Here is a 57,671-nt window from a genome sequence, read left to right on the forward strand (position 1 = left end):
TGCTTTGCTTTGCTGTTCGACTCATCTCGATTTCCCCTTAAAAAATGTGCTTACGCATCGTATGCCCGGATTGGATATACGGGCACGGCAACCGCCGTTATTTCCAGATATACGGCTCAGTCCCCAATCCATTTTGCTTCTTTCACATACACTGCAAGTACAATGAAATGCGAATCAATCGGAATGTTGCTCAAATGAACTGGTCTATGGGAGGTGGATGAGATGACCAACTATAATGTATTCAACCAATCCAATCGTCCCCTGTTTACTCAACTGACCAATACCTTCTCAGCCCCGGGCATTGAAGCGTCACCAGACAGCGGTGCAGCTGCTGCTGGCAGCTTTTTTGCCCTGACGACCAACAATACCTCGATTCCTTCCAACCAGAACCTTCTTCTACAGATCTTGAATGCGGCTGGCAGCGGCCGAACAATACGCATATCCAGCCTCACAGGAGGCACAACAGCGGCGGCTACTCTTGTTATCTATTCTGGAGGAACCGTGACTGTTGGTAGCACACCAGTGCCCGTCAATACGTTACTTGGAAATACCAACGCCAGTGTAGTTACCACAAGACAAAATACAGGTACCCTGGGGGGAACCTTCACGAGCATTGCAAGTATTCCGCTCACCGCAGGAATGTATTCGCTGGATCTGAATGGCTCCATTATTGTTCCACCGGGACAAACATTATCCATTAGTTTAGGAATTGGGAGTCAGACGGCAGCCATTAATCTGTTCTGGTGGGAGTTCTGAGTTTGATTCTGATAAAAGGAGGTGCACACTATGCCGAATAATAATGTATTTAATCCGTTAAGCCAGCCCGTCTATACGTCCAACACCAACACGTATATTTCTCCCGGCATTGTTGCACCTCCGGAGAATAATGCTGGCAGTACGGGCAATCTGTACAATGCAGGTTCCACCAACTCTACAACACTGGGGTTGCTGGGAGGAACGGTTATCGCCACCGTACAATTGGCCAATCCCGCAGGGAGCGGGAAAACCCTATACGTATCCCGGCTCTCTGGTGGAATTACGGTCTCACTCAATCTGTTATCTTCCTTCAGCGGTTCCATGAGTCTGAGCGCTAATGGAACACTGACATCCCCCACCACACTCACGCCGGTAAACAGTAATCTTTCCAGCAGCAATACCAGCGTAGCCACGGTACGGTTCTCTGCTGCTGCACCTTCAGGAGCGACGCCATTGATGGCTATGCCCCTTCAAGCAGGGCCGTTTCTGTCCAATGAATTTGGCCGTTACGTGGTTCCTCCGGGTCAAGCCATTAACCTCTCTGTCAGCGGATCACTTTCGGTTGGTGGACTGATGGCCTCTACTGCTTATTTTGCTTGGTGGGAAGTGTGATTCGTTCAACGATGTATAACAAAGGCAACGTGCAAACAGCCGCCTTCGGATGAGTACCGAAAGCGGCTGTTCTTTATATTGTAGATATATGATTAAAAATGGTCCGGACAAGGCTGTCAGACCGATTCCTGCGGAATGATCTCTTTTGCTTCAGACACGAGAGGTTGCTTTCCCTCCCACAAAATGCGCTGCAGTAGAATGCCGGCAAGACCAATTACCAGCGTAGCTAGACCGATATATTGAAAGGTGGGGCTCGGCCCCACAACTCGAATGAGCGCTCCACCTGCAAGTGGAGCTACAACCAGTACAACACTGGATAACGAGTTTTGAATGCCAAAGACGCGCCCTACATAGGCAGGAGGGGTTTCCTTTTGCAACAAATAATTCAGTGTTACCATAAAGAGTCCATTGCCCAGCCCGATACAGAGGCCCCAGATAATGACCCAAATTTCAGGTGTTTGTGGGCCGATCCACCCTAGCGCAGCAATTCCGGCACCCACGAACAGATATCCTCCACCCAGTCCCCACCCATACCCAATTCTCGGCAAGCGATTTAACAACAAAATGATGACGACTGCCCCTGCTCCTGCCGATGAACCCAACCAGCCGAGCAGTGATTCGTTACCTGGCTTGATCTCCCGAAACAGGGTCGTAAACTGATAATCAATCATGAGAATGGCCATGAGTCCAAAACAGCCGAACAAAATCGTACTCAGCACGGTGCGACTGCTCTGTATAAAACGCCAGCCTTGCTTCCACTGGGAGAACAAAGATTCCGATCCATCCTTTTCACTAGCAGCACTTCCGTCTGATTCAACGGAATCCGACTTTTCCACCAAACGCCGCAAGGGCCATAATACCACACCCGACAACAGGCGGGTACAGGCATTAATGACAATACAGATTTGTGGTGAGAAAAAGGCCAAAATGACTGCCCCCAGAAGTGGTCCCGCCACTTTCGAACACTGGCTCACAAAACCGTTTAGGGACGATGCCTGAAACAGATGCTCCTCTGCCACCACCTGACGGGTTAACGCCTGCTGAGCTGGAACGTGGAACACTCCCATCATGGCCCGCAGGGCAAGAAGTGGCAGCAACCATGCCGGGCTTGGTGCGAATAAAATAGCAACGGTTAATCCCACGGTGATCACATCACACAAGATCATGATCTTCACTTTGTGCAGTCGATCAGCCAGAGCACCTGCAAAGGAGCCCAGCAGTATACCCGGGAGAGCCATACATACAGGAATAAGTGCAATGATTAGTGGATCAGCACCCCAGCGGTAGGCCACCATCACCTGGATGGCGAGTGCATCGAACCAATCTCCAAACGTAGCCAGCGAGTATGCGATAAACATGCGGACAAACCGGAGGTTGGTCCATAAGCTTTTGGAAGATTCCGCAGATGAGGCGGGTGATTCGGTGGATTCATTGGATGTGGGTTCATTTGAAATGACGGTCATACATGTACTTCCTCCCTTGATTACAGCCGTTTGCGGCCTATATGTTCCTTGGCTGTAATCATAAGGGCGTTATATCAGAGGAAGATCAGAGGATGGGATGATGGGGGATAAAAAGTTACGTATTTCATCTACAATTTGTTGTCCATATGCGGGTACACCGTAACTTTTGCCGATCTCTGCATACACTTGACGATACTTACTGCGAATTCTACCTTCGATTCGATGATGACCCAGGAATAGGAGAATCTGATATGCAGCATTCAGATATAACGGTGCGTTCAGCGACATTTTCAATACATCCAGACCGTCATCCATTCTTAACTCTGCCTCACGAATCCGTCCCTGGCGAAGTAACCATAATCCTTCCATCACCTGAAAACGTCCGATCTCTCGCAGATACGGGGCATCCTTCAATCCTGACCGCATAACTGCCATCTGAGCCTCAACAGCTTCACCGCTGCCACCCCACAGTTCCACATACAACGCTGCAAGTGCTACAGGCAGTCTGAAATTCTTGAGCTCGTCAGTCTCTATTACACGATACGTTTCCTCCAGCTGTGCTTTGGCCCGTTGATATTGGCCCACCTCTACATAGACTTCAACGATGTTCAGAATGCGGAGTTCGCGAAGCTGATCGGCAGACAATGCCGATGAATTCAGCGCCTGTTCATACAAAGGTAAGCTTGCTGATGGTTCAATTAGCGAATGAACAAAGATCAATAACCAGTATAAGCGCTCCTCAAAGGGAATTTCCTTTGTTGTAATCAGCCACTCCAGATCTCCCTGTATAAAACGGATATACAACTGATAATAAGGGGCAACCTGAATGCCGAGTGCTTCCTGCTGTTGAACCAGGATCTGTATGGCATTTCCCTGCCCAAACAAGTGATATTTACGAAGTAATCCGTAAATGACTTCCTGCATTTCTGGGTCCTGAGCAGAAGGGCTAACGGGTAGAGCGGACTTGTTCTCATGCACAGCAAGCCGATATCCATAGCCCCGTACTGTATCCAGACGGATCTCATCCCAACGTTTCAGTTTCTTGCGCAGGCGATAGATATGATCGTCCACAGTGCGTTCAACCGGATATTCCAAAGGCCATACCCGGTCCAACAGTTGACTGCGGGTGAAGGCTTTTTCCTTGTTTTCATACAGAAAATGCAGCAGTGCAAATTCCTTGGCGAGTAGACGAATGGATTCCGTTCGCCGCGTGACCGTATATGTCCCTTCATCCAATTGCAAAGACATGCCTGGTTCCTCCTACTATGTATAATTCGCTGATCCGAAATCGTATAGATTCATTCCATTTTTTCAACGTGTTCAACATACCATAAAAACCCTTTGCGAGAACGCAAAAGGTTTTTATGGTCTAACTTATAGATGGCTTAGATTGTGGATTACGATACGTATATCTGTTCTTCCAACAAGTGTTCCCTTGTCTTAACCCAGCACGACACGATCGTCCGCCATTTTTTTGCCGCTAATCCGTTCGAATTCACCAAGCAACTCAGGGACAGTCAACGTACGCTTGCGCTCTTCGCTGACATCCAGAATAATTCGGCCTTTGTCCATCATGATCAGACGGTTACCCAGACGAATGGCCTGCTCCATATTGTGCGTCACCATCAATGTAGTCAGTCTCATCTCTCGCACAAGTGTCTCCGTCAGTTCCGTGATCAGTTCGGCACGTGAAGGGTCAAGGGCTGCCGTATGCTCATCCAATAGCAAAATCTGCGGCTGGGTAAAGGTCGCCATCAACAGACTGAGTGCCTGCCGCTCCCCGCCAGACAAGAGACCCACTTTTGCATTCAGACGCTTCTCCAGTCCAATTCCCAGCTTCTCCAGTTGCGTGTTAAAAATCTCCCGTCTGGCACGGGTAACTCCGAAGCCCAGTCCGCGTCCTTTGCCACGTTTGTATGCCATCGCCATATTTTCTTCAATGGACATATGTGGTGCTGTTCCTGCCATTGGGTCCTGAAACACCCGGCCAATCCAGCTGCTGCGTTTATGCTCTGGCAGGTTTTTAATGGAGCGGTCATTGATCAGCACATCACCCATGTCCGGCTTCATCACACCCGAGATAATGTTCATCAGCGTGGATTTACCCGCTCCGTTACTGCCAATCACCGTCACAAAGTCTCCCGGATTCATCGTCAGATTCACACCAACCAGCGCGGTCTTCTCATCCGTTGTGCCTGGGTTGAACAGCTTGGTTACTTGCGTAATCTCCAGCATGATCACATACCTCCCTTCGCCTGATGACCCCCGGATCGCATCAACTCTTCCGTTCGTTTGCGAGCCAGACTACGCTGCTTCATGGAGCGCTGCATAGTAGGGAACACCAATGCAATAATGACAATTACCGCGGTGATCAACTTCAGATCAGATGTATCAAACCATTCCACTTGAAGGGCAAGCGCGACCACAATCCGGTATATAATTGAACCAACGATCGCTGCAAGTGTAGCCCAGAAGACCGTTCTTGCACCAAGAATGGCTTCACCGATAATCACCGAAGCCAATCCAATGACGATCATACCAATGCCCATCGTGATATCCGCAAAACCCGATTGTTGTGCAATGAATGCACCAGACAATGCAACCAATCCATTGGATAAGCTGACCCCTACAATGGTAGTCACATCCGTATTTGCACCAAAGCTGCGAATCATACGTTTGTTATCACCTGTCGCGCGGAGTGCCAGTCCAACATCTGTTTTCATGAACAGATCGAGCATGATTTTAAACACCAGCACCACGATGATAATTAGCACCATGACATGCTCACCTGAGAATGGATTATCCATACCCATAATGGATTTATTCGGTGCGCCAAGAATACGCATATTAATGGAGTAGAGCGCGATCATCATCAAAATCCCGGACAATAATCCGTTGATTTTGCCTTTGGTATGAAGCAGACCTGTACAAGCCCCAGCCACCATGCCGCCAGCCATTGCCGCCAAACAGGCAAGCCAAGGAGAGAAGTCATTGGAGATCATAACCGCCGCGATTGCGCCTCCTGTTGTAAAACTTCCGTCTACGGTAAGGTCAGGAAAATCGAGTATGCGGAACGTAATATAAACACCAAGTGCCATCAGTGCATATAAAAGCCCCAGCTCGATTGCTCCTTCAATTGAATTCCAGCTTATACTCACACTACTTCCTCCCTGTCTATCGAAAAGAATGAGGCGAACCCGTTGCATGTTCGCCTCGCATCCATACTGCCGGATTACACTCCGGTCAGATTATTGAATCAATCTCATAACTCATTAAATTTATGAATTGATTCTATTGAATAATGTTGTTTTCCTGATCTTTTACTTCCGCTTTCATCTCATCCGTAACCGTGATACCTTGGGCTTCAGCCGCTTTCAGGTTCAGGATCAGATCCAGTTTGTCCGGAACGGTGACTTTCATATCACCAGGATTCGTACCATTTTTCAGAATGTCCGCGGCCATCTCACCCACCTGATATCCATGGTCATAATATTTGAAGCCAACGGTTGCGAAAGCTCCTTTTTCAACGGTATCCCGATCACTGGAGAAGAACGGAATTTTATTACTGTTTGCCGTTTGGATGATCGTATCCACCGCACTCACAACAGAGTTATCAAGCGTGATGTAGAAGGCGTCTACTTTGCCAACCAGAGAATCCGTTGCCTGTTTTACTTCAGATGTATTCGTAACTGGTGCTTTCACCAGCTTGATATTATGTGTTGCCAGCGCTTTTTCTGCGTTATCTGCCATAACCACTGCATTTGGTTCACCTTCGTTAATGACCAAGCCCACCGTTTTCACATCCGGCAGATTTTTAGCGATAAAGTCAGCCAATTGTACAATGGCCTCTGGATTCGTATCCGATGCACCTGTAACATTGCCGCCCGGCTTGTCCATATCGGTCACCAATTTGGCACCCAGTGGGTCTGTCACTGCTGCGAACAACAATGGCTTGTCCTTCACTTGTTGAGCCAGCGCTAGCGCAGATGGTGTTGCGATGCCGAGTACGAGATCGTTTTTGGAATCACCTGAGATTTTCTGTGCAATGGACAGGTTGTTCGTCGAATCACCTTGCGCATTATTGTAATCGATTTTGAGGTTCTTGTTCTCTTCAATGCCTGCTTCCTTCAGGGCTGCGATGAATCCTTCACGTGTAGCATCCAGAGATGGATGTTCAACAATCTGCGAGATGGCAATCTGATATGATTTTTCCTCACTGCCTCCACCTGTTGTAGTCCCTGATCCTTCGGATTCCGAGCCTGTACCGCTGTTATTTCCGCAACCTGCTGCAACGATCATTGAAGCAACCATCATCAGTGACATCCAAAATTTCTTTTTCATGTGTGAGAACCCCTCTCCATCCTATAAAATGTGGTTACCCTTATCGAATTCCATTGACACGATAGGGCGGGACAAAACAAACGCTTCAACGCATTGTTGCTTTGATCGACAAAAGCAGACAAATATAGACTTTTCTCATGCGACTGAAGTCCATGACCCGTGTTGGTGTTTTATTGTTCCCCTAATATTAAGGGGCGTCCCGATATCCGTCAATGGTTGAACCGCTTCCAATTTACTTTCATCGTATGGTTGTGATAGAAAACATTACATAAAACTTAAAAACCACCCACATTGTTCTGTAGATGGTCGCCATGGGTACAGCAAAATAAGGTCCTACTCATGAAAATGGAGTATGAAGTCTTCTTCTAATCTCGTCCACAAGCATTGTTTTCTCCGCTTCCGATACGGCATCCGCGATCAATTTGCGTGCCGCAACAGGCGCAATCCAGGGTTCGATATCTGCATAGCCAATACCGGACAACTTCTCATACTCCTCCATAAAGAGGCGAATGCTGGCCTCTCTGGTAACATCAAGAGCAATCGTCGCTTCATGTGGCAGATGCGGGGGCAGTATGGCGCATCTAATCATAATGATGTATTCGGCCCCAAGTCGGCTTCCGGATTTCCGGTAGAAGCATTGTTCCAGTCAATAATAACGGTATCATGATCTCGAAGGAGTATGTTACCCGGGTTGGGATCACCGTGACATAGTTACTGCTTCATCATGAGATTTTTCATATTTAAAATTTTCAAAAAAAAGAGGCATCCCTCCCAATGTACTTTGGGTATGGTCACCTTATATCGATCAATGGATAGCTCCAGAGTGCTTTATTCCTTTTCTTTTTGCAGTTCTTCTAATTCAGATGGTGTTAGCCCGGTAGCTTTAATAATAGTAGCCTGATCAAGACCTAAAGTGAGCATATTCATTGCGATTTTCCGCTTGCTCTCAGCTTCACCTTCTTTGATTCCTTCTTTGATTCCCTCTTTGATCCCTTTTTCGATTCCTTTTTGAATTCCTTCCTCCATGCCTTTCTTGAGACCCTCTTCTCGTGCGCCCTCAATCATGGAAGCTTCGTCCCATAGAAATTTCTGACGGTCGATATATCGTTGACGTGCTTGCTCATCCTGGCTCAGAAACTCCAATACACTCATGGCTTTTTTCAAAGCCGGTTCGGGTTCGTGCATCATTAACGCCTCCCAGCTTGATTTAGTCATTCCTTTCAGAAATAACAGCCAACGCACCAATCCATCCTTTATTTGAATATTTTCATCATTCAGCTTTGGTATTTCCATAAAATGAATCTCTATAACATCCGTCAACGGAATATCAGTATGGTCTTCTCTTAAATGAAATACGTTGTGGTACTGATCATTAGCGAGCATTTTGAAATTAACAATGTTGATCGCTACGCATTTTTTGAGTTGACTATATCTCTGTCCTTCAAGTAATTGTCCGGAATATTGTTTACCCCAATAGAACAAAGTCCTCTTCTCCAAATCATACTGATTAAACAACTGCATTTCAACATTGATTAGCTCACCTTGATCTGTTTTGGCCCGTATGTCCAGTATGGACTGTTTATCTCTCGGTGTATCCTTGTCCAGATAAGGGTTGATTAACACAATCTCGGTCAGTAAAGATTCACCTGCATTTTTGAAGGTATGATTCAGAAAAGCCAGAAGAACATCCTTATTCTCTTCACTTCCAAAGATTCGTTTGAACACATAATCGTTCTTGGGATCAAGCAACTCTGTCATTATTATTCACTCCTACGCGCAAAATGAACAGAATATATCTGCTGAAGTATCAGCAAATATAAGGATGCGAACATACACTGGATGTTAACTCTATTATAACACGCATTGCCATACGAAAATAGCGTTTATACGTAATTCACTATCAAAAAAAGAGACTATTTCGACGAATCGAAACAATCTCTTGTGTATAAACCTATTAATTCCCCGACGCTTCGCGAATCTCATACTTGCACCTTTTGCCGCCATCGGCGTAACATTCGGTACGCTCCACCTCAGCTTGAAGCAGCGAGCGAAACAGTTCCAGTTCACAGCGGCAAGCCTGCTTGTAGACACTCGCGACTTGTACAATCGGGCAGTTCATTTCCGTAATGACGTAGGTTCCATCTTCTTCTCTGGACGCATCCGCCATATATCCATTGGCATTCTGGATTCGCGCGAGTTCCTCCACCCGTCCGGCCAGATCCTGGCCCTCCATCTGTGGCAATCCGCTGCGAAGCAGTTTGTCCCGGCGACTCTCGAACAATGCATCCACCACACCGCTACCGGCAGAGTCAGACAATTCTTCAAGAAGTTCCAGCGTAAGGGACGAATATGATTTTGGAAAAAAGCTGTCCCCGCGCACCGTCAGTTGGTACACCGAGGACGGACGTCCGGCCGTAGCCCGGGCCTCCCGAACCTCGATCCATCCGTCCTGCTCCAGTGCCGTCAGATGACGGCGAATGGCCATGCCGGTCAGACCCAGATCAGCTGTCATTTCCCTCGCGGTCAATGTACCTTGCTGCTTCAGCATGAACAAAATCCGTTCACGCGTCGTTCGTTCCTCTTCGCGCTTCACGATCAGCACCTGCTCTCCTGCTTATGCGTGTACCGGTGCTGCCTCCCGGCAGGCATCCGAGCAAAAGCGGTTATGCGTCTCTTCGCAATCCTCACAGCTTACATGCTGTAGGTTGCAGGTTGGACAATTAATATATCGGTCATGTGTCGTTCCACAGTGATAACAGCTGGCAATGACAATATCCTCTTCTGTCCGGTTAATCGGTACAGAGATCCGCTCGTCAAACACGTAACACTTACCATCGAACAGATGGCCTTGTACTTCCGGATCTTTACCGTACGTGACAATACCGCCGTCCAATTGAGCCACATCCTGGAATCCTTCATTGATCATGAACCCGGTCAGCTTCTCGCAGCGAATGCCACCAGTGCAGTAGGTAATAATCGTTTTGTCCTTCATGTCACCCAGGTTCTCGCGGATCCACTCCGGAAACTCACGGAACGACTCGACATCTGGACGAATGGCCCCGCGGAAGTGACCAATTTCGTATTCGTAATCATTGCGACCATCGATAACGATGACATCATCACGTTGCAGATGTTCATGGAACTCTTTCGGTGAGAGGCGTTTGCCGCTAATCACATTAGGATCAAGATCTTCGTCCACGCGGAACGTAACCAGCTCTGCTTTGTGACGAACAAAGATCTTTTTGAACGCATGCTCTTCCACATCATCAATCTTGAACACCATATCGCTGAACAGCGGATTAGCCAGCATATCTTTCATGTACTGTTCCGTCTGTTCAGGCGTTCCGGATACCGTACCGTTAATGCCTTCGGATGCGATCAGAATACGACCTTTCACACCGAGGTCCTTACAGTACTGCAGATGCTCTTGTGTAAACGTCTCAGGGTCTTCAATCTTCACGAACTTATAATATAAAAGCACGCGGTACGCGCTGTTACACATGTATATCACCTGTTCCTATTCCATGTTGTTATTAGCCGGTCATCCGGCAAGACGACTACGTTGCACCCTTACTTGTAAAAAGAAAATAAACAGCCGCTCGAAACATCGTCTCGAACTGCTGCCTGACATTCGACTTTTATTCCTGCATTCTAGTTTATCGGAAGCGGAACAGCTTAGTCAATATAAATGTATAGAAAGGGATGAAAGATATGGAACATATCTGTCTGCACCATTCACCCTATTCGGAGATCGTAATGATCGATGTTACAAAGTGATAGGATTCATTCTCCAATATCGCCTGTGATAACAGAATCTTATTGCCTTCCGGGCTCCAGGCGAGTGGGTCAGAAGCGTTGTCCATATCCGCCGAGATCTGGAACTGTTCTGCCGACTCCGTGTTGGAGACGAACAGTCCTTTCTCATTATCATTCTCGGAATTGATCGTATACGCAATCTTGGAATCATCACCGGACCAGCTTGTGCCGAAAATCTGTGTGCCTCTGGCGAGCGTGGCTTTTTCATTGCCTTCCAGATCGGTGAGCACCAGCGCCCGTTTGGTATCCGCTGTTCTTTTCACAATCGCAAGCCTTGTTCCATCATTAGAAGGAATGACCCACTCCACACTTTTCAGCACCTGTTTCACTTCACCCGTCTTCGCATCGTATGCATTCAACTGGCCATCTTCGCCCGTAATATAATAGAGCATATCGCCTGACACCTTGATACTCCGTACATTGAAATTACCTGTTTCCACCAGTACCTTTGTTGTACCGTCCACACTTGCCGAGATCAGATCACCCTTCATATTTGGGAAAACGACATGTTCATTATCCAGCCATGCGCCCTCTTGGATAAATCCATCCTCCTTACCCGCAGGGGTTGTCTCCCCGTTATGCAGGTTCAAGAAGTAGCCTTTACCCGTATTTTCCTCCGGCTCCCGGTAGAACAGGTACTGACCATCCGGTGACACCAGCGGTGCGCCCAGACTGGCTTCACTTTCCTTGAGCGGCGTGTCTGTGCCTTTGGTCAGATCATACATATATAAGTTATGCGGGTATCTTTCCTGACCTTCAACTGTGACGGGTTTCAAGGACTTGTTCTCTTTGTCGGATACAATCCAATCATCACTAAGCCATGTAATCCCGCGCATATTCGGCAATTTATCAATTTTCTCCAGTTTGAAGCTCTGGTACACGGACGTGTTGGTATTATCTTTTACTGTGATGTCGGTGCCCGTTTTCCCACCTTGTGCGTTGCCCCCCGGCTCCGTTGTTCCCCCACATGCCGCTGTCGTTAACAGGGCAATGGCTCCGAACGTGCCCAAAGCTGCTTGTTTCCAATTCATGATGGTCCCCCCTGGTTTCTCTTGCTATAGACCAAGCATACACATCGCATACTTCCAAAGTTATTCAGACTTGTTTCGAACTTGTAAACTTGAATCAGCCAAAGGGAACATGAGCTGGAACGTCACACCTTCCCCATCTTCTGGATCGCCCGACAGCAGGGTGATTGTACCGCCCTGTTTTTCAACAAACTGCTTCACGAGAGATAGCCCCAGTCCGGTTCCGCCGGTTTTTCTGGCTCTGTCTTTGTTCACGGTGTAAAAGGGTTCAAAAATCTTCTCCCGCGCCTCTGCCGGAATCGGCGTACCCGAGTTATAGATGCGAATGATCGCTTGACGCTCCTGCATCCGTAGTTCGCTCTTCACCCGGATCACACCATCCGGAACGTTATATTTAATCGCATTATCCAGCATGTTGATGAAAATATGCATTAGACTCTCCCGATCGCTACGGATCACCGCCGGTTCAAGATCCAGTTTCATGTTCAGCGCGAATTTCTCCGCTTTCCCCCGCATCCGGCCACAGGCATCCTCCAGCAGAGCACTGACCTCTACATCTTCAGCCTGGTTCTCGAAGTCATACTTCTCCAGAGCAGATAAATGTAGTACTTTCTCGACCATCTCGTACAGCCGCTCTGTTTCTTTGCCAATGTTACTTGTGGCATCATCGAGCAGTTGCGGATCATCCTTATACATGTCGAGCAGCTCCACATAAGCTTTGATCGATGTCAGCGGTGTCTTGAACTCATGGCTGATGTTACCGATATATTGTTTCTGCTGCTGTTCCAGCGCCTGAAGTTTCTCAATCGCCAGTTGCAGCTTCTGCTGCTCCGCATGCATCGCCGTGATATTTTGCTGGATGGATGTACTCATATAATAAATGCCCTGCCCCAGCTCGCCCAGTTCATCCTTGCGCTTTAAAGGAGACTCCGTAATGTAATTCCCTTCGCGAATGGAATCTGCGGACTTTTTCAGCCGAGTAATCGCAACGGCAAACCGATTGTAGAACAGATAACCTAATATGAAGCTCAGCGCAACAACGGTAATTCCTGCCCATATGAACAATTGAAGGATGCGAGTATAGAATTCATGATAGCTTTGGACCGGATATTGCATCCACACAGCACCCATCTGTCCATCCGGACCGTCCAGTGGTGCGGCGTAGAGCAAGGTATCCCCTTGTTCATGATAGGCAATTTTATTTTGTAGTGCATAGTTGAGCGTATCCTGAACAATCGCACTCTCCCCAGAGCTGATCGATGAACCGACTTGTTGGCCCTTCATATCATAGAGAGCTATCGGCAATCCGGTAGAGTTGGCCAGTTCCTGTGCCAGTCTGTGACCGTTTCGCTGTAAAAAAACGTCCTGTTCGAGATGAACGGACTCGGTGTAGTAGGCCTGTCTCACATTCAAATTCACCAGCCGTGTCTGCTGCGATAAAATACCTTCGATCTGTGACTGCTGATTGCGTTCAATACCGCGCAGGACCAGTGAACTAAGCACAACCACCGTCAGGATAAGCAAGGCTGCCAGAAAAACACTGAACTTCAGCTTGATGCTGACTCTCATATGGCCCCGCCTGTTTCAGGTGCAGATGCTTTGTAGCCAATCCCGTATACGGTCTGCAATTTTTGCTGATCCGTATCCCCGATTTTTTTGCGCAAACGCTGGATGTGAATGTCTACGGTTCGTGTACCACCCGCATACTCCATGCCCCAGACCCGATCCAGCAGATCGTCTCGTGTATACACACGCTCAGGATTAGACATGAGAATGGTCAGCAGGTCGAACTCTTTTGGGGTCAGATCCAGCTTCTCCTCATTTACGGTCACCGTGCGGTGAGCAACATGAATAAGCAGTGTGCCATTCACGATGGCCTGATTCTTCGCATCATCCGGTGGTGGACTGCTTTTCTCGACACGGCGCATGAGCGCTTTCACCCTTGCAAGCAGTTCACGGATCTCGAATGGCTTGGTCATGTAATCATCGGCGCCCATTTCCAGGCCGACGATTTTGTCTACGATATCATTTTTGACGGTCAGCAAAATAATGCCGATATCCTCGCGGTCCTCCAGCCTCCGGCATACCCCGTATCCATCAAGCCTTGGCATCATCACGTCCAGAATCATGACCTGTGGGTGAAACGATGCGACCTTAACCAAGGCCTCTTCGCCGTCACTCGCAGTATCTACTTCATATCCTTCGCGCCGCAGCGCGTAAGCAATGGCACTGACGATACTTGATTCGTCATCTACCACGAGCACTTTTTTATTCATGGGATTCATCCTCTTTATCTATGTCATGAGTTAGTTTATGGGTCTATGTTAGCAAGGTCCGTGTGAATTAGCTATGGATGAGTTTGCAATTTGTATGAGAGACTTGCATCTTCTCAGCTTGGACTTGGCTCTACTTTCTTTATACCCTAAAGGCAACAAAAAGAGCCAACCCATGTTTGGATCAGCCCTTAATCTATAGATTCTCAATTCATGTTACTGTTTAGGCAACAACTTCTTAATTTCATCTTCGGAGAGTCCAGATGCTTTAACTATAGCAGAGAGATCTACGCCAAGTGTAAGTAATTCACGGGCCATTTCTCTCTTGCCTTCCAACTTACCCTTGGCTGCACCTTCAGCTCGTGCGCCTTCAATCATCGATTTTTCGTCACTCAATGCTTTCATTCGAGCATCGTAGGCCATTCTGGTGGACGCATCCTGACTCAGAAATTCCAGCGTATCCATCGCCTTTTTCAACATCGGTTCATTCATGGCCAGCACCTCCCAGTTTGATGTATCTATTCCTTTCAGGAATAATAACCAATTCACGAGTCCGCCTTTTTCCATCGGAACAGAATACTCATCCAATTTGGTTAGTTCCATCACATGTATTTCGATATCATCCGTCAAACCAATACCTGTATGATCTTCTCGTAAATGAAAAACATTGTGATATCGCTCATTATCCAGACAGGAGTAGTTGAGTATATTAATAGTCACGCATTTTTTGAGTAGACTATAGTTTTCACCCTTTTTTATCTGATGAAAGTACATCTCACTCCAATAAAACAACGTCCTTTTCTCCATGTTATACGGGTTAAACAGCTGCATTTCAATGTTAATTAGTTTGCCTTCTACCGTCTTTGCTTTAATATCCAGAATGGATTGTTTATCCTCTGGACTATCCTTATCTGTATACGTGTTAACCACAGTGATCTCCGTAAGAGGAGATTCGCCGGTCTCTATAAACGTGCTGTTCAGAAAAGCTAACAAAACATCTTTGTTTTGCTCACTTCCAAAAATGCGTTTGAACACAAAATCTACTCGTGGATCGAGTAATTCCGTCACTCAGCATCAGCTCCATTCTCACCAGCATTATATCATAATTCCCATATAGCCTCAGCTTGATAATGGATCTGCACATATATTGCATTTACTCCTCAAATAACAGATTGAGCGGCTCGTCCGACATCTCGTACTCTGTCTCCATATGTGTCAGCGGTGTGTTCGGATCCACCTCCTCGAAGCGGAAGCTGTCGACCCACACTTTTCCTTTACCGTTCAAAATAACCCCGAATGAAATGACCGCGCTGCCCTCCGGCACATCAAGCACAATACTATACTGATTCCATGGCTGCGTACCCGTAATTGGCCGATCATGCATGTTATCAAATTGAAGTACATCATGAACGTTATTATCCACACGCATCCATAATCCGCAGAACGCATCCACACGCTCGGTCTTCACGAATCCCGATAATTTCATCCGCTTACCTACATACTTGTCCGCTCTGAACTGTTGCATCATTGTTGCGAACTCGTTAGACTCCATCGGCGTAACGGCCTTCAAATATCCTGAAGCTTTCCCCTGATGCACTTCGGCCGGATCAATGCCCATCTCATAATTTTGCGGGTGACTTCCCGTTAACATCCAACCTGTAATTGTTGACGTCTGATTCATCTGTAATTCTCCTCCTCTGGTTCTTCCTTCGAATAATTTCAAGTCAAACAATTTGCGAAAACGTCCCGGCGGCATGCCATATAATTTGCGAAATGCACGGGTGAAGGCTTCCTGACTCTCAAAACCACATGCCAGAGCGATGTCCAAAATGCCCGCATCCGTCGATCGCAGAGTCGTGGACGCCAGACTCATCCGGCGATTGCGGATATAATCCACGATGGTCATGCCCACCTCATTACGGAAAATTCGATGGTAGTGATACGGCGACAACAACGCCTCGGATGCCACTTCTTCCAGCCCGATCTGCTCATGCAGATGAGTCTCAATATAGAACAAACTTTGCTGAATCATTGCACGGTAACGGCTCAACTGAGGTAAAGCCCCCTTCCATATCCTTACTATACGTGAAGGATGTCATCGCCGTTTTGATCATTTTTGCTATCTTTATTTCTCCTTACCTCTGCCGGAGATGCAAAAAGAGCCAATCACGGATGGAATCCTTTCCGTAATTGACTCTTCTGGGAAACTGCTGCCCTGTGGCTACTGTGAGCCACTTCATTGATCTACTATCTATTCGTCAGACAGCCGGTACCGGCTGTGCACCAACCTCTTCGTCATCATGCTCCACCAATTCATGTTTCTCCCAGGCTCTACTCTTCCAACGGAAGTACATAATTACCGCGCGGGTCCACTCATCCGCCGCAATGGCAAGCCACACACCCGCGAGCCCCAGATGAAGCTTGAATATGAGCAGGTACCCCAGTGGCAGACTCATGCAGACCATGGAAATCAGACCCATGTATACGGGGAACTTTGCATCCCCTGCCGCACGCAGGGAACCAATGATCACAATATTGCAGGTACGCCCGGTTTCGAGCAAAAGGCTGAGCAGAATCACTTGAGCCCCCAGCTTGATAATTTCGGGATTATCCGTAAAGATGCTCATCAGCGGCACGCGGAAAAAAATGATGATTACATCAATGATAACCGTGGCCAGAAGGGCCCATTTTACACTGTCAAAAACACGTTTGTATGCATCGTCTTTGCGCCGCGCACCCACAAGCCGGCCTACAATGATCGATGTCCCCATACCAATCGCCATGCTGAACAAGTAGATATAGCTGGAGATGTTACCCGCATACTGCTTGGTTGCCATAGCTTCTGCTCCCAGATAGGTCACATACAGCGTGAACACGAGCTGGCAGGAATGATATACCATGGATTCCATCGCAGACGGAATGCCAATCCGCAGAATTTTGCCAATGAATTTCTTGGACAACTTAATGTAGTATTCAAAATCCACCCGCACCTCGCTCACACGATACAACAACCAGAAGAAGATCAGCAGGCAGATAAACCGGCTTCCCACCGTAGAGATTGCTGCCCCTTCCACTCCAAGCTTCGGAAGGCCGAAGTGTCCAAAGATCAATGCATAGTTACCAACAACGTGAATCACGTTCATGAATACAGCGACATACATCGTTTCTTTGGTATAACCATGTGTACGAATCGTCGCAGCCAGCGCATTAATGAGCGCCTGAAGGAAGATACCGCCACCAACGATATTTATATACGAACGGGCAAAATCATAAATTTCGCCTTGAATGTTCAGGAGTGATAACAAATGTCCTCCGAACAGAAGGAAGATTCCGCTCAGGACCAGACCTACGATAAGATTCAGTGTGATCGCATTACCTGTAACCTGTGCTGCTTCACTTAACTTTTTCGATCCGATATATTGTGCCACTACAATCGCAGCACCATGTCCAATGACTTCCAATACAAGGATAGCGATAGAAATAATCTGATTGGCTGCTCCAACGCCGGAGACCGCATTATCGGACACCGAGCTGAGCATGAGCGTATCCACGCTCCCCATCAACATAAATAAGAAGAGTTCCAGGAAAATAGGCCATGTAAGTCGAATCAGATTCAGATCCTTGGCATCAGAACGAAGGGACTCTTTGGTTGAGGATATTGCTGTCATTTTCTCACCTTTCCCATGTGGGCTTTAATTCTTAGGGTATGTTAGCACAGGTAGTTTGAAAATGCAGTAGTTTTGCGAAAATAGTTGAAAGTTTTTTACAATTCCATAAATAGGTATTTTCAGCGTTTTCATCAAGCTCCGTGTCTGTACACCTGCCTGAGGTTTTAGAAGACAAAAAAGGCCCCTCCCAACTCGCTTTTAAGCAAGTAATGGAAGGACCTTAGACCCTCGGCCTTTTAACCTTTAACAGAACCCGCAGCAATTCCCTCCACGATTCGATTACTCAGGATGAGAAATGCAATCAGGATCGGCAAAATACTAATCATTAGCGTCGCACCAATGGCTCCCCAATCTGTTGTATATTGACCGATAAAGTTCTGTACCCCAACAGTTAAGGTCTTGTACGAATCTGTACTGATGAACGTATTAACAAAGATGAACTCATTCCAGTTATAGATCATGTTGATGATGGCCGTTGTGGAAATGACCGAAGACGTCATCGGCAGCACAATCCGAAAGAAAATCCGATGCACGGAGCAGCCATCCATCACTGCGGCTTCTTCCACTTCCCGGGGAAGCGCGTAGTAGAATCCAAGTAGAATCATAATGGTAATTGGCATATTAAAGGCAATATAAGACAGGATGACTGACAAAGGATGATCTGTGAGATGAAGCTTCAGGAACAAGCTGAACAGCGGAATCAACGTGGAGTGTACAGGGATCATCAGACCTACCATGAATAGCCCCAGCACCAGCGAACGACCCTTCCAGCGCATACGTGTAATGGCAAAGGTCACCAGACTGGCAAACAGCACGGTGACCACCACCGAGACCACCGTAATCCATACACTGTTGAAGAAGTACAAGCTGATATTTCCCTCTGTCCATACCTTGACATAGTTTTCCCAACGCGGAGTAGCAGGAAGGGAAAAAGGCGCCATGTCGAATACTTCCTGATTATTTTTAAGCGAGAACAACAGCAGCCATACCAAGGGTAAAATTTGCAGCAAAGCTACCAGGGACAAGAGGAAATACAGCAGAATATATCCGAATCTCCTTAACCATGCCGAACCTCGGCTTGTCCCCGGATAAGTTGGCAATCTAACGGCCGTATCCGTCTTCACCGGATGGACCTCCTTTCATTTCACTAGGGCGTGTCTGGAAACTCCGAAGGTGGCAGATTTTTCCGAATTTTCGTTCCAAGCAAGGAAATTTTCCGCAGGCGTGCCGGGGCACGTCAAGGGAAAGTGACGCAGCAGGGGGCGAAAAGGCGGTAAAAGATGCACTTCAGCGAGTTTTCAGACACGAACTAGCGTCAGGAATACTGGATCGTATCTTTGGATGCTGTCGCTTTACGAAGCAGCCAGGTAACAAGCAGACAGATCAAGAGCAAGAAGAACCCTACAGCACTGCCGTAACCAAAGTCGAAGCTACGGAACGCCTGACGATACATATAGGAGGCCATCACTTCGCTGGAGCCATTCGGTCCGCCATTGGTCATCACGTAGATGAGGTCAAAATACTTGAGCGAGCCCACCACTGCCAGTACCACAGTCACCTTGATGACTTCTGTAATAAGGGGCAGCTTGATTCGAAAAGCGATCTGCCAAGGACTTGCCCCATCAATCCGGGCTGCTTCCACCAGAGATTCCGGAATATTTTTGAGGGCCGCATAATAGATCAAAATATAGAAGCCTGCATACTGCCATAGAATCGGTACGAACAGTGCATACAACACCAGGGATGGCTCCGCCAGCCAAGCTGGCGGATTGCTGAAGCCGATCGCTTCCAGAAAGGTGTTTAGCACACCATTGCTGGGATGATAGATCTTCAGCCATAACTGGGCGATCGCGACCGAAGACAGCAGCATCGGGATCAAATATATTTTGCGGAACAGATTGGCCCCCTTGATCTTGCCTGACAGCACCAAAGCGATCATCAGATAACCGATCAGACTCAGCGCAGAGAACAAAGCAAGCAAAAAAGTATGGTTCGCACTCTGCCAGAATGTCCCGTCTTGAAGCAGTCTGGCGTAATTATCCAATCCAATAAAGGTCATTGCACCGATCCCGTCCCATTGCATCAACCCATAATACCCGGTGAGCACGATCGGGATATACACCAAGACCAGCAGCAGAAGCAGTGCAGGAAGCACGTACAACGCAGCAACGAGACGGTTGGACATGACTTTGTCCATCACATTATCCTCCCTTCAAGCGTTCAAACGTGTGTACGTCAATTGCCTTTATCAATTGCAGCCTGATGATTCTTCACAAAGTCCTCCGGTGTTACCGCTTTGCCAAACAACGCCTGAATCATGTCCAGATGTGCCTGAGCGGCTGCCGGTTTCATCTGCACGTCGGCAAAAAGCGTCAGACTGCTGGCCTGATTCAATTCGTTCAGCAGGTCGATGTAGAGCTGTGGCAGCTGTACTGCAGCCGTATCCACTTTGGTTGCCGGGATGACGCCTGCTTCAGTTACCGAACTTTCACCCCATTTTTCCACAAAGTATTGCACAAACTTCTGCGCTTCTTCCTTCACTTTGGAGTTCTGGGCCACGAACAGCCCTACGCCTGGACCACCTACCCAGCTGTTAATGTCGCTCTTGCCATCTTCCATTGTTGGGAATTTGAAAAATCCGATCTTGTCTTTGAATTCCTGCGGGATGTCCGGGTTGGTCGTGAAGTTTGGCAGTTCCCAGGTGCCCATCAGGTACATGGCAGCTTTTTCGTTCATGAATTCGGATTTGCCCTCATCGTTAGACAACCCGTTGAAGCCTTTGTTGAAAGCATTCATATCCACTAGTTTTTGTACCTCGGCAGCAGCTTGAGTCAGCGCAGGATCGTCAAACTTGCCAGAGCCATTGATCGCCTTTTCCAGTGCATCTCCACCTAACCGATTCGCCAGATACATATACCAGAGTGAGCCGGTCCAGCGGTCTTTATTGCCCAGTGCGATCGGCACCTCACCGTTCTCTGTCAGTGTCTTCAGCACACTCAGGAATTCATCGTACGTTGCTGGCGGCTGCAAGTTATATTTCGCAAAAATGGCTTTGTTATAATAAATGGGGGAGATATTCAACTCGATTGGTAGCGCATATGTTTTGCCGTCTATGGCATAAGCTTCTGTTGTTCCGGCTATGAATTTCTCGCCCAGCGAGTCGCTCAGCAGATCATCGACCGGTGCAAACAGATTGCCCTTCACATAAGGCTCCAGAAATCCAGCAGCCCAAGTTACACCCACATCGGGAAGTTCATTGGATGCCGACAGAATTTTCAATTTGTTCTTATATTGTTCATTCTCCAGCACTTCCTGCTTAATGGTTACATTCGGATGATCCGTCTGATACTGCTTGATGATATCGTTGACCAGTTTGTTTTGCTGTGCGGAACTGCCTGCTGGCCAGAGGTGCATGAATTTGAGGGTTACTTTCCCATCTGTGCCGTTGCTGCCCGTCTCACCCTCTTGATCCGAACTTGAACTGTTACATCCGGATAAAATTACGGCGAGAACCAACGTCCATGACAGAAGAATGGCCATCGTCTTTTTGCTCATTATTCCAGACCCCCTTGGTTTTTTCAGTTAATGTAACCGCTTTAACCAAATTGTAGCATGGGCCTATTGCCTCTATAAGACCAGAACAATTTGGAAAAACTCCACTTTTTTGAGGTTATTTGTTATTTCGTTCAGATAGGGAATGCCGATATTTGCTTGGACTTAGCCCCTCAAGACTTTTAAATACTGTGATAAAATACTTATCCGTCTGATAACCCACCTGTTCGGCAATCTCCGAGATTGGCATCGTTGTCTGTACAAGCAACTCCTTCGCGCGCTGAATGCGTTTGCGGGTAAGATATTCACTAAAATTGATGCCGATCTGTTCCTTGAACAATACGCTGAAGTAACTGGAGTTGAGATGGAGTAGATCAGCGATTTCACGCATGGTCACATGTTCACCCAGATGAGCATCCACATAGGTCAAAGCTTCACTGATCTGGCTATTGAGCCTTTGTTCCCCGCGCTCCTTAACATCCAGCAGCTTGGGGTCAACCATTTCTTGCATCGTTTGAATACGTCGCTGTTGTTCGCTGAACTTCAAGGCTTTTTCGACGGTCTGCAGCAATTGTTCCTTATCAATCGGTTTCAACATATACTCCACAACACCCAGCTTAATGGCCTGTTGGGCGTACTGAAAATCGGCATGTCCCGACATAATCAGGACAACAGGCTTGTTCGAAAAATGCTGAATGGCTTCAATCAGAGACAAGCCAGAGAATTCCGGCATGCGAACATCCGTTATTAACAGATCTGCCGGCTTTTTCTTGAGCCATTCCACAGCCTCGACGCCACTTTCTGCAGTCTGAATGTGATTTCGTCCTGCTGACCATCCCTCCAGTGTTTTGCGAATACCCTCTCTTGTGCGCGGCTCATCATCAACGATAAGAATCGTTTTGTCATGAATCATATGCACCCTCCGTTTCCTTGGGAATCTCAAAACAAATGACAGTTCCTTCCCCAACCTTACTTGTTATGGAAAGCTTGCAACGTTCGCCAAGTTGGCTACCAAAGTAAAGCTTCAGTCGCCGATGTACGTTGATTAGACCTACACCTGTCCCCTTCTTAGACACAGCCGGTCCGCCATGTAAAGCATGAATGACAGATTGAAGCCGTAATTCATCTATACCGGGACCATCATCCCGAATCTCAATGCGAACCAGATTTTTCTCGGTCGAAGCATCCACATGGATGCTTATCTTTCCCGGTCCCAGTTTACTTTCAATCCCATGGAGAATCGCATTTTCCACCAAGGGCTGTATGAGCAATTTCGGAATTGCGACCTTACGCACCGTATCACTCAGCTGAATCTCCCATTGCATTCTCTCTCCCAACCGCATCTGCATAATTTGAAGATAACGCTCGGCGTGTTCCAGCTCGTCGGCAATTGTAACCCATTCATCCTGTTGCGAGCTGGAAATGATGTAGCGAAATAATCGGGACATCGCCACAACCATACGTGCCATCTCCTCGTCTCCCTTTTCCTCAAGGGACCAATAGAATGCCTCCAGTGTGTTGAATAGAAAATGGGGATTAATCTGAGACTGCAACGCCTTCAGCTCAGCCCGGGACTGCATGATTTCCTTCTCATGAACCACACGGGTCAATTCGTTCTGCCTGTAGACCATCTGGTTATATACGTTGTTAAGTTCATTGATCTCCATCGTAGAGCTGACCATTAGATTAGGTCTCATTGCTCCCGGCTGTGCACTGCGCATGGCCCGCATCAGCCGTATGAGCGGACGTGTAATCATTGTGGACAGAAAGAAAGACATGATAAGGAACAGAACAACACCAATCATTCCCGAGACGAGCAGCGCTGTTCTCAGGATGGATACACCTTCCGTTGTCTCCCGCAGCGGGGTCAGGACAGCAAGTGTCCAGCCCGTTAACTCCGATTTTTGCCGGACGACGATATAGGATTCCTCCCCGTTCTGCACGACTGATCCGCTGTTTAATATAGCTTTTGGATCGAGATTAATCTCCAGATCGGAAGTCACCACTTCTCCTGCACCATCCAAGAGCATGATAGAGTCCTGCGAACCATCTGTCCCATTCGAATCATTCAATTGAAAAAAACTCCGCTGCATCCGCACCACCACATAACCTCCATGTTCGAAAGAATGATCCAGCAGGTTAATCCGCCGAATAGCCAGAAGCACACCCGGATCTTCAGGGTCAGAGCCTGCCCATACCAGTCTGCCTTTTCCTTCATCCGCCAGGTTGATCCAGTTGCGCTCCACTCTGAGATCGAGGGATCGGTCATCCATCGGAAAGATGCGGTTATAACCCGTAGTGTATATCTCCATACTTTGCGCTCCGTTGATGAAAGACTGATAACTGCCTGCAATCTGCAAGAGAGCTTGGCGCTGATTAAAGGTGGCGGGGTTGCCTTGCTTCTCATCGCTAAGCAGACGCTGCACGTATGAATCATCCGCCACCTGGGCGGTCAGCGAATTCACTTGTGCAATGAGTGCATCCAATCTGCCACTGGCTTGGACAGCGGTTTGATGAATATGTTTTTCCGCATTGCTTTTCAGCAAAGCAGCTACCCGATCATAAGCCGATATGCCTGCGAGCAGCAGAACAACAAGCATCACCATAACAAAACCAATGAAGATCTGATTCCGAAGTGAGTTAAAATGTCCTTTTTTCCCGTGCAACTTCCCCAATCTCCTCTCTTTTTGGCATGTAAAAGAACCCACCACCTTACGCCCGTGCTCTTGAAGACTGGGTACAAACGATGCCGGATTTATCTACGTATTCAGTTCTTCTATATAAAATGAACAAAAGAATATCTACACTAGCCACTACGATGACAGAATAACCTTCCAATCGCTGTTATCCCCAGATTTTTTGATTCCCTTTTTAAAGGGGAAAATCCGGGGATAAAGGCGAACGCTCCGCTTTTTCAGGTTATTTCTGCCCTCTCCGTTCTCGTGTAAATGTTTAGTTCATTTATATAGTTAAAGCGCTTGCAGAAATAAACCTTACTCTTCTTCTCTCTTAGTCTTTGTTTACCGATTAAACTAACGACTAAAAAATAGCATAGTTTTACAGGTTAATCAATCCTCCCGAATAGTTCCCAAACGTTAAATGACAAGGATCAAAAAAAGAGAGGGTACTTTTAAAGTCCACCTCTCTTTGTTCATATCCCTTCACACATATCCTTCTCTGTGACACATCTTCAGTTATTTCACAGACCCTTGTGTAACCCCGTTGATGATCCACTTCTGTGCAAACAGGTAGATGATAATCATCGGCAGCAACGCGAGCAGGTAGGATGCAAACGCAAGGTTAAATTCAGTATTGAACTGTCCTTGGAATACATACTGTACCAGCGGCAGCGTGTACTGTCCCGGATCACTGATAATAATGAGTGGCAGCAAGAAGTCGTTGTACGTGGACAGACAAGTCAGAATACCAACCGTGGCACTGATGGGTGCCATGAGCGGGAAAATAATTTTCCAGAACGTGCCCCAGGTTGTCGCCCCATCCACAAACGCCGCTTCCTCCAGCGCTACCGGAATGGACCGGATGTATCCAACGTACACAAATACGTTAAATGCCAGGCCATATACCGTGTGCAGCAAGATCAGACCTACCAGATTTGTCATCTCCAGCGATGCGGTCAGCTTAACAATCGGCAGCATGATGATTGGAAATGGAATGAACATCGCGCTGACGAAGTAATAGTACAATCCTTTGAAAAACTTGCGTTTCTCCATATTCCGCGCAATCGCATAGGCCACCATCGAGTTACTGAGCAACGTCAAGAGCACAGTTGATGCGGTAACGATTGCACTGTTACGGAACGATTGGAAGAAGTTTGTCATGTCGATGGCCCTCGCGAAATTCTCCCAGTGAAGTGTGGTCGGAAATGCAAAGACCGATTGGGCCATCTGTTCCGGATTTTTCAAAGCAATCGTAACGGTCATATACAGTGGGAACAGGATAAACAGGGTGCCCAGCACAACGAGTAGCATAACGAGCCAATTGATTCGTGTACGGCCTCTCATTACAGATCCATCTCCCTTCTTTGCAGGAACCGGATTTGCAGAATTGAAATCACCGCAATAACGATGAAGTAAATAACCGAGTTCGCAGATTGATATGCATATTCGCCGCCTTCAAATCCACCGGTGTAGATCAAGTGGGAGATGGACTGCGTCGCCCGTCCGGGACCACCGTTGGTCAAGGCTACGATTTGGTCGAAGACCATAAGTGAGTTTTTCATCGCAAGCACCATATTAATGGTGAAGAATGGGGCAATAAGCGGGAAAGTAATGCTCCAGAATTCACGCCATTTGCCTGCACCGTCGAGGTTGGATGCCTCGTATAGTGTCGTTGGTATCGTTTGCAGACCAGCCAAATACAGAATTGTATTCAGGGCCACGGATTGCCATACTGCAACAATGACGATACCGATCCAAGCCAGACTCTCGCTACCAAGTATGTTGGTGGATAGCGCGTTGATGCCCAGATTTTGTCCCCAGATCGGGAATACGTTGGAGAACAGGTAGTTAAATATGTAACCTACGATCAGTACACTCAGAATATTGGGCAGGAAGTAGATGCCGCGGAAAAAGTTACGGAACTTAATCTTGGCATTCAGCCCGAGTGCAATGAGCAGGCTCAGAATATTGGTCAGGATCGTCACCACGATCGCAAATTTGAACGTAAACCAGTAGGCATTACCTACATTGTCATCCTGGAACAAGTTGAAATAGTTTTTGAAGCCAACAAAATCATACTCTTTCCCGAATCCGTTATAATTCGTAAATGAATAATAGATGCCCTGGAGGGCCGGCAGCGTCATAAATACAAAGAACAATACTACCGCCGGAACCGTCATCCAGTAATAGGGTGCGATACGCTTGTTCATACTCCATCCTCCTTCAGACAAGGCTTAGCGCCGATTAGCAACCTTGTCCCATTCTTTGTCGAGTGTATCTAGATAGTTGTCGATGTTTTGGTTCTGCAAAAAGGACTGTACGATGGAATTCAGCTGCACCGCAGCCGGAATATAGTGATCGGGAAAGTCAATAACTTTGCCCTGCTCGATATATGGCATCAATTCCTGTACGGCAGGATCATCCTGCTTCACGCCTTCTACCGCAGAGAACAGCGTCTGTTCGTCAATATATCTTCCGATATTTTCAGGCTCTAATAGAAACGCAATAAACGTCTCCGCCTGCTCGCGCTTAGGCGTGTCCACCGCAATGGTAAACAGGGAGTCAATCCCGTTCACCAGCTTGATCTCGCTTGCATCGTTGCCCGTAGGGAATGGGAAGAAACCGATGTCAACATTTGGGTTCGCTTTGCGAATCTCCGAGATGGCCCAGGTTCCCTGGATATACATAAAGGCTTCACCGTTAGCAAAAGCACGGTTACCGTCCGAATAAGCTTTACCAAAGTTATCGCCGTGACCATATTTCATGAGATCCAGTTGCTTCTCAGCTACCTCGCGGTACTTCTCCTTGAACGTCACTTTGTTATCGCGCCGCTCTTGGTAGAAATCAATACCGACTAGATTGGAGGCCAGTGCATTGAACGGCAGGCTTGTCTGCCAGTCATCCTTGTATGTGAAGTAAAATGGAATCTCACCTGCATCTTTAATCTTTTGGGCGGTCGCGATAAGTTCATCCCACGTCTTGGGCACGTCCAATCCCATTTCCTTAAACAGCGTTTTGTTGTACATGATGCCGTTTGCATTAGTCGCGTAAGGAATACCTGTTACTTCGTCCATGCCTGTGAGATCATTCAGCATTTGTATGTAGTTCGGATCAATCGTCTGGAGTAATGAGCTTTCCGTCAGATCGGTGAAAATATCACTCTGAGCCAGGATCGAATACGTATCCGTTGCGCCCATGGCCATAATATCCGGGATATCATTTTTGACGACACGGGTCTTCAATACCGTCTCCGCATCCGGCGGATTCACCTGTGTCACCTGAATATCGTCATGCTCCGCATTAAACGTTTCGATCAATTCATCAAAGGTTGTTTTGGCTTCAGGCTTGTTCTGGAAAAATTCAATCTGCACTTTGCCATTCGCGCTATCCCCACTGGTACAGGAAGATAAAAGTACAGCCATCATTCCACACAGCAACATTGTCCCGAGAGCCTTGGTAAGCGTTGTTCTCATGTTGTACCTCCCTCAGCTTAATAAATTGAACTAATGTGATTTACACGCTGTCACTCCGATTGCAGTACCATCTTCCGATCGTTGTTATCCCCAGATTTTTTTGACTCCCTTTCTCCAAGGGAAAATCCGGTGATAAACACGCACGCTACGCTTCTTCAGATTGGTTCTGCACTCTCCGTGTTCGTGTATATCTTAGTTTCACTTTATATACGTAAGAATTTACCCATTCAGATGGTGAAATAACCATTTGGTTAATCCTTCCAAACTAACTTCAATCTGAATGGATGATATAAGTCTTTATTATTTCTAAAACGGTTTCGGTAAAAATGAATCACGGCAGTTCTTCCCATGACCTGAATCGGGCATAATAAAAAGGACACTGGATGATATCCAATGTCCCTCATTTAATAAGCTTATATTCAGCCACTGTAACGCTTTTATCCCACCTATTAAGGACGCTCAACCTTCGGCAAAGCATTACGTAAACGCTTGGCGCGATAACTCTGATATGCACGAATCAACATGCCAATGATGATCATGACCACACCGATATTAATTGCGACATCAGCGAGATTCAAAATCCCGCGTCCTGACGGAAACACGAGGAAATCCGTGACCCGGGCATAGATAAATCGATCGATCGCATTTCCTAAAGCCCCACCGACCATAAAACCCGCGCCAGCTTGCATCCAGAAACCGCGAATCTCACCCTTACTCCGGTAATACAGCATGCCCGCTATGAACAGAACGGCGATCACGCCGAACAGACGCGCATTCCCCTGAAACATGCTTCCAGCCATTCCACTGTTCTCGTAATGCTGTAACTGCATGCCCGAGTTACCCAGTCTCATGACGTCGCCAACTTCCATATACATCCTCACTGCAATCTTGGTTCCCTGGTCCACCAAAGTCACCAGCAGTGCTACAAAATAAAACAGCATCGTGCTTCTCCTCCTGCCTACGTAGCGATAACTTATTTTAACTTTAAGAGTTTTGAGTATATTAGGTTCCCTTCACTTTAACACAGCCGATGTACGGTCTCCAAATGAGCCGTCTTCAACCACGCAAATAACGTCCACTAACATCGATCAGACTGCATCCAGAAGGGACTACACCAATCTATGTCGAATGTAGACATCAATCATATATGTAAAGGGGCTGCTTGTAATTTGAACCTGATCATGACAGAGAAATTAAAGGAAATGCAGCAGGAAGAAATGGACCTGGTATTTGGCACATTTGATTCTGAAACAGCACTCCAACTTGGCCTGCATCTGGTCGAAGAAGCGAAGCGTCGCTCCCAAGCCGTGACCATCGACATCACCCTGGAGGGGCATCGCCTCTTTTTGCATGCGATGGAAGGCACTCATCCCAACAACGAAGACTGGATTCGCCGCAAGAACAACGTAGTGAATCATTTCTCCTCCAGTTCTTGGCATACGGCTCTACGCCTAAGAAACGAGGACCAAACGCTTGAGCAGGATTTCAACCTGCCTGCATCTGACTATGTTCTGGCTGGTGGCGCTTTCCCGCTGATTCTGGAAAATGAGGGACAGGTCGGCACCATCACAGTATCGGGTTTGCCTGATGAGGAAGACCATGATCTGGTCACGACAGGCATTCGCTCATTTTTGTTGCAGCAGAGTTAGATTAAATGGAGCAAAAAAAAGCCCACCTGATCAATATAGATCAAGTGGGCTTTACTAGCTAAAGCAGCATGCTCAGGACGGATTTTTGCTTTTCATAATATGGTACACATTGCTAAAGCTGCCGGAGAGAATGCCTGTAATCGGGAATATGGCCCAATTGATATCCCACCGTTGATATACAAAGCCTGTGAACAAGAAGATGGCTGTCGCCAGCGGCCATACAATCGCTTCCACGGCTCTCACAACCTTTACTTCTTGCTTCTTCTCTACCGTCAACTGGTGCTTCTCCAGCAAGTTCGTGTAAGCCCCCTGAATATTACCGTAATATACAAACAGGAATGCTCCTACCCCAGCCATAACCATAAAGGCAGATACACCATAAGAGGCGTAGTTATCATTGATAGAGGAGGCTGCGAAAATAAACACAGGAGACAGAATGCACAGGCAGACACCCGTAATGATGGCTATACGATAAGTCAGAGCGAAGCTCTCCCGACTATGCTGAATACTCATTTTAAGTGTATAAGGAAGCTGGAAGCCCTTTTCCATATGACTGAAGCGTTCAAGCTTCATGCCACTGTGAATGAACATGCCTACCGCAATCGCAATCAGCACAAACATGCCGATCAGGCCCAGTACAGCCCCCGTTTCCACCGAACGGTTTGCAGCTGAAGTGACATAGTTCTCAAATAAAGTATCCATGAAAATCAGAAATGCCACACCCGACGCGCACAATAAAACACCCAGCCCGATCCAAAATCCGGCATTTCTTTTTGCAGTGGTATATGCGTAGACTTCTTCTTCCGTCAGCACAGGTACTGCCTCTTCCGCACTGACTGGTTGAATACCGAGTTCTGCAGTTAGCTCCTCGATATTACCGAATTCTGAGATCACAATACCGATGGCTTCATTCTCCGACTTACCTTCCCGCTTCAACTCCAGGTACTTATCTTCCATCCCCGAAAGGAGCTCCTGCTTCAGATGCTCCACCTCGGGTGTCTTCGGTAGACCAGCAAACATGTTCTCCAGATACACCATAATTGTCTCCATGTTCCGTCACAACTCCCTGATAAATAGATTAACAACCTCCTGCGTAACCTTCCATTCCTCACACTTTTCTCTGTAATAGTCGAGGCCGGGCGGCGTAATCCGGTAATAGGTACGACGCTTTCCCAAACTATTCTCATCCAGGTAAAACGATTCAATATAACCGTTCTTCTCCAATCGGGTGAAGGCCGAGTATAATGTCGTCTCCTTCATGACGTACTTTTCCTCTGTCAGCTGCCTGATGTTCTTGGAAATCTCGTAGCCGTACGACTCCCCTTCGAGCAGCATGTAGAGGATCAGCGTATCATTGTAGCCACGTATAACGTCACTGCTGATCACAAAAGATACTCCTCCTCATTACTTCATCTGTCGTAGTAGTTGAAGTATAGCACAATTTACTACGACAGGTGAAGTAGTTATTCCAAAAATGGGCAATAAAAAATCCGTACCTGGGATAGGCACGGATTTTATTCTTTTTCTTGCATTTACATTCCTGCGTTTATTGGATCGCTGAGAGAACGTCCAGCAGCATGGATTTGAATTTGGGCCGATCAATGGCTTCACAGACACGTACATTCGGCTCTTTGCCAAAACGTCCGTTGATATCAACCACACTGTATCCACGTGTCAACTCTCCTCCAGCTTCCACATCCACATAATATTGACCCGACTTGGTCATGATGGATTCATCTGCGGCTACAGCCATCAGCAACGTATCGGGATGAGTGGTGCCATTCAGCTTATGTACCGACTTGTTGAACTGCATAACTACTTTGTTGATTGCGGTGAAGAAATCAGCACCAGATGTACCGAGAGCCGCAATCTCTGCATGATCGTCATCGTCCATCACTGAATATTGGGTACACATCTCCCAGCCAACCATCGTGATTGGAATGCCAGCATGCAGTACAATTTTCGCTGCTTCCGGGTCCACGTAGAAGTTATACTCCGCTGCCGGTGTGATATTGCCCAGTGCATTATTGGTTCCGCCCATGATGTACAGGTGAGCAATTTCTGGAATAATCGTTGGGTCCTTCTGGATCGCCATCGCAATGTTAGTCAGTGGAGCAATAGCCAGAAGTTCAATTTCGCCCGGATGTGCGTGCACCTTCTCAATGATAAAATCAACCGCGTGTCCGCTCTCGGGACGCTGATCCGCCTTCGGGAAATGCGCGCCGCCCATACCATCATCGCCATGCACATCTTCCACTGTCCGGTGCTGAGCCTTTCCGTAGGCCATTAGCGGACGCTCGCAACCTTTATATACAGGCACCTTGCCGCCATGTCCAGCAACCTGTACCGTGTACAGGGCATTTTCAACCTCTTGGTCGAATTGTACGTTACCGCCCGTAATGTTGATGCCTTCCACCTGAAAGTGATGCAATGCCGTCAGGATCGCAATTGTATCGTCTCCTGCTGTATCTGTATCGATGATGACTCTTCTCATGATGCCGCGCTCCTTCTTCCATTTGATATTCATTTAGAACAAAAATACAACATTACACTTAATAACTCTGCGTACAGAACAATCTTAAGATCGCTGTTACCCTCGAATTTTTTTATATACCTTCTCTCAAAGGTAAAAATCCGATGATAAAGGCGAACGCTTCGCTTCTCCAGATTCTTTCTGTCCTCTTCGTTTACGTGTAAACACTATATTCATTCTAAATTATCGTTAATCCCTATGTCTTATTTTACATCAAAAACGTACCAATGACGATGGAAACGCCGATGATAATCGAACGCAGCAGCTGTGCTACCGCCATATTTCCTCGTGCAATTTCGTCACATACCCGCATTTTCGGAATCAGGAAATCAAATATAATATAGACCAGACACAGAATAATGATTCCCAACGCCGACCACAGCAGCATATCCAACCACGAGTGCGTCGAGAAAGATACCATCCCTACAATAATACATAGTCCCAATAATTTGCTGCCCATATACATCCCTGCCGCCTCGTTACCTTTGGCGATTTCCTCACTATCGTTATACCGGGTCAATTTGCTAAAAGCAAAATATCCACATACCAATACCACCAGCAGAATGCCTACACCCACCGCGACATTCACGAGGTTTAATCCCAAGTTTTCCATTCCATCTTCTCCTCCTCATCATTCATCCGTTCACGAACTGTAGCCGCGCAATAATAGGCCATATCTCCAGTTACTTTCTCCCCGACCCGTGGTAGTATCCCAGCCAAACGCCCACCAATAACAAACACCCCTGTAAGCAGATAACCGCTGTATGCTCCATCCTCCGTCTCGATCACGGCCTGTTCCATCGGAACCAGCTGCTGATAGATTTTGGGTTGGTTTTCGTAATAAGCTGTAATTTCTTCATCCTCGTCCGTTGCCCCAGATGCAAGATTGGATTCCAGCGCCTCGTTAAGAGGATCCTCCATATCCTGCTTTCCAAAGGCATTGTCCGTTCCACCCTCCAGCAAAAGAGTTCCTCTTCCCTCGCGTCCCCAATAACTTTTGGACACATACGGTATGGCATTCAGCTCGAAAGGCTCAGATGAAAAATAGGTGGGCAGCAGATATCGGGAAATCACGTCCATCTCTGCTTCATCAAAGAGGGTAAACCCGCAATACTCCGGGGTTTGCTCGTTCCGCTCGTAGAGCGACCAGATTGCCGCCATGAAGCCTTTGCTCTGCATGAGTACATGCTGAACGGGATTCATCAGGCCCAGCCGTCCCTCACGTACAAGTTCAAGCAGTGCAGCACCAATGTCCACCCCTGTCGTCTCATCCCGATCATCGATCAGATACTCCAGTGGATAAAGGCGATACAGTAGGTTAATCTCCCGACCCTGATGGTAAAGCGCCTCCCCAGGAACAATCTCCAGTTCCTCAAGTGGAACATAGAAAACTTCGTATCCCGCTTCCTGACAACGTTTCATCAGGTATTCCGTATTTGTTCGATCTTCGACATGTTCGCCAAAAGAAGTGAATGTCACCGGACCCTGCAATCCTTGGTTTGCGTAGAATTCGAGCCATATCCTGAAACACTCCCGAATACGTGTCTCCATCTCGGCAGATGGTGCGGTCAACGCGGCATCCTCAGCAAGACCGACCAGGATATTTTCCAATGCAGCAGCCTCCGGTATACCCGTAGGAGTGTCCGTATTATTTTCAATACACTTGGGCCCAGCTTCTCCGATAATCCAGTCCTGACGGGTAATGCCTCCAGTCACCATCTCCATACGTGCTGCCGGAATAAGCCCCGGATGGATACCCAACTGATGCTCCAAAAAGGAATCCGGCATATATTGCTGGATAAATCGCATCACTTTACAGTAAATGCCGTCTACCGCCTCCGCTGCCGCACGCAGCTCCTGCATCTCCGAGGGAGAATAGACCGTCAATGCAGGCACACAATATTGCTTCCCATACATTCGATGGTATGGAATCTGTTGTCCCGCTTCACCATGAAATACCTCTTCGTGACTAAACGGCAGTTGAACCACTTGCCTCATCCGGTTATCCTCCCGAACTGCGGAAGAAGCTACCGAAGCCGCTTGATTTGGACTTGGATTTGCTATAGGAGCTGTTACTGTCCTTGTTGCTTCGATAAGACGACCCACCGTAGTAATAGTGCCCACTGCTGGAATCATATTCACATCCGGTATCATACTCCGGGTCACATTCATCATTGTTGCTGCCACAACCGGATAACACGGCAGGAACAGCCAGCATCAGGGAGAAAGCAACCAGTTTCGCTTTTGACCCGGGTTTCGATGCTTGCCCCCGCTCTTGGTCACTCATTACAGATCCACCTCTTTCATATAAAACAACACTTTCTTGCGATCCGCATCCAGCACGGAATACAGGAACTCATATGTCTTGCCACCGCGAACCATGTAATGGTCCAGCAGTTGCTCGGCAAGCTCCATCGTATAGGTGGAGGATACTGTGAGTTCCAATTCCTGAAATGAACTTCCATTCCACAGCATATACTCTGCGCTGTACATGGAAGACATTTTGCACATCGCCAGCGCAGCATCCGCAATGGCCGCACCGTACACATCCGGCATCTGTTGCTCATACGCCGTTACATATACTGCATGTTCCCGCCCATCCTGGCATTCATTGGACAGATGCGCCCAGAGTTTGTTTTTCACCAGAGTGGCATCCACCAGTTTGCGCATGAACAGTTCATCTCGCGTGACTGAAGTCTGTTCCAGCACTCCCGTCTCCGCCTGTCGATCATCCGACCAACTCCGATACGTCAATGAATAATAGATACCGATAACCTCCCTTTTTGCGAGCTCTTAGGTGAGCCGTTTCAATTCATACAAACGTATTTAACGCATGGGGAGGTAAAAAGTTACACTATTCCCCATGACATGTAAAAATAAGAACAGGATGTCGCCCAATCTCGGATCATCAAAGCTTGAAAAAACAAGTAAATTCCGCGTTTGTTATGTTGTAACCCAGTCCAAAAAGGCCGGAGAAGACTCTCCGACCTCGCTTGTTCAATCTTATGCTCATGCCATTCTGACTTATAACTCAGCCCACTGGGCCAATACATCATTATATTCAGTGGACAATTGCTCGCGATCATTCCAGATTTGTTCCAGTTCAAGCGGATTGTTCTGTACGGTTTCCAACTGTTGGTCCAGCACCTGAATTTGTGCCTCAAGACGAGCCAACGTCTGTTCCAGCTTCTCCGCAGACTGGTTGTTGCCAGTGCCACTCCTATGATTCGATGCATTTGCTGCCGAAGGGGTCAACGCCTTGCTTGATCCTGTGGAAGCTTCATGATCATGACTTCCATCGGGAGCCGCAACAGTTAAACCGTTCATTGTCGAGGTTACTCCTGACTTCTTCCCTGATCTGGCATTTCCGCTCGACGCGGACGTTAAACCTGATTTCATTTCCGACTTGGCGTTCCCACGAGAAGAAACGCCCACGCCTGCTGTAGCCTGAGTTGTCGCCGCCGCACGAGCTTGCAAATCAAGCTTCTTCTCACGATACGCCTCATAGTCTCCCAGATAAGCGGTCATCTGACCGTCCTCCAGTTCCCAGACACGGGAAGCAAGGCGATTGACGAAGTACCGATCATGCGAGATGGCAAGTACGGTTCCTTCAAAATCAACCAGCGACTCTTCCAGCGCTTCTCTCGATGCGATATCCAGATGGTTGGTTGGCTCATCGAGCAGCAGTACATTGGGTTTACGTTGCACCAGAAGAGCTAGCCGCAGACGCGTCCATTCCCCACCAGATAATTGCCCGACAGAGCGGAATACATCCGCTCCATAGAACAAATATCGTGCCAGAATTCCGCGAGCCTCTCCCTCTTCCACGCCTGCTTCCAGACGGAAGTATTCGAGTACGTTCAGCTTTGGATTCGTAGGTTCCTCCTGTTGAGCCAGATACCCTAAATCCACGCGTGCTCCCCACTCCAGCTTGCCCGCATTGGGCTGCTCGTCACCAAGCAACAGCTTGAACAGGGTCGTCTTGCCGGAGCCATTGCGTCCAATGAGTGCAATTTTATCCCCATATTCCAACAGACCCGAGATTCCGCGCAGGATTTCACGCTCGCCATAGCTCTTCTCGACCTGTTCCAATACCGCTACCCGTTTACCCGTTCGATCCGTAGGACGCACATCGAACTCGGCATTGCGGCGCTCCAGTACAGGACGCTTCACCTGTTCCATCCGCTCCAGCGCCTTGCGCATAGAAGCCGCCCGTCTGAAGAACTTTTCATTCCCACCAACCCGGCCCCACTCCTCTAACTGGCGGATCGTTTCCTTCATTTTCTTGATAACCTTCTGCTGCTCTTTAAACTCCTCGAATTGCTGCAACAGCCGTTGTTCCTTCACTTTCATATATTCCGTATAACCGCCAGCAGATGTTTCCGCTTCTCCATCCTCCAGCTCCAGTGTTCGATTCACGACCCGATCCAGAAAATAGCGATCATGCGAGATCAGAACAATGGTGCCGGGATATTCTCGTAAAAATCCTTCCAGCCACTCAACCCGCTCCAGATCAAGATGGTTTGTCGGCTCATCCAGCAATAACAGGTCGGGTCTTACGATTAGCTGTGAAGCCAGCACCACCCGAGTCTGCTCCCCACCTGACAGGGAACCAAAGCGCCAACCATAGTGTGCCTTGGCGATATCCAAACCGTCCGCCACCTGATCGATCCGGGCATCCATTTCATATCCACCCTCACGCTCGAACTGGTCTTGCAGTGCCGCGTAGCGTTTCAGCAGGCGCTCCAATTGATTAGGGTCTGCTGCACATGCCGGATCGGACATTTGCTGCTCCATTTCCTTCATTTGCGTGCGACATATCATAAGCTCCTTGAATCCAAGACTCAGTACATCCAGTACGGTATGGTCATCCAATCCTTCTGGAACCTGAGCCACATATCCCATTCGTGTATCTTTCTTGATCATCAATTGCCCTTCATCCGGCTTGTTCAGTCTTGCCATCAGGCGCATAAGTGTGGTTTTGCCGCTTCCGTTGCGGCCGATTAGGGCGACCTTGTCACCTTCCATAATTTCAAACGTAATGCCGTCCAGCACCAGATGTGCTCCGTGGTATTGAGTCAGTTGTTGCGCGCTAATCATCATCATAATAAGGTTCCTCCTATGGTATGGAAGATCCTGACCGCAACACAAAAAGAGCCGCAGGAGGTTAGCTCCGCGGCCCTTCAGAATTCAAGCAATATCGCTTATCGTCCGAATGAGGTCAAGGCAGGCATCTTCTCGCAAATGTTAACTTCCGTATATTCAAAATTGGACAGACTTCTCCCGTTGGTCAGAAAAGTATGAACAATGCCAGCCATAGCAATCGGCAGCTGGCTAATACGGTTGTTAAGCATCTCGTGATTCACCTGTCTTCACCTCCCTTGTCATAATTAATGTCAATATATCACAGACGGTTGCGTTCCTGCAACCATCCCTTCGCCCAATTCATCCTTACTCCACAGTAGCTTTACTGCTCGGTCTAGTGCCTGCCCCGTCGCCGAAGCATTACATCCCTGATCGCCACCGTAATGAGTGTTAACATTCCCGCGGTACCCAGTGATGCGCCGAGCAGGGCATATCCGATGCCATTCCACCCGCCAATATCGATGCTAATCATGATTACAACGGCACCGCCGAGCAAGGCCACACATGGCAATATATATTGTACCCACGTCATTCGGCGCCCTTGCAACCGGTAGATAAACCATTCAATCAGCAGCTGCACTGCCCACATTCCCAATGTCCACAAGATCAGTATTTCCATAAGGTTCCCCTCCTGTTGCTGGATGGATTAAGCCCTTTGTTACAGACCTTACGTTACTTCAACCAATCTGAGAAAAAGTTCCGGTACCCTTCTTTCATCTTCGTGCGCGAAAAAGCACCAAAGGCATACTCACGGTTGTCTTCTGACACACTGCGCGGCGCAGCCGCAGCCATGTTCACCAGTTCAAACCAGTTATCCTCATTGCCTGCAAAGGCATGTGTGGATCGAATGTGACCGTAGCAGGCATGCTCCGGTTTCACGACCATTTTGCCCATCGCCATCGCTTCCGTCAACGGCATCGCAAACGTATCAAAGGCCGAACAGTTCCAATACACCTTGGATGAGTTCATCAAGGTAAATATCTCATCCTGCGTGAGCGCAAACTTCAGCTTCACGTTGGCAGGAATGTCGTACTTCTTCATGGTTTCCTTATAGCGTACACCGCCAAACACCATATATACTTCCTTGTCCGGGTTCTGCCGCGCATATTCCAAAACTAGATCCGGGCGACGATTCGCCTCATCCCGACCGATCCAGAGCACCCGATTATGCACAACCTGGCTCGGATCATAGTTCCGGTTCGCCAGCTCTTCGCTAAAGCCAATCGGAATAACGTTCACGTCATGTACACCGAAATTGCGACCCAGTTCTGTTTTCAAAAACTCGGTTTGCACAATTGCTTTATCCACCATCGTATAAAATGGCTTCATCATCTCATATCCCGTTAGCGCGGGATCGGGGAAACTGTGCGGGAACAATACACTCTTCGGTAAGAACATCTTCAAAAATGTAAACCCGGATACGGTGTAGATAACATGCTCTATATTTTGACTATGAATCTGATCCAGCACGATATCGTAGTTCACCAGGTCACCTTTCTCATGCTCATAACCCGGCAACCAGTCATATCCGCTGACATGACGCTCCGGCGAGATGAACACAATATCCACGCCCAGCTCCAGACCAATCTGCTTCAGCCGATCCGCAAATACGCGTGGCCCCTGTGCTTCCGTGAATTGAATTTTACGCATAACAAGTCCGACTTTACGCAAGCTTCTCACCCCTCATTTCTATTCCTCACCCAAGTGCTTCATGCACTGTTCCAGCGTCACTGCCGTCTCATGCCACTGGTTACGCAACTGTTCCTTCGGCCACACACATTCCTCACTTCTCAGGTCACCGTCAATCAACCGAAGCATCCAGAGTGAGAATACAATAGCATAGGCGTCGTACCATTCTGCAAAAGAAACCCGTTCAATCTGCACGCCCAGGCTCCCCAGCTTGTCCAAGTAAACATCCATGACCCGCTCTCGTAATACAGGCGTAACTGTTCTGGGAAACAGCGGATGCGAGAGATCAACTAGGTGATATATATCCCACAGTGGCGTATTCAGATGGGCATGCTCCCAGTCCAAGATGACCAGTCTACCGTCCACCTCAGCCATGTTACCTGGATGCAGGTCTCCATGACACAAAACAGTAGGAAGTTTTTCCTCTGCTGTGAGAATCAACGTGGCGATCTTGTCCCAATCGGATGAAGACAACCGCATATCCAGCCTGGATAACAGTTCATCATTAGATTGCCTATGCATTTGCAACTCATCCAACATTGTGCGAATGGACGGTTTCTGACCCACGCGAGGCAGTTCGCTCCAATTCGTAACAGGTAGCGCATGCCACGCCGCCATATGTACCGCTGCATCAAGCATCGTCGCTTCTTGTGAATCATGCACCAGTTGCCCCAGATCCTCGTAGATCATCCAGCTCTGTGCTGGAGCAATGGTAAGGTCTGACGTTGCAATGAGCTGCGGATAGATCGGTGGTAAGCCAGACATCACACGTTCGTACATCCATCGTTCCCGTCCATGCTGTGCAGGATTCGTCAGCGGTTTAAAAATATAACTTTCACCGGTAGGAACAGTGAATCGCTCCACATATCGTCCGTTCATTCCTTTATACAACTGTTCGCGGCTTGTTATATAGTAATCATTCAGCATCCCTTCGGGCGTCACCCAGCTGTATGCATCCAACTCTTCGTTCACGCTACCCACCATCCATTTCGTTCTCCCTACTACTCCGATTATGATTTCTATTCATCATACGTTGCCGCTCACAAGCCTGCAAGCTTTGGTCGTAAGCGCTTATTCAGTGTCTCAATTCAGAGTTTCAAAATTGCTTATTGCATTTTGGTTAGTAATCACTTACTATACAATTATGAAGAACAAATCTCATGTGGATAGCAAAAAGAAAGATATCCTACAAGCGGCGATGCGCTTGTTCGCAACCAAAGGCGTTGACGGCATATCCGTCAAAGAGATCGGTGACGCCGCCGGAGTAACCGATGCGGCGATCTACAAACATTTTAAAAACAAAGATGCCGTTGCCCTAGAAGCCTTCACCCAATACTGTGTCGACTATACTTCACTAATTGATGGGTATGTTCGACGAGAAGGTCCGGTGCTGGAACGCTTCAAGCAACTGGTGACCGAGGTTCTCCATCTGCATGATGAAGATCCCTACGGGCTGCTACTGATTTCACAGAATCATGAAATATTCATTGAAGCTGGAAGCAGCGAGGATTACCGTCAGCCATTGGATGCGTTAATGGATCTGATCGATCAGGGAATGATGAGGGGGGAACTGCCTCAGCAGGATTCACGGCTCACAGCCGTTCTGGTGATCGGTGCAATTACACGCATGGCGGTCTCCAGTATGCAAGGTGAGCTACCGGAGCTGTTGGTACCTTATACGGGGGAAACGGTTCACCGGCTTGCATCAATGTTGGGGCACTTACCTCAGAAGTAACGATGGAGATGGGATGAAGCTAGAAATGGAGTAGCGGAGTGTAGGGAAAACGACGTGAGCAACTACATTGTTTCCGAAGGAAACAACCTTCGTAAGCACCCCTCTTATTTCGGCTGAATCCCATATTCGATGCGGATGATGCCGCTAGGCATGATTCGTAATCAAAGGCGGACTTGTTGAATAACTTCTAAAAGAGAATCGTCAGCATACCATCAGGATATACGAATGGATTACCGGGTCATACGTGACCTTTTCTTTTTGCACATGAGGTTAGTGTTCATTAACTAAAATAGTCAGGACGTGTCATCTTCCATGAAAAAAATATTAATCATTCAAGGCAATCCCGTCTCCCCCAGTTACAACGGCGCACTAGCCGAAGCTTACCGTAAAGGTGCGGTGCAGGCGGGTGCCGACGTCCGCATGATCACCCTGAACGAGTTGGCATTCAACATGAATCTGGAGGGAGGATATCGTAATAAACTTCCACTTGAACCAGATTTGCTGGAGGCCCAAGAAGCAATCAAGTGGGCCGAGCATCTTGTATGGGTATTCCCAATCTGGTGGGGAGGACCACCTGCCCTGCTGAAAGGTTTCGTTGACCGAATCTTTATGCCAGGTTACGCCTTCAAGTATCAAAAAGGTAAACCTTTTCCAGATCAGTTGCTCAAAGGCCGCACCGCTCGCATGATCACTACCATGGATGGCCCAAGCTGGTATTTCAAATGGTTCCAGGGTGAGCCCGCACATAAAATGATGAAGATCTCCACATTTGCACTGACTGGTATCAAACCTGTGCGGATAACACCTGTAGATCAAGTTGGTAAAAAGTCAGATGAACAGAGAAAGAATTGGCTTGATAAGATTGAGCAGCTTGGGCGGAAAATGGGGTGAACACTTTTCTGCAAGAAAACTTCATGGGAAGTATATACTTCTCTCCAAGATTTTCAGGTTGTAAGATAAATCAAAAATCTGGGGATAAACGCAATTCGAAGGTAGTCCTGTAATCCGCGAGTGGCGCAATTGTAATCTTAGTTTAACTTATATCAGAGAGCAGAAATGTACCTATTTCCAGTTACAAAAAAGGGTTGTCCCTACGTCTTGTTCAAGACGCAGGGACAACCCTTTTAGCACTCATTATGGTCTAACGAACCGTAAACACGCTATTAGCGCCTTTTTCGATAAGTCTGAGGTTTAACGAATCGTAGACGCGTTATTTCCTCGATCTGTGTATCATTTGGAGGTTTTAAACTAGTTTGCACCGGAATAACTTCACTGAGGTTCGTTACATTTTGCATTCCACGCTAAATCGCCATTTAACACTCACTCAGTTCGTTAGCGACTTCGCATCAGTAATGCATTGGAAATAACCATGGTTAGCGCCCCAATGAACAGCCATCTACACCCATACAAACAACGCATTACCTAAACGAAATACGACCTGATGGGTGCTCAGGCAAAATAGCTGTAACCAGTTGCTGCACAGCCGGTTGATCCGACTGCATTACCGAATCTCCGGCATCACCGCTATAAACCAGCTTCCCCTGATCCATTACCGCAATGCGGTCACAGATCGTCATGGCGGCCCGAATATCATGTGTGATAAAGAGGTAAGACAACCCGTAGGATGCTCTGAGCTCCGCCAATAAGGATAGAATTTGCGTCTGGTGCACCATGTCCAGGCTGCTGATCGATTCGTCCAGTACGATTAACTTCGGTTTGAGCGCAATAGCTCTTGCGATGTTAACTCGCTGTAATTGCCCACCGCTGAACTGGTGCGGAAGCTTGTTTGCATCCTCTGGTGTAAGTCCGACCTGCTCAAGCAGTTGTCCGACCACACGAAGTTGTTCTTTTGCCGAAAATCGCTCGTAATTATTTAGTGGCTCACCGATGATCTGCGCAGCAGTCATGAGTGGATTCACAGCCGAATAACAGTCCTGGAACACGACTTGCAAATCACGCCGTAATCCCTTGAGTACTGGTTTGCTGGATCGGTAGATATCCTGACCTTGAAATAAAACCTGACCCTGGCTGGGCTTCTCCAGACCAAGAATGATTTTACCCAAGGTACTTTTACCAGCCCCACTCGTACCCAGCAGTCCCAGACAAACACCCTTTTCAATCGTAAGCGAGATGTCTGCCAGCACAGGAGGACGCGCTCCCGAACGATCCAGCCAATTGCGTTTGCCATAGCTATGGCTTACTTCACGTACCTGAAGCATCAGGTCATCCCCCTCTTTTGTACTTGGCAGAAGTAATCTCCGAAGAGGCTGAAATAACACATCACCATGCCAATTCCATCTCTACGACTGCCCACTCAAAATACAGTTCATACCCGCTCTACATTTACTCTCACTGAACGATTCATCCCACATGTCATTCGCTATCGTCTCAAAGACATACTGGGCCTGGCATTTAACAACATCCGGGTATATTCATGCTGCGGGTGATCGAATAGTTGGTACACATCCGCCTGCTCCACAATACGACCCTTCTGCATGACCGCGACTTCATCCGCCATTTGTGAAATCACGCCCAGATCGTGGGAGATGAGCAAGATGGATGTGCCATATTCGGTACGTAGCCGATCCAATTCCTGAAGCACTTTGAACTGGTTCACAACATCCAGTGCCGTCGTTGGTTCGTCAGCAATAACCAGGGCTGGTCGCAGGCACATCGATATGGCAATCATCACTCGTTGTAACATACCGCCACTCAGTTGAAATGGATATCGCTTCATCAGTTTGGCCGGCTCGGGCAGGTTCATATCTGCCAAGGCAGCAATAGCCCGCTCCCGGGACGCTGCTTTGGACATTCCCGTGTGCGTACGCAAGGTCTCAATGAATTGCGATCCAATCGTATACACGGGTGTAAAAGCATTCATCGGATTCTGCATAATAAATCCGATGTCCTTGCCCCGGATGCGCCGCATCTCCTCACCCGACAACGAGCCAAGCTCCCGTCCATTCAGACGGATGCTGCCCGATACTTCCATCCGGCGTGAATCAAGCAGATGGAGCAGCGCATTACATGTAACGGTCTTGCCGCTGCCACTCTCGCCGACCAGACCGAAGACACGCCCTTTTTTTAATTCAAAATCAATGGGCTCCAGTAACGGGACTGAACCCTCCGCTGTTCTAAGATTCACTTGCAGACCACGAACTTCGAGTACCTTCGCTGCATCATCCATCGTTACGTTCACCTCCATATGCCTTCGGTTCCGAATTACTACCTTTTTGCAATGCCATAACGCTCGGATAACGCTTCACCTAAGATGTTGAACGTAATAACTACCAGTAAAATCAATGCCCCCGGGTAAATCATCAACTCCGGATGACTGCGAATATAACCCGTTCCTTCATGAATCATGGCGCCCCATTCTGCATTTGGGGGTTGAATACCGAGTCCCAAGAAGGACAGAGCGGATATATCCATAATCGCCCACCCCATCTCCAACGTACCCATCACAACGATCGGACGCTGCACGTTGGGGATGATATGTTTTCGAATAATCGTCCACGAAGAGGAACCGCTAATCCGCGCCGCTGCGATAAAGTTCCGTTCTTTCAGACTAACGACCATATTCCGGCAGATACGTGCATAATACACCCACTGTACCATCATGAGGGCCAGAAGCACCTGCATCAGACCTGGACCAAAAATCCCCACAATACCCAGCACAAGCACCAGATTCGGAAATGCCATAATGCCTTCACACAAGCGCATCAGCAGACTGTCCACCCAGCCACCAAGGTAACCGGAGATTGAACCTACAATGACACCTATGAGCAAAGACGACAGAAAGATCAGGGTAGCAAATCCAAGTGACACCCGTGCTCCATACATCAGCCTGGTGAGATTGTCGCGTCCCAGATGATCCGTTCCGAGCCAATGCTCCAGCGATGGACTCGCCAGCTTCTGCAACAAATTCACCTTCACCGGGTCATGAGGAGCAATCCACGGAGCCAGTATCGCAATCACGAAGAAGAGCAATATGATCACAGAGCATATCTGAATGGCTCTCTGTCCTTTAAATACCGCACGCCATTTGTTTATCAATGTTCTGCCCGTCCTTTCGCTGAAATCCGTGGGTCCATAACGAGCTGCACCAGATCAACGAGCAGATTGCATACGATGAACAGGCATGCCGCCAGGAAGACATAACATTGAATCACGGGAATATCCCGGTTAAATATCGCATCGACAAAATAACGCCCAAACCCCGGCCAGGAAAATACCTGTTCTACAATAATGGTGCCTGTGAGCAGCTTGCCCATACTCATCCCCATCCCCGTAATGAGGGGCGATATAGCGATCTTCAGGACATGTTTCAGCATTATGACTCGTTCGCGAATCCCGCGTGTTCTTGCATACTGTACATATGTCTCCTGCAATTGCTCCAGTACACTGGAACGCAACAATCGGGTGTAGACCGCAATAAGAATCAAGGAAAGTGTAATCGTAGGCAGAACCAGATTCTCCCACGATCCACGCCCCTCCACAGGTAGCCAGTCCAATTTCACTGAGAAAAAGAAGATCAGCAGGTAACCGAGCCAGAACTGCGGAATAGATGCTCCAAAATAGGAAATCGCACGGCTGACCATGTCAATCCAGCTATTCTTGTACACCGCCGCCAGTATTCCCAATGGAATACTCACCAAAGCCGATAACAACATACTCCAGAAGGCTAGCTCAGCCGTAGCCGGAAGCCTTAATTTCACTTCATCCCATACGGGTTTGTTGGTGAGATACGAGGTGCCAAAGTCGAGCTTGGCAATTTTCTGAATCGTATGCGCATATTGGGTTAACAAGGGCTGATCCAGACCGAATTCATGCCGTTTTTGCGCAAGCAGCTCCGGTGTTGGATAGATATGAGCGGCTGTCAGATAAGCCTCGGCCGGATCAACCGGTGAGATATGAATAAGCGCAAAGGTCACAAGTGTAGCGATAAAAACGATAGGAATGATCGCGATCATCCGTTTCCCGATATAACTGATCACCAAACGTTCCTCCTTTTATCAAGCTACATGACCTTGCCAAGGCCTTACCACTTCCGAAATTAAAGTAATTACGACTTATTGATTGCCCAATTCAATGCCCACAAACGGATTCTCGTCACGGTTCGCCGGGAAAATAAAGTTGGAGATTTTCTTCTGATATACAGCCGTTTTCTTAATATAAGAGATCGGTACGATCGCCGATTGCTCCTGAAGTGTTTTCAGGATAGAGCCATATAACTCCTGGCGTTTCGTCTCGTCTGTAGATGACAGGGCTGCATGAACCTGATCGTCCAGTTCCTTTTTCATCGGCAACGCACTCAGGGTCTCGGAAATCCCGAATCCAGGGCTCGCCACAACGTTAATGAAGGAATGTGGATCATACGGTGCGCCATAGTTGTACCAGAAATACAGGTCGAAATCATTGGCTTTCAGACGTTTGATCTGAACCGTCAGTTCCAGCCCAGTGAGGTTAACTTTAACCCCAAGCTCGCTCCATTCCGCCTGAATGGTCTCAGCCATCGCTTTCTGAATCGGGTCCGTTTTGTCAAAAATCATCTCGAAATCAAGCTGCTGACCGTCTTTTTCACGAACCGTACCACCTGCAGGCAGCTTCCAGCCCGCTTCATCCAGTAATGCTTTGGATTTCTCCACGTCATACGTGATCGGTTCCAGGTCTACATTGGTGTATGGATAGTTTTTGGACAATACGGTATCGGCTGGTTCTTCCAATCCGGAAGTCACGCCTTCCACCATCGCCTTTTTGTTAAACCCTTGCTGGAGCGCCATCCGCACTCTGACATCGGACAGCTTTGGATTGGAAGAGTTCAGCAGCAGACTGCGTGTGCCCACCGGATCAGACAATTGGGTCACATATTTATCATTGTCACGCAGCTCCTGGAACGCATCCAGACTGATCATACCTTCACCATAGATCAGATCGAGATCGCCTTTTTCAAAAGCAAGGACACGAGTTTCACCGTCAGGAATGATTTTGACCGTAATCTGATCCACCTTTGGTGCTGTTCCCCAATAATTCGGGTTGCGTTTGAAAACAGCATATTCGTCCTGCTTGTATTCAGCCAGCATCCACGGGCCAGTTCCAACCGGCTCTTTGATTCCTTGGGATGTATCTCCGTCATCCGGGAATCCGGCTTCACCCAGGAAGCGGAAAGGACGAACCACCGACAAGTCCTGAAGAACAGGATAATACGGCTCTGTGAGTGTCAATCGGAAAGTCTGATCGTCCACAACCTCCGTCTTGTCGAGCACACCTACAATGCCCAGCCAGCTATGTGTATCTTTATTTTTCATTACAGCATCAAAATTCTTTTTCACAATCTCAGCATTAAATGGCGTACCATCTGAGAATTTCACACCTTGGCGAAGCTTGAATGTATATACTTTGCCGTCATCGGAGATGGTCCATGATTCTGCCAGAGCAGGTTCCAGTTTTCCGTCCTTCTGGTAACTGATCAGCGGCTCATAGAGCATGGATTGGGCAAATAATTGCGAAGGATTGTACGTATGCGGATTCATTGTACCGATATCACGTGGCCATGACATCGTAATCGACTTCGTAGATGTTTGATCCGAAGCCGCAGATGAGGATTCATCTCCACTTCCTGTATTGCTGCAACCCACGATAACGAATAACAACAAGAGCATAGTTGCCAGCGTGAGGGCCGAAGATTTGCGATGTTGTACAGACATGGATGTTGAACCCCTTTTCTCTATTTTATGATAATGATTATCATATTCATCCATTAAGAATATGCAGGAGCCCTCCTTTTGTCAACAAAATTCGACATAGTATGCATCACTACTAAATATGCCAAAAAAGCCCTTCCTGTAGGAGGAAGAGCCTCTCGATCTGAATATGAATCACAACTACAAAAATAAGTTCCATAATAATCTGCTATTCCTTGCTCACAGCAAGGTAATCACGAAAGTACATATGCAGATATATCCTGAAATCCATCTTCATATACGCCTTCTTGTTTCTCGTTTAAACGTCTACAGTGACACCCTCATAGAAGCGACGAATCACCTGCTCAGCAGGTTTACCGTAAACACCATATCCGTCATCGTTCAGGGCATCCTTCTCCGCGTGTAGATGTGCGCTCCAATCCCACAGACCAAATCCGCGTACCCAGTCACGCCGACTGACATGCCGGAACATCGCTTCATAGAAACGCTCCTGTTCCTCAGCACTCACATCACCTGCTAGTCCCCAATCATTCGGTACCTGGGCTGATCCGTTGCGGCTGGGACAACCGGCTTCCGCGAAGAAAAAGGGTTTGCCATAAGGAGCAATCGCCTGTTCAATGCGATCCAGCTGCGCCTCCCAATCTCCGATGGGATAGTAACCACTGGAAGAGATGACGTCCACAGCATCCCACCATTTCACATGACCTTCCTGATATTTGTCCGTGTTGTATGACACCAGCCCCGTGTACTCTTCACGCACACCGGCGATCACCTCGCGCCACTCTTCATCGAAACGCTCGGATTGCACCATCTCACAGCCTACGATGAACATCTCACACTGTTCCTGCTCTGCAATCGCTGCATAATGCTTCTGAAATGCCGTGTAGCTATGGAACCAATCCTTCCACTTCGGCTCACACGGCACATCGATATCAAAAAAGTTAATGTGTGCACGCCATGTGCCATCGGTACAGTTGACGGTTGGTTTTAAAATGATACGCAGCCCGAGTGTACGGGCATAACGAATCATGTCCACCAGTTCATCATCCTCCACCAGATGAGCACCCCGATACTTCACTTCTAGCGCCTGCGGATGATCCTGATGTGCCGCCAGTGCAAAAATGACATGAGAACTGCCTGTACGTTCTGCCATCAGGCGCAAGGATTCTTTGGCTTCCGGCTTGCGGAAGTCTCCCCTGCCACTCATCCAGCCAAATGTAAATCCCTTGATATACTCCATATACATTGCTCCCCAATGTTTCTGTTCACTTAATGAAAAAAGAATGACCTACTATATATACTTTCACTACGATTGCAGTACCATCTTCCGATCGCCGTTATCCCCAGATTTCTATCAATCCCTTTTATACAAGGGAGAAATCCGGAGATAAATGCGACCACTTCGCTTCTTCAGATTGGTTCTGCACTCTCCATTATTGTGTAAATTTCAGCTTTTCAAAAATTGGTTTCACTTCGATTACAGCTTGCCTTCCTCGTGGTCTCCGGCGATGACTTCGTCCGTCTCGATCACATAGTTCACGATCTCTTCAATGGTCGTGTAAGCCACGCCCACATACGTGTCGGCTGCGCCGTAATAGATGGCGATACGTCCGGTATCAGCATCATGCAGTGTTGCACACGGGAAGATGACGTTATCAACGAAGCCTTGCTCCTCGTACCATTTTTCCGGTGTCAGCACAAAGTTGGAGGAACGATATTTCACTTTGGACGGTTCATCCAGATCCAGAATGACCGCACCCATGCTATATACCAAACCGTTACAGGTTCCGGTTACGCCGTGGTAGAACATCAGCCAGCCTTCGGACGTTTCAATCGGAGCGGGCCCGCCGCCAATTTTGACCGATTGCCACCAGCCTTGGCCGCCCTTACTCATCACATGACGATGCTTGCCCCAGTACACGAGATCCGGGCTTTCACTCAGGAAGATGTCCCCGAATGGGGTATGTCCACTGTCACTTGGTCTGGACAACATCACATAGTTATCGTTGATTTTGCGTGGGAACAGCACACCATTACGGTTGAACGGCAGCATTGGATTTTCGAGGCGGACAAATGTTTTGAAGTCATCCGTCTTCGCCAGTCCCAGTGCTGCGCCGTAGAAGTCTGTACACCAGATGATGTAATACGTATCCTCGACTTTGACCAAACGTGGATCGTACGCATAGTTCGGCATAAACGGATCGCCATTTTCATCTACAAATGCAATACGTTCCTCTTCAATCGTCCACTCCAAACCGTCCTCACTCGCCCCCATATGCAAATGTGGACGCCCATTAACGGTTTCAGCGCGGAATACCCCAATGAATTTTCCTTTATACGGTACAACCGCACTGTTGAAAATGCGGGCAACACCTTTGACCGGGTTACGCGGGACTACCGGGTTCGCCGAATGTCTCCATACCGGGCCTTCCGTTCCCTCCGGTTTGGCTTCCCACGGCATATTCGGCAAAGCGTCCCCAACAATGTGTACGTTTTTCGTTTCGGCAACTGACATTTTTCATTTCTCCCTTCGGTTAGGCTTTATGAAATGAATAATTAAAATTGCACTAGACCACTTTGATGACAGAACAACCTTCCGATCGCCGTTATCCCCAGATTTTTTTTGATCCCCTTATAAACGGGGAAAATCCGGTTATAAATGCGAACACTCCGTTTCTCCAGCTTTTTTCTGTCCTCTTCGTTCCTGTGCATTCTCATATGCATTTCATAGAGCCTTTCGTTTTTTTATTTAACGGAGCCTTGCGCGAAGCCATTGTAGATGTACTTCTGTAACAACAGGAAGATGATCATGGTTGGAATAATGGCGATCATGATGCCGGCGCTGATGACCTCCCACTGCGATCCGAACGGTCCCTTGAATTTGAACAAGGCGGTGGATATGACCTGTAGATCGGTCTTCGGCATGTACAAGAACGGTGTGTAGAAGTCGTTATAGATGTTCACACCCTTCACGATAATGACCGTTACAATGGCCGGTTTCAGCAGTGGAAGAATGATTTTCCAGTAGATCGTGAAGTACGACGCGCCGTCCAGCATGGCGGATTCATCCAGTGCACTTGAGATGGAGCCAAGGAACTGCAGGAAGATATAAACCGCGATGATATCTGTACCCAGGTACATCACGATGGCCGCCCAGCGTGTGTTAAACAGATCGAGCGCGTTGATGATCTGGAATGTGGCGACCTGCGTTGTAACACTTGGAATCAGGGTAGCGAGCAGGAACGCCGCGACCATAATCTTCTTGCCTTTGAATTTGAACCGATCCAGCACATACGCGATCATAGAGCCCGTTAAGGTCGCTCCTATAATAGAGATGATCAGGATAATAATTGTATTTTTGAAACCTACCAGCATATTGCCATCCACAAAGGCCTTCGCGTAGTTCGCAAAGTTCAACCAGTTGGCTGGTGGGGAAAGCGGGCTGCTAGTGGCGTATTCCGCATTCGTTTTGAGTGATGCAAACAGGATGACCACGATCGGTAACAGTGCGATAAACGCCGCAAGGATGAGGGAAGCATATTTAACCACGCTCGCAAGGGTGTATTTGAGTTGTGTCACGTTTATTCCTCCCCTTTCATGGTGACGCGCTGCACAAGCGTAACGAGAATAACGATCATGAGCAGCACCACAGCCATGGCGGATGCCAGTCCCAGCTTGCCATATTTAAATGCCAAGTGAACCGTTTGGATTACAAAGGTCATACTGCCGTTAGAACCATCGGTCATGATATATGGAATATCGAACGCACTAATTGCGCCGCTAATGGCCAAGATCAGGTTGAGCTGCAGGATACGTGTAATGCTTGGCAGGATGATGTGGCGGAATTGCTGCCAGCGATTGGCGCCATCAATATCGGATGCTTCATACACATCCTTCGGAATAGAAGAGATTGCACCAAGGAAAATGATAAAGTTGAAGCCCATGTATCTCCATACCGATGCACCTGCGAGTGACACGTTGATAATATTCGGATTACCGAGCCAGAGCTGCGTGTATTGTCCCAGCCCTACAGCATGCATGAGCATATCGAGTGTACCGTCCGGTTTGAAGAAAAAGAGGAAGATAAAACCGATGGCTACCCCATTCAGCAAATAAGGGAAGAACAATATGCCTTTGAAGAAGTTTTTGCCTCGGACTTTGAAACTCAGAATGGTGGCAAAGTAGAGTGCCAAGCCCATCTGTACAAACGTAGCCACAAAGTAGTACAAGCTGACAATGAATACTTTGAAGTATTCGGGATCACTGAAGATGCGCGTGTAGTTCTCAAACCCAACATAATCAAACCTTTTACTGTATCCGTTCCAATCGGTAAAACTGTATTTGAACATGTTGATGACCGGTAAGTATGCAAACGTGAACAGCAACGCCAGCGGAATAATTGAGAAGGCACAGATGATAAATATGCGTTGCACTGAGTAACCCCAATTCGAAAGTTTTAAGTACTTCATGCTCTCCACACCTCCAAGCGGTTCACCCGCCTATATATCGAAAGACTCCCGTCCAATGGAATTCCCGCGGAATAACTGCCGGGGGAAGAGCATCTGGCATCATACTTTCAAATACCACATGCTCCATGCTCCATTCATAAATGGATTCCTATACCCCCGCAGTCCATTCATCGCCTGATCCACTTACGTTAATCCAATTATTTCGTGAGTTCTGCTCTTGCTTTGACCCACTTATCGTTCAGGTCCTTCATGATGTCGTCATACGATTCCTTGCGGTTACCGATACCTGCTTCGATAATGCGTTTCTTGAAATCAGGCTGCCAGAGGCCGATTTCACCTTCGTTATCGATCTTGTCAACGAGACCTTCCTGACCTTCTTTGGCAGGCGTGAGTGTGGAGAATTTCACATCCTTATATTGATCCAAAATTGGTGGCAATTCCGCATTTTTGTCCGCGTCCATACCGCCGCCCTGTTCAACTGCGTAGTTCGACTTCGCCAAGAACCATTCAATCCACGCTTTGGCAGCAGGTTTGTTCTCGCTGTTCACGTTCATGCCGATGTTATAGTCTGCGGAGAGCGGAACCACAACCTCACTTGCATTGGTTGGGAAAGGAAGGAATCCGATGTCGTCCGGTGTATCCGTCATACCTTGAATCTGTGTGATGGCCCAAGAGCCCAGTGCCATTGTGGCAATCTTGCCTTTGGCGAGATCCGCTTTGGAGCTTTCCCAGTCGGTTGTTGTTGGATCTTTCTCGATTAGACCGTTCTTGGCTGCATCATAGAGCACTTTATATAGTTCATAGTGTGGCTGACCAGGCACAAAGTTCTCATCTGTGTTCGGTTGGTCCACGTTAACGTAATCCACACTGCCTGCAACGGTTGGCAGATCCGATTCCCATTGTGTCAGGGCCCAGCCGGATGCATAGTTGGTGTAGAGCGGAACCGCGTCAGTATTGTCTTTGATCAACTGAAGCGCAGCCTGAAATTGTTCAGGTGTCTTAGGCACTTCATTGATACCGGCTTCTTTGAAGACCTGTTTGTTATAGATAATTCCCGAGAACGTGATGACCGTAGGGATACCGTATACCTGACCATCCACCATGCGTTCTTCAATAGCCGTGTATTTGTCTTTCAGTTCATCGTACGTGCCAAGCGGCTCGAAGAAGTCCGGGATATCCGCGATCGGAACACTGGTCGGGATCATCAATACGTCACCATAATCCTTGGTGCTCATACGGATCTTCACTTGTCCTTCATAGTCTGCCAGTGCCTGGAAGTTTACTTTCACATCTGGGTATTCCTTATTGAACTCCGCAGCGTAGTCTTTGAACACGGTATCCACAATATCTGTCCGTTGCGTCAGAACAGTTATTTCACCTTTGATATCTGCCGGATCTGTACTGATCTCCTCCCCTGCCTGCGAAGATCCACCTCCAGATGAACATGCAGCAAGTAGTGAAGTGATGAGCAGCATCGTCAGCAACATCATCCAACCTTTGTTTTTTCTCAATTGTTTCGACCCCTCTCTTAAGTTAATTAAGTTATCGTTAAGGTTACAAAATGAATTCTATTATGGTAACGCTTACCTGTCAATTAAATTATTTATAACTTAACAAGAAAAATTGCGATGCATTTCGTTGACATCTGTTTTTCAGAGCACTAATATGGATTAATAAAGTTACCGATAACTTAAATATATAAATTGATTAAACATTTACACGAAACGTAGAGGACAGAAAGAACCTGAAGAAGCGGAGCGTTCGCCTAAAAGCTTTCTGAAAGAAAGCTACATCGGAAGCATACGCTATCCCCGGATTTCCCCCTTATAACAAGGAATCAAAAAAATCTGGGGGTAACAGCGATCGGAAGGTTATTCTGTCATCGGAGTGACCAGTGTAAATATTCTTTAGTCCATTTATGAATTAAGATTTATGTAACACGTTGAAGGAGCGCTCACTTATGAATACAAAAACACCCCAACTCCAATCTGAGATTAAGGCCCATTGGGAGAAGCAGATTTTACCCTTCTGGTCCAACCTTAAAGATGCAACCCACGGTGGATTCTACGGCTGGGTTGGCAATGATCTTCAGGTGAATCCACAGGCACCCAAAGGCGGGATCGCCACGGCACGACAACTCTGGTCTTTTGCAGCAGCCTATCGGGTTACCGGAAACGAAAGGTGGCGCGATCACGCTGAACATGCATATCGTTTTCTCGCTGACCATGTGATGGATACCGAATATGGCGGTATGTACTGGATGGTAGATTACACAGGGGAAGCGCTGGACACGAGCAAACATGTGTATACGCAATCGTTCGGTGTGTATTCACTCAGTGAGTACTATCGTGCAACCGGGGATGCTTCTGCATTAGAACTTGCGAAAACGCTTTTTGCTCTTATCGAGGACAAAGGTCTGGATGCCGAACTACCTGCTTACAAGGAACAATTTGATCGTACATGGAAGGAACAGCCCAATGAAATGCTGAGCGAAAATGGGGTTATTGCGGATTACACAATGAATACACATATCCATGTGCTGGAGGCCTACACCACGCTCTATCGCGTGTGGCCGGATCAACAAGTGAAGGCAGCGCTGGAACGCCTGCTCGGAATTCTATATGAACGGGTGTATGACCAAGACACCAAGTTTCTCGGGGTATTTTTCAACAAACAGTGGGAATCCATCATCGATCTGCGATCGTTCGGACATGACATTGAAGCCAGCTGGCTGATCGACGAAGCACTGAAAGTTCTGGGGATGGAACAACATCCAGAGTATGCGGCGATGGTCACAGATATTGCCTATAACATCTCCAATGTAGCCGTGAATGCGGATGGTTCACTGTTAAATGAACAAGAAGGTGAACATATCGATGAGAAGCGCATTTGGTGGGTTCAAGCTGAGGCGATGGTCGGTTTCTATAATGCGTATCAGCGTACAGGTGATCCACTGTTTCTGGAGAGAGTGGAACGCTTGTGGACCTATACGCAAGAAAACATCATTGACCAGCGTGCTGGCGGGGAATGGTACTGGTCGGTGGACGGGAACGGCACACCGGATCAGAGCGAAATTGCCGGACCGTGGAAATGCCCATATCACAATAGCAGATTCTGTATTGAATTAATCGAGAGGATGGGATCAGAATGATACACCCGAAATACAAGGAGTTACTGGAGAAACAGGAGCAGTTGCTTACTCACCCCAATGAGATCAATTCTTCCTTCTACAACGGCATATATGATCGGTATCAATATCCGGTAATCACTCGCCATCATGTACCGCTGCATTGGAGATTCGATCTGGATGAGACGACGAACCCTCATTTCATGGAACGCCTGGGCATTAATGCAACGTTGAATCCGGGAGCCATCTATTTCAATGGCAAATACGTCATGGTCATCCGTACGGAAGGATTGGACCGTAAATCGATCTTTGCGCTCGCGGAGAGTGACAATGGAATTGACGGATTCCGTTTCACGGGTAAACCATTGGTCTGGGATGATATCGATGCGGATGAAACCAATCAGTATGATATGCGCCTCGTTCAACATGAAGATGGCTGGATCTATGGCATCTATTGCTCGGAGCGCAAAGACCCTGATGCTCCTGCATTTGATACATCCAGCGCAGTTGCACAGGCAGGACTGGTTCGTACACGAGATCTCACAAGCTGGGAACGGTTGCCCAACATCACAACGAATTCCCCTCAACAGCGCAATGTCGTATTGCACCCGGAATTCGTGGATGGAAAGTATGCCTTCTACACCCGTCCACAGGACGGATTCATCTCGACAGGCAGTGGCGGCGGAATCGCCTTCGGACTGTGTGAGGATATCTTGAACCCGGTCATTCATGAAGAGACGGTTATTGATGAACGGCAATATCATACGGTATATGAGGTCAAAAACGGCCAAGGCCCTGCTCCGCTCAAGACGGATCGTGGCTGGATTCACATTGCTCACGGGGTTCGGAATACCGCAGCAGGCCTGCGTTACGTGTTATACACATTCGCTACGGATCTGAATGATCCGACGCGTGTGATTGCCAAACCGGGCGGCCACTTCATTGCCCCTTATGACGATGAGCGGGTAGGCGATGTGTCCAATGTTATTTTCTGCAATGGTGCTGTAGTCAATGAAAAAGAAGAAGTCTTTATCTATTACGCATCCAGTGATACCCGCTGTCATGTAGCAACAACGACTCTGGAGAAACTGGTCGATTATACGTTCAATACACCGGCTGATCCGTATCGTTCCCTGGACTGTGCCAGCCAGCGGGGTCAGCTGATTGAACAGAATGAGAAGCTTTTACAGAAACAATTAACGTAACATCGGTAGAACGTCCTCTCAGGGAAACCTGCAATGTGCTGAAAATTAGCGAAACAACAGCCAGAATGGCTTTATTCCAAGTGGGTAACGATGTATACTGATATGGATTGTTATTATGTGCGGAGAAAGCGCTCATCATAATGACAGCACATTGTGCCTATACCGGCTTGAAGGAGGCGACCATACTGAAGAACAATATCACCATGCGGGATATCGCCGACAGGCTCGGGGTCAGCAGTGTGACCGTCTCGAAAGCATTGAATGATAAAGATGGCGTGAGTGGCGAATTAAAGGAAAAAATTAAAGTGCTTGCTGTTGAAATGGGCTATCGGTATAACGCCGCTGCCCGTTCCATGAAGGAAGGCTTAACCCATAATATTGGCGTAATTATCCCGGAGCGTTTTACCGGGCCTACGCAGTCGTTCTATGTACGCGTGTTCCAGCGCATCACCAAACATCTGGAGGAACAGGGCTACTACGGCATTCTGCACATTCTGAATGTGGAGGATGAGGAAGAATTAACGTTGCCCAAGCTGTACAGCGACAACAAGGTCGATGGTTTCATCGTGCTCGGACAGATCAGTAAAGAGTATATTGAACTGGTGAGATCAATGGAAGTTCCCAAAATGTTTCTCGACTTCTACGATGAGCATTCCGATATCGATTCCGTCGTTACCGATAACTTCTACGCTGCCTATGAGCTAACGAACTATCTGGTTCAGCAGGGCCACCGTGACATTGCTTACGTGGGAAACCTGTATTCCACGAGCAGCATTCAGGACCGATTCCTCGGATATTACAAATCCTTGCTGGAACACCGCTTGCCGATGAATCCAGATCTGGTTCTGAATGATCGGGATGAACGGGGTACGTTTATTGAGATTAATCTGCCGGAGCAGCTGCCAACGGCCTTTGTATGCAACTGTGATCAGGTCGCTCATCTGCTCGTTCAAAAACTGACTTCCATGGATATTCAGGTACCTGGCCAATGCTCTGTTGTTGGTTTTGATAATGATATCTATGCCACGCTCTCCGATCCCAAGCTGACAACTGTTGAAGTGGATGTGGAACAGATGGCACGCACGGCAGTTCAGTCCATGCTCAAAAAGGTCGACAACCCAAACCGCAGTTTCGGCCGTGTACACGTGAAAGGTAATATTATCTATCGTGAATCGGTGAGTGCTGCGTCTGCCTCATCAGATTCTATGGATGTCTAAATTATAGAATTAAATAAACGAACACAGATGACTGGCCTGTATCTTAGTGGCCAGTCTTTTCTGATGCATTGGGGCTTAAGGACGGCGATGATCTGTTGAATCCCTCAAAAATGTAGTCGTTCTCCAAATCGAGAGGATGAGGATCAGCTCATACACATTGGTTAAAGTTCCGGTTTCCACTGGTAGGGAGATTAACTGCCCTACAAACAACAAGGCAGTTCCAACAAACAGCCAAACCCATTTATGTTTGAAAAGAACGACCAGGCTAACCAATAAGAGTTCAAGCCCCACGATGATCACCATCATCGGCGGACCTCCATGACCTTCTGCCATATATCTCAGTACTCCATACTCTTCTATAACCTTGAGATTTTTAACCTCGGATAAAGTAAAACCTACAATCTGGTAGATAACCAAACCTAAAGTTATCAGCCATGCCACCACACTCGTTATACTTCTATTGGCAAACTTGGCACCTGAGCTGCGCAAGATATGGTAGCCAACAAGAATAAGGGTAGGGGTAGCAAAGGCATGTAGC

General features: G+C 47.6%; 57 protein-coding genes (2 of these 57 running past the window's edge). 8 read left to right on the forward strand and 49 right to left on the reverse strand.

The features are described from left to right. A protein-coding gene (locus MKY44_RS27270) for a DUF6385 domain-containing protein (protein WP_341009429.1) crosses the window boundary here: on the reverse strand, positions 1 to 25 show its start. It extends 473 nt beyond the left edge of the window; 25 of the gene's 498 nt are visible here — the first part of the coding sequence; the start codon lies at positions 23 to 25; its stop codon lies beyond the left edge, outside the window. A gap of 197 nt (positions 26 to 222) precedes the next feature. Here MKY44_RS27270 and MKY44_RS27275 point away from each other — a divergent pair, with 197 nt between their 5' ends. Then, positions 223 to 756 (forward strand): hypothetical protein, encoded by a 534-nt coding sequence (locus MKY44_RS27275; protein ID WP_341009431.1) that lies wholly within the window; start codon positions 223 to 225, stop codon positions 754 to 756. A gap of 30 nt (positions 757 to 786) precedes the next feature. Then, a complete protein-coding gene (locus tag MKY44_RS27280; protein ID WP_341009433.1) occupies positions 787 to 1,368 on the forward strand; it encodes a hypothetical protein in 582 nt (193 codons plus the stop codon). Between the two features lie 116 nt (positions 1,369 to 1,484). Here MKY44_RS27280 and MKY44_RS27285 read toward each other — a convergent pair whose 3' ends face one another. The 25 genes from MKY44_RS27285 to lspA all read right to left on the reverse strand — a co-directional run bounded on the left by MKY44_RS27285 (position 1,485) and on the right by lspA (position 28,601). Beyond that, positions 1,485 to 2,831 carry an MFS transporter gene (locus MKY44_RS27285; RefSeq protein WP_341009435.1) on the reverse strand — a complete coding sequence of 449 codons (1,347 nt, stop codon included), beginning with the start codon at positions 2,829 to 2,831 and terminating at the stop codon, positions 1,485 to 1,487. A 69-nt stretch (positions 2,832 to 2,900) separates the two neighbouring features. After that, positions 2,901 to 4,079: a winged helix-turn-helix domain-containing protein gene (locus MKY44_RS27290; protein WP_341009437.1), complete on the reverse strand. Its 1,179-nt coding sequence runs from the start codon at positions 4,077 to 4,079 to the stop codon at positions 2,901 to 2,903. 192 nt (positions 4,080 to 4,271) lie between these two features. Continuing rightward, positions 4,272 to 5,066, reverse strand: coding sequence for an ABC transporter ATP-binding protein (locus MKY44_RS27295; RefSeq protein WP_100528246.1), 795 nt, complete (start codon positions 5,064 to 5,066; stop codon positions 4,272 to 4,274). A gap of 2 nt (positions 5,067 to 5,068) precedes the next feature. Then, complete coding sequence (locus MKY44_RS27300) at positions 5,069 to 5,929, reverse strand: ABC transporter permease (RefSeq protein WP_051154091.1); 861 nt, start codon at positions 5,927 to 5,929, stop codon at positions 5,069 to 5,071. A 193-nt stretch (positions 5,930 to 6,122) separates the two neighbouring features. Further along, a complete protein-coding gene (locus tag MKY44_RS27305; protein ID WP_074092683.1) occupies positions 6,123 to 7,172 on the reverse strand; it encodes an ABC transporter substrate-binding protein in 1,050 nt (349 codons plus the stop codon). A 337-nt stretch (positions 7,173 to 7,509) separates the two neighbouring features. Further along, the gene (locus MKY44_RS27310; RefSeq protein ID WP_076251816.1) at positions 7,510 to 7,761 is read right to left on the reverse strand and encodes a hypothetical protein; all 252 of its coding nucleotides are present in this window, start codon (positions 7,759 to 7,761) and stop codon (positions 7,510 to 7,512) included. After that, positions 7,758 to 7,853, reverse strand: coding sequence for a hypothetical protein (locus MKY44_RS31575; protein ID WP_445670701.1), 96 nt, complete (start codon positions 7,851 to 7,853; stop codon positions 7,758 to 7,760). The genes MKY44_RS27310 and MKY44_RS31575 overlap by 4 nt, the downstream gene beginning before the upstream one ends. 147 nt (positions 7,854 to 8,000) lie before the next feature. Next, on the reverse strand, positions 8,001 to 8,930 hold the full coding sequence (locus tag MKY44_RS27315) for an Rpn family recombination-promoting nuclease/putative transposase (RefSeq protein WP_076251818.1): 930 nt from the start codon (positions 8,928 to 8,930) through the stop codon (positions 8,001 to 8,003). 196 nt (positions 8,931 to 9,126) lie between these two features. Continuing rightward, entirely contained in the window at positions 9,127 to 9,774 is a 648-nt protein-coding gene (locus MKY44_RS27320; protein ID WP_084174359.1) for a helix-turn-helix transcriptional regulator, read from the reverse strand. Between the two features lie 12 nt (positions 9,775 to 9,786). Beyond that, positions 9,787 to 10,674: an oxygen-dependent tRNA uridine(34) hydroxylase TrhO gene (gene trhO, locus MKY44_RS27325; protein ID WP_105600318.1), complete on the reverse strand. Its 888-nt coding sequence runs from the start codon at positions 10,672 to 10,674 to the stop codon at positions 9,787 to 9,789. Positions 10,675 to 10,912: 238 nt separating this feature from the next. Then, positions 10,913 to 12,019 carry a hypothetical protein gene (locus tag MKY44_RS27330; RefSeq protein WP_341009440.1) on the reverse strand — a complete coding sequence of 369 codons (1,107 nt, stop codon included), beginning with the start codon at positions 12,017 to 12,019 and terminating at the stop codon, positions 10,913 to 10,915. Positions 12,020 to 12,079: 60 nt separating this feature from the next. Then, complete coding sequence (locus tag MKY44_RS27335) at positions 12,080 to 13,585, reverse strand: sensor histidine kinase (protein ID WP_341009442.1); 1,506 nt, start codon at positions 13,583 to 13,585, stop codon at positions 12,080 to 12,082. Next, positions 13,582 to 14,292 carry a response regulator transcription factor gene (locus tag MKY44_RS27340; protein WP_341009444.1) on the reverse strand — a complete coding sequence of 237 codons (711 nt, stop codon included), beginning with the start codon at positions 14,290 to 14,292 and terminating at the stop codon, positions 13,582 to 13,584. Before MKY44_RS27340 ends, MKY44_RS27335 begins: the two co-directional genes overlap by 4 nt. A 213-nt stretch (positions 14,293 to 14,505) precedes the next feature. After that, positions 14,506 to 15,357: an Rpn family recombination-promoting nuclease/putative transposase gene (locus tag MKY44_RS27345; protein WP_315938610.1), complete on the reverse strand. Its 852-nt coding sequence runs from the start codon at positions 15,355 to 15,357 to the stop codon at positions 14,506 to 14,508. An 85-nt stretch (positions 15,358 to 15,442) separates the two neighbouring features. After that, on the reverse strand, positions 15,443 to 16,339 hold the full coding sequence (locus tag MKY44_RS27350; protein WP_341009446.1) for a helix-turn-helix transcriptional regulator: 897 nt from the start codon (positions 16,337 to 16,339) through the stop codon (positions 15,443 to 15,445). Positions 16,340 to 16,547: 208 nt separating this feature from the next. After that, positions 16,548 to 17,957, reverse strand: a complete 1,410-nt coding sequence (locus MKY44_RS27355) for an MATE family efflux transporter (RefSeq protein ID WP_036671595.1) — start codon at positions 17,955 to 17,957, stop codon at positions 16,548 to 16,550. Positions 17,958 to 18,193: 236 nt separating this feature from the next. Beyond that, the gene (locus MKY44_RS27360) at positions 18,194 to 19,057 is read right to left on the reverse strand and encodes a carbohydrate ABC transporter permease (protein ID WP_341009960.1); all 864 of its coding nucleotides are present in this window, start codon (positions 19,055 to 19,057) and stop codon (positions 18,194 to 18,196) included. Positions 19,058 to 19,272: 215 nt separating this feature from the next. Continuing rightward, positions 19,273 to 20,154: a carbohydrate ABC transporter permease gene (locus tag MKY44_RS27365; protein ID WP_341009447.1), complete on the reverse strand. Its 882-nt coding sequence runs from the start codon at positions 20,152 to 20,154 to the stop codon at positions 19,273 to 19,275. A gap of 38 nt (positions 20,155 to 20,192) precedes the next feature. After that, the gene (locus tag MKY44_RS27370) at positions 20,193 to 21,512 is read right to left on the reverse strand and encodes an extracellular solute-binding protein (RefSeq protein ID WP_264930845.1); all 1,320 of its coding nucleotides are present in this window, start codon (positions 21,510 to 21,512) and stop codon (positions 20,193 to 20,195) included. Between the two features lie 115 nt (positions 21,513 to 21,627). Beyond that, on the reverse strand, positions 21,628 to 22,422 hold the full coding sequence (locus MKY44_RS27375) for a response regulator transcription factor (RefSeq protein ID WP_036671597.1): 795 nt from the start codon (positions 22,420 to 22,422) through the stop codon (positions 21,628 to 21,630). Further along, entirely contained in the window at positions 22,412 to 24,175 is a 1,764-nt protein-coding gene (locus MKY44_RS27380) for a cache domain-containing sensor histidine kinase (protein WP_341009448.1), read from the reverse strand. Before MKY44_RS27380 ends, MKY44_RS27375 begins: the two co-directional genes overlap by 11 nt. A gap of 528 nt (positions 24,176 to 24,703) precedes the next feature. Continuing rightward, positions 24,704 to 25,531: a carbohydrate ABC transporter permease gene (locus tag MKY44_RS27385; RefSeq protein ID WP_341009450.1), complete on the reverse strand. Its 828-nt coding sequence runs from the start codon at positions 25,529 to 25,531 to the stop codon at positions 24,704 to 24,706. Beyond that, positions 25,531 to 26,397, reverse strand: coding sequence for a carbohydrate ABC transporter permease (locus tag MKY44_RS27390; protein WP_036606633.1), 867 nt, complete (start codon positions 26,395 to 26,397; stop codon positions 25,531 to 25,533). Before MKY44_RS27390 ends, MKY44_RS27385 begins: the two co-directional genes overlap by 1 nt. A 24-nt stretch (positions 26,398 to 26,421) precedes the next feature. Continuing rightward, positions 26,422 to 27,612 (reverse strand): ABC transporter substrate-binding protein, encoded by a 1,191-nt coding sequence (locus MKY44_RS27395; protein ID WP_445670702.1) that lies wholly within the window; start codon positions 27,610 to 27,612, stop codon positions 26,422 to 26,424. Between the two features lie 497 nt (positions 27,613 to 28,109). Further along, positions 28,110 to 28,601 (reverse strand): signal peptidase II, encoded by a 492-nt coding sequence (gene lspA / locus MKY44_RS27400; protein WP_341009452.1) that lies wholly within the window; start codon positions 28,599 to 28,601, stop codon positions 28,110 to 28,112. A gap of 228 nt (positions 28,602 to 28,829) precedes the next feature. On the opposite strand from lspA, the gene MKY44_RS27405 reads away from it, so the two are divergent. After that, positions 28,830 to 29,309, forward strand: coding sequence for a heme-degrading domain-containing protein (locus tag MKY44_RS27405; protein WP_341009454.1), 480 nt, complete (start codon positions 28,830 to 28,832; stop codon positions 29,307 to 29,309). A gap of 72 nt (positions 29,310 to 29,381) precedes the next feature. Here the strand turns inward: MKY44_RS27405 and MKY44_RS27410 are convergent, their stop codons facing one another. The 12 genes from MKY44_RS27410 to MKY44_RS27465 all read right to left on the reverse strand — a co-directional run bounded on the left by MKY44_RS27410 (position 29,382) and on the right by MKY44_RS27465 (position 39,660). Further along, positions 29,382 to 30,359: a permease prefix domain 1-containing protein gene (locus MKY44_RS27410; RefSeq protein WP_341009455.1), complete on the reverse strand. Its 978-nt coding sequence runs from the start codon at positions 30,357 to 30,359 to the stop codon at positions 29,382 to 29,384. Positions 30,360 to 30,365: 6 nt separating this feature from the next. After that, positions 30,366 to 30,695: a PadR family transcriptional regulator gene (locus MKY44_RS27415; protein ID WP_017691704.1), complete on the reverse strand. Its 330-nt coding sequence runs from the start codon at positions 30,693 to 30,695 to the stop codon at positions 30,366 to 30,368. A 160-nt stretch (positions 30,696 to 30,855) separates the two neighbouring features. After that, the gene (locus tag MKY44_RS27420) at positions 30,856 to 31,803 is read right to left on the reverse strand and encodes a nucleoside hydrolase (RefSeq protein WP_341009457.1); all 948 of its coding nucleotides are present in this window, start codon (positions 31,801 to 31,803) and stop codon (positions 30,856 to 30,858) included. 247 nt (positions 31,804 to 32,050) lie between these two features. Continuing rightward, positions 32,051 to 32,455, reverse strand: coding sequence for a DUF350 domain-containing protein (locus tag MKY44_RS27425; protein WP_278297717.1), 405 nt, complete (start codon positions 32,453 to 32,455; stop codon positions 32,051 to 32,053). Further along, positions 32,437 to 33,840 carry a glutathionylspermidine synthase family protein gene (locus tag MKY44_RS27430; RefSeq protein WP_341009458.1) on the reverse strand — a complete coding sequence of 468 codons (1,404 nt, stop codon included), beginning with the start codon at positions 33,838 to 33,840 and terminating at the stop codon, positions 32,437 to 32,439. Before MKY44_RS27430 ends, MKY44_RS27425 begins: the two co-directional genes overlap by 19 nt. Before the next feature lie 4 nt (positions 33,841 to 33,844). After that, positions 33,845 to 34,129 (reverse strand): hypothetical protein, encoded by a 285-nt coding sequence (locus MKY44_RS27435; RefSeq protein WP_036671603.1) that lies wholly within the window; start codon positions 34,127 to 34,129, stop codon positions 33,845 to 33,847. Beyond that, positions 34,129 to 34,596 carry a hypothetical protein gene (locus MKY44_RS27440; protein WP_341009459.1) on the reverse strand — a complete coding sequence of 156 codons (468 nt, stop codon included), beginning with the start codon at positions 34,594 to 34,596 and terminating at the stop codon, positions 34,129 to 34,131. Before MKY44_RS27440 ends, MKY44_RS27435 begins: the two co-directional genes overlap by 1 nt. A gap of 270 nt (positions 34,597 to 34,866) precedes the next feature. After that, positions 34,867 to 36,948: a ribosomal protection-like ABC-F family protein gene (gene abc-f, locus MKY44_RS27445; RefSeq protein WP_341009460.1), complete on the reverse strand. Its 2,082-nt coding sequence runs from the start codon at positions 36,946 to 36,948 to the stop codon at positions 34,867 to 34,869. Positions 36,949 to 37,046: 98 nt separating this feature from the next. After that, on the reverse strand, positions 37,047 to 37,208 hold the full coding sequence (locus MKY44_RS27450; RefSeq protein WP_017691697.1) for a hypothetical protein: 162 nt from the start codon (positions 37,206 to 37,208) through the stop codon (positions 37,047 to 37,049). A 113-nt stretch (positions 37,209 to 37,321) separates the two neighbouring features. Continuing rightward, positions 37,322 to 37,606: a hypothetical protein gene (locus MKY44_RS27455; protein ID WP_341009462.1), complete on the reverse strand. Its 285-nt coding sequence runs from the start codon at positions 37,604 to 37,606 to the stop codon at positions 37,322 to 37,324. 53 nt (positions 37,607 to 37,659) lie between these two features. Continuing rightward, a complete protein-coding gene (locus MKY44_RS27460; RefSeq protein ID WP_341009463.1) occupies positions 37,660 to 38,658 on the reverse strand; it encodes a glycosyltransferase in 999 nt (332 codons plus the stop codon). A gap of 18 nt (positions 38,659 to 38,676) precedes the next feature. Then, the gene (locus MKY44_RS27465) at positions 38,677 to 39,660 is read right to left on the reverse strand and encodes a phosphotransferase family protein (RefSeq protein WP_341009465.1); all 984 of its coding nucleotides are present in this window, start codon (positions 39,658 to 39,660) and stop codon (positions 38,677 to 38,679) included. A gap of 160 nt (positions 39,661 to 39,820) precedes the next feature. Here MKY44_RS27465 and MKY44_RS27470 point away from each other — a divergent pair, with 160 nt between their 5' ends. Continuing rightward, positions 39,821 to 40,411 (forward strand): TetR/AcrR family transcriptional regulator, encoded by a 591-nt coding sequence (locus MKY44_RS27470; protein WP_341009961.1) that lies wholly within the window; start codon positions 39,821 to 39,823, stop codon positions 40,409 to 40,411. 312 nt (positions 40,412 to 40,723) lie between these two features. Next, positions 40,724 to 41,302 (forward strand): NAD(P)H-dependent oxidoreductase, encoded by a 579-nt coding sequence (locus tag MKY44_RS27475; protein ID WP_076216817.1) that lies wholly within the window; start codon positions 40,724 to 40,726, stop codon positions 41,300 to 41,302. A gap of 527 nt (positions 41,303 to 41,829) precedes the next feature. Here the strand turns inward: MKY44_RS27475 and nikE are convergent. From nikE to MKY44_RS27525, 10 genes are all read right to left on the reverse strand, one after another. Then, entirely contained in the window at positions 41,830 to 42,630 is an 801-nt protein-coding gene (gene nikE, locus MKY44_RS27480) for a nickel import ATP-binding protein NikE (RefSeq protein ID WP_341009466.1), read from the reverse strand. Between the two features lie 161 nt (positions 42,631 to 42,791). Next, positions 42,792 to 43,598 carry an ABC transporter ATP-binding protein gene (locus MKY44_RS27485; RefSeq protein WP_341009468.1) on the reverse strand — a complete coding sequence of 269 codons (807 nt, stop codon included), beginning with the start codon at positions 43,596 to 43,598 and terminating at the stop codon, positions 42,792 to 42,794. 38 nt (positions 43,599 to 43,636) lie between these two features. Continuing rightward, complete coding sequence (gene nikC, locus MKY44_RS27490; protein WP_341009470.1) at positions 43,637 to 44,467, reverse strand: nickel ABC transporter permease subunit NikC; 831 nt, start codon at positions 44,465 to 44,467, stop codon at positions 43,637 to 43,639. Then, positions 44,464 to 45,408, reverse strand: a complete 945-nt coding sequence (gene nikB / locus MKY44_RS27495) for a nickel ABC transporter permease subunit NikB (protein WP_340014896.1) — start codon at positions 45,406 to 45,408, stop codon at positions 44,464 to 44,466. The genes nikC and nikB overlap by 4 nt, the downstream gene beginning before the upstream one ends. A 75-nt stretch (positions 45,409 to 45,483) precedes the next feature. Then, entirely contained in the window at positions 45,484 to 47,118 is a 1,635-nt protein-coding gene (nikA, locus tag MKY44_RS27500) for a nickel ABC transporter substrate-binding protein (protein WP_341009472.1), read from the reverse strand. Positions 47,119 to 47,413: 295 nt separating this feature from the next. Beyond that, entirely contained in the window at positions 47,414 to 48,355 is a 942-nt protein-coding gene (locus MKY44_RS27505; RefSeq protein WP_341009474.1) for a glycoside hydrolase family 113, read from the reverse strand. Positions 48,356 to 48,592: 237 nt separating this feature from the next. Next, complete coding sequence (locus MKY44_RS27510; RefSeq protein ID WP_341009475.1) at positions 48,593 to 49,630, reverse strand: glycoside hydrolase family 130 protein; 1,038 nt, start codon at positions 49,628 to 49,630, stop codon at positions 48,593 to 48,595. 230 nt (positions 49,631 to 49,860) lie between these two features. Then, the gene (locus tag MKY44_RS27515; RefSeq protein WP_341009477.1) at positions 49,861 to 50,694 is read right to left on the reverse strand and encodes a carbohydrate ABC transporter permease; all 834 of its coding nucleotides are present in this window, start codon (positions 50,692 to 50,694) and stop codon (positions 49,861 to 49,863) included. 2 nt (positions 50,695 to 50,696) lie between these two features. Next, complete coding sequence (locus tag MKY44_RS27520) at positions 50,697 to 51,584, reverse strand: carbohydrate ABC transporter permease (RefSeq protein ID WP_341009479.1); 888 nt, start codon at positions 51,582 to 51,584, stop codon at positions 50,697 to 50,699. A gap of 197 nt (positions 51,585 to 51,781) precedes the next feature. Further along, entirely contained in the window at positions 51,782 to 53,095 is a 1,314-nt protein-coding gene (locus MKY44_RS27525; RefSeq protein ID WP_341009480.1) for an ABC transporter substrate-binding protein, read from the reverse strand. Positions 53,096 to 53,544: 449 nt separating this feature from the next. Here MKY44_RS27525 and MKY44_RS27530 point away from each other — a divergent pair, with 449 nt between their 5' ends. The 3 genes from MKY44_RS27530 to MKY44_RS27540 all read left to right on the forward strand — a co-directional run bounded on the left by MKY44_RS27530 (position 53,545) and on the right by MKY44_RS27540 (position 57,133). Further along, entirely contained in the window at positions 53,545 to 54,735 is a 1,191-nt protein-coding gene (locus tag MKY44_RS27530; RefSeq protein ID WP_341009482.1) for an AGE family epimerase/isomerase, read from the forward strand. Next, entirely contained in the window at positions 54,732 to 55,916 is a 1,185-nt protein-coding gene (locus MKY44_RS27535) for a glycoside hydrolase family 130 protein (RefSeq protein ID WP_341009483.1), read from the forward strand. Before MKY44_RS27530 ends, MKY44_RS27535 begins: the two co-directional genes overlap by 4 nt. A gap of 140 nt (positions 55,917 to 56,056) precedes the next feature. Continuing rightward, on the forward strand, positions 56,057 to 57,133 hold the full coding sequence (locus MKY44_RS27540; RefSeq protein ID WP_341009485.1) for a substrate-binding domain-containing protein: 1,077 nt from the start codon (positions 56,057 to 56,059) through the stop codon (positions 57,131 to 57,133). Between the two features lie 75 nt (positions 57,134 to 57,208). Here MKY44_RS27540 and MKY44_RS27545 read toward each other — a convergent pair whose 3' ends face one another. Continuing rightward, positions 57,209 to 57,671, reverse strand: the 3' portion of a protein-coding gene (locus tag MKY44_RS27545; protein ID WP_341009487.1) for a hypothetical protein. 215 nt of this gene lie beyond the right edge of the window; 463 of the gene's 678 nt are visible here — the last part of the coding sequence; its start codon lies off the right edge, out of view — the gene reads right to left on this strand; its stop codon occupies positions 57,209 to 57,211.

Origin of the sequence: Paenibacillus sp. FSL R7-0026, assembly GCF_038004485.1 — a bacterium.
Taxonomy (GTDB): Bacteria; Bacillota; Bacilli; order Paenibacillales; family Paenibacillaceae; genus Paenibacillus; species Paenibacillus xylanexedens_A.

What these genes read in the sequence shown, in the direction of transcription:
- MKY44_RS27275 (WP_341009431.1), top strand. Translation starts at nt 223, where the DNA reads ATGACCAACTATAATGTATTCAACCAATCCAATCGTCCCCTGTTTACT.
- MKY44_RS27280 (WP_341009433.1), top strand. Translation starts at nt 787, where the DNA reads ATGCCGAATAATAATGTATTTAATCCGTTAAGCCAGCCCGTCTATACG.
- MKY44_RS27285 (WP_341009435.1), bottom strand. Translation starts at nt 2,831, where the DNA reads ATGACCGTCATTTCAAATGAACCCACATCCAATGAATCCACCGAATCA.
- MKY44_RS27290 (WP_341009437.1), bottom strand. Translation starts at nt 4,079, where the DNA reads ATGTCTTTGCAATTGGATGAAGGGACATATACGGTCACGCGGCGAACG.
- MKY44_RS27295 (WP_100528246.1), bottom strand. Translation starts at nt 5,066, where the DNA reads ATGCTGGAGATTACGCAAGTAACCAAGCTGTTCAACCCAGGCACAACG.
- MKY44_RS27300 (WP_051154091.1), bottom strand. Translation starts at nt 5,929, where the DNA reads ATGGCACTTGGTGTTTATATTACGTTCCGCATACTCGATTTTCCTGAC.
- MKY44_RS27305 (WP_074092683.1), bottom strand. Translation starts at nt 7,172, where the DNA reads ATGAAAAAGAAATTTTGGATGTCACTGATGATGGTTGCTTCAATGATC.
- MKY44_RS27310 (WP_076251816.1), bottom strand. Translation starts at nt 7,761, where the DNA reads ATGATTAGATGCGCCATACTGCCCCCGCATCTGCCACATGAAGCGACG.
- MKY44_RS27315 (WP_076251818.1), bottom strand. Translation starts at nt 8,930, where the DNA reads ATGACAGAGTTGCTTGATCCCAAGAACGATTATGTGTTCAAACGAATC.
- trhO (WP_105600318.1), bottom strand. Translation starts at nt 10,674, where the DNA reads ATGTGTAACAGCGCGTACCGCGTGCTTTTATATTATAAGTTCGTGAAG.
- MKY44_RS27330 (WP_341009440.1), bottom strand. Translation starts at nt 12,019, where the DNA reads ATGAATTGGAAACAAGCAGCTTTGGGCACGTTCGGAGCCATTGCCCTG.
- MKY44_RS27335 (WP_341009442.1), bottom strand. Translation starts at nt 13,585, where the DNA reads ATGAGAGTCAGCATCAAGCTGAAGTTCAGTGTTTTTCTGGCAGCCTTG.
- MKY44_RS27340 (WP_341009444.1), bottom strand. Translation starts at nt 14,292, where the DNA reads ATGAATAAAAAAGTGCTCGTGGTAGATGACGAATCAAGTATCGTCAGT.
- MKY44_RS27355 (WP_036671595.1), bottom strand. Translation starts at nt 17,957, where the DNA reads ATGACAGCAATATCCTCAACCAAAGAGTCCCTTCGTTCTGATGCCAAG.
- MKY44_RS27365 (WP_341009447.1), bottom strand. Translation starts at nt 20,154, where the DNA reads ATGGACAAAGTCATGTCCAACCGTCTCGTTGCTGCGTTGTACGTGCTT.
- MKY44_RS27370 (WP_264930845.1), bottom strand. Translation starts at nt 21,512, where the DNA reads ATGAGCAAAAAGACGATGGCCATTCTTCTGTCATGGACGTTGGTTCTC.
- MKY44_RS27375 (WP_036671597.1), bottom strand. Translation starts at nt 22,422, where the DNA reads ATGATTCATGACAAAACGATTCTTATCGTTGATGATGAGCCGCGCACA.
- MKY44_RS27385 (WP_341009450.1), bottom strand. Translation starts at nt 25,531, where the DNA reads ATGAGAGGCCGTACACGAATCAATTGGCTCGTTATGCTACTCGTTGTG.
- MKY44_RS27390 (WP_036606633.1), bottom strand. Translation starts at nt 26,397, where the DNA reads ATGAACAAGCGTATCGCACCCTATTACTGGATGACGGTTCCGGCGGTA.
- MKY44_RS27395 (WP_445670702.1), bottom strand. Translation starts at nt 27,612, where the DNA reads ATGATGGCTGTACTTTTATCTTCCTGTACCAGTGGGGATAGCGCGAAT.
- lspA (WP_341009452.1), bottom strand. Translation starts at nt 28,601, where the DNA reads ATGCTGTTTTATTTTGTAGCACTGCTGGTGACTTTGGTGGACCAGGGA.
- MKY44_RS27410 (WP_341009455.1), bottom strand. Translation starts at nt 30,359, where the DNA reads ATGGAGACAATTATGGTGTATCTGGAGAACATGTTTGCTGGTCTACCG.
- MKY44_RS27420 (WP_341009457.1), bottom strand. Translation starts at nt 31,803, where the DNA reads ATGAGAAGAGTCATCATCGATACAGATACAGCAGGAGACGATACAATT.
- MKY44_RS27425 (WP_278297717.1), bottom strand. Translation starts at nt 32,455, where the DNA reads ATGGAAAACTTGGGATTAAACCTCGTGAATGTCGCGGTGGGTGTAGGC.
- MKY44_RS27430 (WP_341009458.1), bottom strand. Translation starts at nt 33,840, where the DNA reads ATGAGGCAAGTGGTTCAACTGCCGTTTAGTCACGAAGAGGTATTTCAT.
- MKY44_RS27435 (WP_036671603.1), bottom strand. Translation starts at nt 34,129, where the DNA reads ATGAGTGACCAAGAGCGGGGGCAAGCATCGAAACCCGGGTCAAAAGCG.
- abc-f (WP_341009460.1), bottom strand. Translation starts at nt 36,948, where the DNA reads ATGATGATGATTAGCGCGCAACAACTGACTCAATACCACGGAGCACAT.
- MKY44_RS27455 (WP_341009462.1), bottom strand. Translation starts at nt 37,606, where the DNA reads ATGGAAATACTGATCTTGTGGACATTGGGAATGTGGGCAGTGCAGCTG.
- MKY44_RS27465 (WP_341009465.1), bottom strand. Translation starts at nt 39,660, where the DNA reads ATGGTGGGTAGCGTGAACGAAGAGTTGGATGCATACAGCTGGGTGACG.
- MKY44_RS27470 (WP_341009961.1), top strand. Translation starts at nt 39,821, where the DNA reads ATGAAGAACAAATCTCATGTGGATAGCAAAAAGAAAGATATCCTACAA.
- MKY44_RS27475 (WP_076216817.1), top strand. Translation starts at nt 40,724, where the DNA reads ATGAAAAAAATATTAATCATTCAAGGCAATCCCGTCTCCCCCAGTTAC.
- nikE (WP_341009466.1), bottom strand. Translation starts at nt 42,630, where the DNA reads ATGCTTCAGGTACGTGAAGTAAGCCATAGCTATGGCAAACGCAATTGG.
- MKY44_RS27485 (WP_341009468.1), bottom strand. Translation starts at nt 43,598, where the DNA reads ATGGATGATGCAGCGAAGGTACTCGAAGTTCGTGGTCTGCAAGTGAAT.
- nikA (WP_341009472.1), bottom strand. Translation starts at nt 47,118, where the DNA reads ATGTCTGTACAACATCGCAAATCTTCGGCCCTCACGCTGGCAACTATG.
- MKY44_RS27505 (WP_341009474.1), bottom strand. Translation starts at nt 48,355, where the DNA reads ATGGAGTATATCAAGGGATTTACATTTGGCTGGATGAGTGGCAGGGGA.
- MKY44_RS27510 (WP_341009475.1), bottom strand. Translation starts at nt 49,630, where the DNA reads ATGTCAGTTGCCGAAACGAAAAACGTACACATTGTTGGGGACGCTTTG.
- MKY44_RS27520 (WP_341009479.1), bottom strand. Translation starts at nt 51,584, where the DNA reads ATGAAGTACTTAAAACTTTCGAATTGGGGTTACTCAGTGCAACGCATA.
- MKY44_RS27530 (WP_341009482.1), top strand. Translation starts at nt 53,545, where the DNA reads ATGAATACAAAAACACCCCAACTCCAATCTGAGATTAAGGCCCATTGG.
- MKY44_RS27535 (WP_341009483.1), top strand. Translation starts at nt 54,732, where the DNA reads ATGATACACCCGAAATACAAGGAGTTACTGGAGAAACAGGAGCAGTTG.
- MKY44_RS27540 (WP_341009485.1), top strand. Translation starts at nt 56,057, where the DNA reads ATGACAGCACATTGTGCCTATACCGGCTTGAAGGAGGCGACCATACTG.